This is a genomic window from Bradyrhizobium lablabi (genome assembly GCF_900141755.1).
In the GTDB taxonomy this organism is placed as follows: domain Bacteria; phylum Pseudomonadota; class Alphaproteobacteria; order Rhizobiales; family Xanthobacteraceae; genus Bradyrhizobium; species Bradyrhizobium lablabi_A.
Window position 1 is genome coordinate 565891 of record NZ_LT670844.1, and the last position, 57671, is coordinate 623561.

Annotated in this window: 54 protein-coding genes, 1 tRNA gene and 2 pseudogenes (1 of these 57 running past the window's edge); 27 read left to right on the forward strand and 30 right to left on the reverse strand. The window is 61.9% G+C overall.

What is annotated here, in order from left to right; translation table 11 throughout:
* Positions 1–161 carry the 3' end of an efflux RND transporter permease subunit gene (locus tag B5526_RS02690; RefSeq protein ID WP_079536659.1) on the forward strand. 3013 nt of this gene lie to the left of the window's left edge, so only the last 161 of its 3174 coding nucleotides appear in the window; its start codon lies beyond the left edge, outside the window; it ends in the stop codon at positions 159–161.
* 52 nt (positions 162–213) lie between these two features.
* Here B5526_RS02690 and B5526_RS02695 read toward each other — a convergent pair whose 3' ends face one another.
* The 11 genes and pseudogenes from B5526_RS02695 to B5526_RS02740 all read right to left on the reverse strand — a co-directional run bounded on the left by B5526_RS02695 (position 214) and on the right by B5526_RS02740 (position 10522).
* A complete protein-coding gene (locus B5526_RS02695) occupies positions 214–933 on the reverse strand; it encodes an ABC transporter ATP-binding protein (RefSeq protein WP_079536661.1) in 720 nt (239 codons plus the stop codon).
* The gene (locus B5526_RS02700; RefSeq protein WP_079536663.1) at positions 930–1697 is read right to left on the reverse strand and encodes an ABC transporter ATP-binding protein; all 768 of its coding nucleotides are present in this window, start codon (positions 1695–1697) and stop codon (positions 930–932) included. Before B5526_RS02700 ends, B5526_RS02695 begins: the two co-directional genes overlap by 4 nt.
* Positions 1687–2679, reverse strand: a complete 993-nt coding sequence (locus B5526_RS02705) for a branched-chain amino acid ABC transporter permease (RefSeq protein ID WP_079536664.1) — start codon at positions 2677–2679, stop codon at positions 1687–1689. Before B5526_RS02705 ends, B5526_RS02700 begins: the two co-directional genes overlap by 11 nt.
* A 27-nt stretch (positions 2680–2706) precedes the next feature.
* Complete coding sequence (locus tag B5526_RS02710) at positions 2707–3573, reverse strand: branched-chain amino acid ABC transporter permease (RefSeq protein WP_079536666.1); 867 nt, start codon at positions 3571–3573, stop codon at positions 2707–2709.
* A gap of 70 nt (positions 3574–3643) precedes the next feature.
* Positions 3644–4897, reverse strand: coding sequence for an ABC transporter substrate-binding protein (locus tag B5526_RS02715; RefSeq protein ID WP_079544638.1), 1254 nt, complete (start codon positions 4895–4897; stop codon positions 3644–3646).
* Positions 4898–5682: 785 nt separating this feature from the next.
* Positions 5683–6846: a patatin-like phospholipase family protein gene (locus B5526_RS02720; protein ID WP_079544639.1), complete on the reverse strand. Its 1164-nt coding sequence runs from the start codon at positions 6844–6846 to the stop codon at positions 5683–5685.
* Positions 6847–6923: 77 nt separating this feature from the next.
* Positions 6924–7027, reverse strand: a pseudogene (locus B5526_RS38775) (3-hydroxybutyrate dehydrogenase); the annotation flags it as partial.
* 147 nt (positions 7028–7174) lie between these two features.
* Positions 7175–8284 carry an alkene reductase gene (locus B5526_RS02725; protein ID WP_079536668.1) on the reverse strand — a complete coding sequence of 370 codons (1110 nt, stop codon included), beginning with the start codon at positions 8282–8284 and terminating at the stop codon, positions 7175–7177.
* A 118-nt stretch (positions 8285–8402) separates the two neighbouring features.
* Entirely contained in the window at positions 8403–9077 is a 675-nt protein-coding gene (locus B5526_RS02730; protein ID WP_079536670.1) for a peroxiredoxin-like family protein, read from the reverse strand.
* Positions 9078–9208: 131 nt separating this feature from the next.
* Entirely contained in the window at positions 9209–9484 is a 276-nt protein-coding gene (locus B5526_RS02735) for a hypothetical protein (protein WP_079536671.1), read from the reverse strand.
* 156 nt (positions 9485–9640) lie between these two features.
* Positions 9641–10522 (reverse strand): LysR family transcriptional regulator, encoded by an 882-nt coding sequence (locus B5526_RS02740; protein WP_079536673.1) that lies wholly within the window; start codon positions 10520–10522, stop codon positions 9641–9643.
* A gap of 126 nt (positions 10523–10648) precedes the next feature.
* Between B5526_RS02740 and B5526_RS37350 the strand changes: the two genes are divergently transcribed.
* On the forward strand, positions 10649–10882 hold the full coding sequence (locus tag B5526_RS37350) for a hypothetical protein (protein ID WP_154071096.1): 234 nt from the start codon (positions 10649–10651) through the stop codon (positions 10880–10882).
* A 25-nt stretch (positions 10883–10907) separates the two neighbouring features.
* On the opposite strand, the gene B5526_RS02745 is transcribed toward B5526_RS37350, so the two are convergent.
* From B5526_RS02745 to B5526_RS02825, 17 genes and pseudogenes are all read right to left on the reverse strand, one after another.
* A complete protein-coding gene (locus B5526_RS02745; RefSeq protein ID WP_079536674.1) occupies positions 10908–11303 on the reverse strand; it encodes a hypothetical protein in 396 nt (131 codons plus the stop codon).
* Entirely contained in the window at positions 11300–12238 is a 939-nt protein-coding gene (locus B5526_RS02750) for an alpha/beta fold hydrolase (RefSeq protein WP_079536676.1), read from the reverse strand. The genes B5526_RS02745 and B5526_RS02750 overlap by 4 nt, the downstream gene beginning before the upstream one ends.
* 26 nt (positions 12239–12264) lie before the next feature.
* The gene (locus tag B5526_RS02755) at positions 12265–13098 is read right to left on the reverse strand and encodes a hypothetical protein (protein WP_079536678.1); all 834 of its coding nucleotides are present in this window, start codon (positions 13096–13098) and stop codon (positions 12265–12267) included.
* Between the two features lie 95 nt (positions 13099–13193).
* On the reverse strand, positions 13194–14309 hold the full coding sequence (locus B5526_RS02760) for an SDR family oxidoreductase (protein ID WP_197688406.1): 1116 nt from the start codon (positions 14307–14309) through the stop codon (positions 13194–13196).
* A 46-nt stretch (positions 14310–14355) separates the two neighbouring features.
* Positions 14356–15297, reverse strand: coding sequence for a D-2-hydroxyacid dehydrogenase family protein (locus tag B5526_RS02765; protein WP_079536681.1), 942 nt, complete (start codon positions 15295–15297; stop codon positions 14356–14358).
* Entirely contained in the window at positions 15294–16133 is an 840-nt protein-coding gene (locus B5526_RS02770; RefSeq protein WP_079536683.1) for an alpha/beta fold hydrolase, read from the reverse strand. The genes B5526_RS02765 and B5526_RS02770 overlap by 4 nt, the downstream gene beginning before the upstream one ends.
* Positions 16130–16600 (reverse strand): 2,4'-dihydroxyacetophenone dioxygenase family protein, encoded by a 471-nt coding sequence (locus tag B5526_RS02775; protein ID WP_079544640.1) that lies wholly within the window; start codon positions 16598–16600, stop codon positions 16130–16132. Before B5526_RS02775 ends, B5526_RS02770 begins: the two co-directional genes overlap by 4 nt.
* Before the next feature lie 148 nt (positions 16601–16748).
* Positions 16749–17453, reverse strand: coding sequence for a glutathione binding-like protein (locus B5526_RS02780; RefSeq protein ID WP_079536685.1), 705 nt, complete (start codon positions 17451–17453; stop codon positions 16749–16751).
* A gap of 242 nt (positions 17454–17695) precedes the next feature.
* Entirely contained in the window at positions 17696–18253 is a 558-nt protein-coding gene (locus tag B5526_RS02785; RefSeq protein WP_079536686.1) for a YkgB family protein, read from the reverse strand.
* 118 nt (positions 18254–18371) lie between these two features.
* A complete protein-coding gene (locus B5526_RS02790; RefSeq protein WP_079536688.1) occupies positions 18372–18947 on the reverse strand; it encodes a carboxymuconolactone decarboxylase family protein in 576 nt (191 codons plus the stop codon).
* A gap of 183 nt (positions 18948–19130) precedes the next feature.
* Complete coding sequence (locus B5526_RS39675) at positions 19131–20024, reverse strand: sensor histidine kinase (protein WP_154071097.1); 894 nt, start codon at positions 20022–20024, stop codon at positions 19131–19133.
* A 150-nt stretch (positions 20025–20174) separates the two neighbouring features.
* Positions 20175–22580: an ATP-binding protein gene (locus B5526_RS02800; protein ID WP_079544641.1), complete on the reverse strand. Its 2406-nt coding sequence runs from the start codon at positions 22578–22580 to the stop codon at positions 20175–20177.
* Between the two features lie 288 nt (positions 22581–22868).
* Complete coding sequence (locus B5526_RS02805) at positions 22869–23237, reverse strand: response regulator transcription factor (protein WP_079536692.1); 369 nt, start codon at positions 23235–23237, stop codon at positions 22869–22871.
* Between the two features lie 113 nt (positions 23238–23350).
* A complete protein-coding gene (locus B5526_RS02810) occupies positions 23351–23980 on the reverse strand; it encodes a response regulator transcription factor (protein WP_079536694.1) in 630 nt (209 codons plus the stop codon).
* Positions 23981–24592: 612 nt separating this feature from the next.
* The gene (locus B5526_RS02815) at positions 24593–25096 is read right to left on the reverse strand and encodes a YkgB family protein (protein WP_079536695.1); all 504 of its coding nucleotides are present in this window, start codon (positions 25094–25096) and stop codon (positions 24593–24595) included.
* A 42-nt stretch (positions 25097–25138) separates the two neighbouring features.
* Complete coding sequence (locus B5526_RS02820; protein WP_079536697.1) at positions 25139–25675, reverse strand: carboxymuconolactone decarboxylase family protein; 537 nt, start codon at positions 25673–25675, stop codon at positions 25139–25141.
* 205 nt (positions 25676–25880) lie between these two features.
* Positions 25881–26066 (reverse strand): annotated as a pseudogene (locus tag B5526_RS02825) (DUF3551 domain-containing protein); the annotation flags it as partial.
* Between the two features lie 104 nt (positions 26067–26170).
* Here B5526_RS02825 and B5526_RS02830 point away from each other — a divergent pair.
* From B5526_RS02830 to B5526_RS02840, 3 genes are all read left to right on the forward strand, one after another.
* Positions 26171–27199, forward strand: a complete 1029-nt coding sequence (locus tag B5526_RS02830; RefSeq protein ID WP_079536701.1) for an AraC family transcriptional regulator — start codon at positions 26171–26173, stop codon at positions 27197–27199.
* Positions 27200–27774: 575 nt separating this feature from the next.
* Complete coding sequence (locus B5526_RS02835; protein ID WP_079544642.1) at positions 27775–28962, forward strand: thiolase family protein; 1188 nt, start codon at positions 27775–27777, stop codon at positions 28960–28962.
* A gap of 320 nt (positions 28963–29282) precedes the next feature.
* Positions 29283–29356 (forward strand) — tRNA-Gln (locus tag B5526_RS02840).
* A 1589-nt stretch (positions 29357–30945) separates the two neighbouring features.
* Here B5526_RS02840 and B5526_RS02845 read toward each other — a convergent pair.
* Positions 30946–31239, reverse strand: a complete 294-nt coding sequence (locus tag B5526_RS02845; protein WP_079536702.1) for a LexA family protein — start codon at positions 31237–31239, stop codon at positions 30946–30948.
* A gap of 37 nt (positions 31240–31276) precedes the next feature.
* On the opposite strand from B5526_RS02845, the gene B5526_RS02850 reads away from it, so the two are divergent.
* The 21 genes from B5526_RS02850 (at position 31277) to B5526_RS02950 (ending at position 54965) form a co-directional block, all read left to right on the forward strand.
* Positions 31277–32399 (forward strand): IS630 family transposase gene (locus B5526_RS02850; protein ID WP_244562183.1). Its coding sequence is split into 2 segments (ribosomal slippage): positions 31277–31666 and positions 31668–32399, totalling 1122 coding nucleotides; the frame shifts between segments, so codons are not numbered across the junction.
* Positions 32400–32783: 384 nt separating this feature from the next.
* On the forward strand, positions 32784–34034 hold the full coding sequence (locus tag B5526_RS02855; RefSeq protein ID WP_079536704.1) for an ABC transporter substrate-binding protein: 1251 nt from the start codon (positions 32784–32786) through the stop codon (positions 34032–34034).
* A gap of 147 nt (positions 34035–34181) precedes the next feature.
* Complete coding sequence (locus B5526_RS02860; RefSeq protein ID WP_079536706.1) at positions 34182–34997, forward strand: helix-turn-helix domain-containing protein; 816 nt, start codon at positions 34182–34184, stop codon at positions 34995–34997.
* A gap of 214 nt (positions 34998–35211) precedes the next feature.
* Positions 35212–36222, forward strand: a complete 1011-nt coding sequence (locus tag B5526_RS02865; RefSeq protein WP_079544643.1) for a branched-chain amino acid ABC transporter permease — start codon at positions 35212–35214, stop codon at positions 36220–36222.
* Positions 36223–36224: 2 nt separating this feature from the next.
* Positions 36225–37301 (forward strand): branched-chain amino acid ABC transporter permease, encoded by a 1077-nt coding sequence (locus tag B5526_RS02870; RefSeq protein WP_079536707.1) that lies wholly within the window; start codon positions 36225–36227, stop codon positions 37299–37301.
* On the forward strand, positions 37294–38094 hold the full coding sequence (locus tag B5526_RS02875) for an ABC transporter ATP-binding protein (protein ID WP_079536709.1): 801 nt from the start codon (positions 37294–37296) through the stop codon (positions 38092–38094). The genes B5526_RS02870 and B5526_RS02875 overlap by 8 nt, the downstream gene beginning before the upstream one ends.
* Positions 38087–40306: an ABC transporter permease gene (locus B5526_RS02880; RefSeq protein ID WP_079536711.1), complete on the forward strand. Its 2220-nt coding sequence runs from the start codon at positions 38087–38089 to the stop codon at positions 40304–40306. The genes B5526_RS02875 and B5526_RS02880 overlap by 8 nt, the downstream gene beginning before the upstream one ends.
* Before the next feature lie 3 nt (positions 40307–40309).
* Complete coding sequence (locus tag B5526_RS02885) at positions 40310–41143, forward strand: phosphoenolpyruvate hydrolase family protein (protein WP_079536713.1); 834 nt, start codon at positions 40310–40312, stop codon at positions 41141–41143.
* A gap of 25 nt (positions 41144–41168) precedes the next feature.
* On the forward strand, positions 41169–44072 hold the full coding sequence (locus B5526_RS02890) for a flotillin family protein (protein WP_079536714.1): 2904 nt from the start codon (positions 41169–41171) through the stop codon (positions 44070–44072).
* Positions 44073–44081: 9 nt separating this feature from the next.
* The gene (locus B5526_RS02895; RefSeq protein ID WP_079536716.1) at positions 44082–44519 is read left to right on the forward strand and encodes an SRPBCC family protein; all 438 of its coding nucleotides are present in this window, start codon (positions 44082–44084) and stop codon (positions 44517–44519) included.
* Positions 44520–44524: 5 nt separating this feature from the next.
* Positions 44525–44968 (forward strand): SRPBCC family protein, encoded by a 444-nt coding sequence (locus B5526_RS02900; protein WP_079536718.1) that lies wholly within the window; start codon positions 44525–44527, stop codon positions 44966–44968.
* A 16-nt stretch (positions 44969–44984) separates the two neighbouring features.
* The gene (locus B5526_RS02905; RefSeq protein ID WP_079536720.1) at positions 44985–45803 is read left to right on the forward strand and encodes an FAD binding domain-containing protein; all 819 of its coding nucleotides are present in this window, start codon (positions 44985–44987) and stop codon (positions 45801–45803) included.
* A 31-nt stretch (positions 45804–45834) separates the two neighbouring features.
* Positions 45835–46314, forward strand: coding sequence for a (2Fe-2S)-binding protein (locus tag B5526_RS02910; protein WP_079536721.1), 480 nt, complete (start codon positions 45835–45837; stop codon positions 46312–46314).
* A gap of 11 nt (positions 46315–46325) precedes the next feature.
* A complete protein-coding gene (locus B5526_RS02915; RefSeq protein WP_079536722.1) occupies positions 46326–47915 on the forward strand; it encodes a xanthine dehydrogenase family protein molybdopterin-binding subunit in 1590 nt (529 codons plus the stop codon).
* A gap of 2 nt (positions 47916–47917) precedes the next feature.
* Positions 47918–48940: a xanthine dehydrogenase family protein molybdopterin-binding subunit gene (locus tag B5526_RS02920; protein ID WP_079536723.1), complete on the forward strand. Its 1023-nt coding sequence runs from the start codon at positions 47918–47920 to the stop codon at positions 48938–48940.
* On the forward strand, positions 48940–49821 hold the full coding sequence (locus tag B5526_RS02925) for an AAA family ATPase (protein ID WP_079536725.1): 882 nt from the start codon (positions 48940–48942) through the stop codon (positions 49819–49821). Before B5526_RS02920 ends, B5526_RS02925 begins: the two co-directional genes overlap by 1 nt.
* Positions 49818–50936: a vWA domain-containing protein gene (locus B5526_RS02930; protein WP_079536727.1), complete on the forward strand. Its 1119-nt coding sequence runs from the start codon at positions 49818–49820 to the stop codon at positions 50934–50936. Before B5526_RS02925 ends, B5526_RS02930 begins: the two co-directional genes overlap by 4 nt.
* On the forward strand, positions 50933–51820 hold the full coding sequence (locus B5526_RS02935) for an amidohydrolase family protein (RefSeq protein WP_079536728.1): 888 nt from the start codon (positions 50933–50935) through the stop codon (positions 51818–51820). The genes B5526_RS02930 and B5526_RS02935 overlap by 4 nt, the downstream gene beginning before the upstream one ends.
* A 43-nt stretch (positions 51821–51863) precedes the next feature.
* A complete protein-coding gene (locus tag B5526_RS02940; RefSeq protein ID WP_079536730.1) occupies positions 51864–52712 on the forward strand; it encodes an MBL fold metallo-hydrolase in 849 nt (282 codons plus the stop codon).
* A 21-nt stretch (positions 52713–52733) separates the two neighbouring features.
* A complete protein-coding gene (locus B5526_RS02945; RefSeq protein WP_079536731.1) occupies positions 52734–54305 on the forward strand; it encodes an isochorismatase family protein in 1572 nt (523 codons plus the stop codon).
* Positions 54306–54338: 33 nt separating this feature from the next.
* Complete coding sequence (locus B5526_RS02950) at positions 54339–54965, forward strand: FMN-dependent NADH-azoreductase (protein ID WP_079536733.1); 627 nt, start codon at positions 54339–54341, stop codon at positions 54963–54965.
* Between the two features lie 448 nt (positions 54966–55413).
* On the opposite strand, the gene B5526_RS02955 is transcribed toward B5526_RS02950, so the two are convergent.
* Positions 55414–56109, reverse strand: a complete 696-nt coding sequence (locus tag B5526_RS02955) for a LuxR C-terminal-related transcriptional regulator (protein ID WP_079536734.1) — start codon at positions 56107–56109, stop codon at positions 55414–55416.
* Positions 56110–56735: 626 nt separating this feature from the next.
* Here B5526_RS02955 and B5526_RS02960 point away from each other — a divergent pair.
* Positions 56736–57665, forward strand: a complete 930-nt coding sequence (locus tag B5526_RS02960; protein WP_244562184.1) for a LuxR C-terminal-related transcriptional regulator — start codon at positions 56736–56738, stop codon at positions 57663–57665.
* The last annotated feature ends 6 nt before the right edge of the window (positions 57666–57671 follow it).

Consider the following 57671-nt stretch of genomic DNA (forward strand, 5'->3'; position numbering starts at 1 on the left):
TGATCGTGAGCCAGGCGCTGACGCTGTTCACGACGCCGGTGATCTATCTTTATCTCGACCGGTTGTCGAACGCGTTCTCCGGCTGGGGACGATCCGGCGGCGATGCCGATCACGACCATCCCGAGCGCGAGCAAAGCTCGATCAAGGAAGCCGCCGAGTGATTTGATCGGACGTCGGGTCACCGACGCCGCTATTCTATTCCTTGCGCGCGCCTCAGGCGCTACCGAGATAAGCCCGCTGCACCTGCGGATCGTCGGCCAGCGAGGCGGCGGTGCCGGACAACACGCTTTTTCCGACCTGCAGCACGGTAGCAAAATCCGAAACCTCGAGCGCGAGCTCGATCGATTGCTCCGCGAGCAGGATGGTCAGGCCTTCCTTGTGCAGCCGCCCGAAGGTTTCGTACATGGACTCGACCACCGACGGCGCCAGCCCCAGCGAAGGCTCGTCCAGCATCAGGAGTTTTGGATCGCTCATCAAGGCGCGGCCGACCGCCAGCATCTGCCGCTCGCCGCCGGACATGGTGCCGGCGCGCTGGCCGCGCCGCTCTTTCAACTTTGGAAAGATTTCGTAGACGCGATCGAGCAGCACGCCGACGCGCGCCTTGTCGCGCAAAGGCGTTGCGCCGAGCTTGAGATTATTCTCGACGCTCTGCTGCACGAACAGCCGCCAGCCTTCCGGCGATAGCGCAAGGCCCTTGCGCACGATCGAAAATGCGCTCTCGCCGCCGATCTCCTCTCCGCGAAATCCGATCGACCCGGAGTGCACGGGGATAAGCCCGGCGATGGCGTTGAGAACAGTGGTCTTGCCGCCGCCATTGGAGCCGAGCAGCGCGACGACCGCGCCCTCCGGCACCTCGAACGAGACGTCGGAAACCCCGATCAGATCGCCATAGCGCACTTCGAGATGCTCGATCTTGAGCAACGGCGCGGTCATGGCGCGGGTCCGCCCATCAGCTCGATCGGGGTGTGGCCGGCGGCCGCTTTTGCGGCGCGGGTGCCGAGATAGGCGGCGATCACCGCCGGATTGCCGGTGACCTCGCGCGGGGTGCCGCGGGCGATCTCGCAGCCCTGGTGAAACACCACCACACGGCTCGCCAGCGACATGATCACCTCCATAATGTGCTCGACGATCACGAGCGTGATCCCGGAACGATGGATGTCGCGGACGAGATCGATGGCGAGTTGCACCTCGCGCTGAGTCAGGCCCGCCATCGCCTCGTCGAGCAGCAGAACCTTTGGCTCGGTGGCAAGCGCCCGGGCGATTTCCAGCCGCTTGCGGCCGGGCGTGCCGAGCGATCGCGCGGGCGCATCCGCCAGCTTGCTCATGCCGACCCGCTCCAGCACGGCGCGCGCTTTCTTCTCGGCCTCCGCTCGGTGCGAGGTGCGAAGAAACGCGCCGATCATGACATTCTCCAGCACCGACATGCCCTCGAAGGTCTGCGGCACCTGGAAGGTGCGCGCGATGCCGAGCCGCGCGCGCGCCTCCGGCGTCAAACGGGTGATGTCGCGGCCTTCGAACAGGACGTTGCCGGATGTCGACAACAGGTCGCCGGTCAGGCAATTGAACAGCGTGGATTTGCCGGCGCCGTTCGGCCCGATCAAGCCGAGAATGTCGCCCTGCTCCAGCGTCACGCAAGCCGCATCGACAGCCTTGAAGCTGCCAAAGGCCTTGGTCACATCGCAGGCTTCAAGGAGCATGGGTGGCCTCTTCCGCGACCGCGATCTTCGCGGCCTTGTCGGAGATGGTCCAAATCCGCTTGATCAGGGTCAGAATGCCGCCGGGTTGAAAGCGCGCGATCAAGACGATGATGGCGCCGTAGACGACGAAGGTGAGCCCGGCGCCCTTGCCGCCGAGCAGATTGTTGGAAATTTCCTCCAGCGGCACCAGGATCGCGGCGCCGACCAGGGGCCCGAACAACAGGCCGGCGCCGCCGAGCGCCGCCATGATCAGCATTTTTACGGAAATCAGGATGCCGAGCCCGGATTCCGGATCGACGAAGCCGAACATCATGGCATAGAGCGCGCCGGCGACGCTGGTTAGCCCTGCGCTCAACATGAAGGCGTAGAGCTTGGTGCGGCTCGCGGGCGCGCCGAGCGAACGCGCCGCGCGCTCGGAATCCTTGATCGCGCGCAGATAAAATCCCATCCGGCTATCGGCCATCCGCCAGGTGATGCCGAGCGTCATCAACAGCACCGCGAGGAAGAGATAGTAGTAAGGCAGCGCCGAGGTGAAGGAGAGATCGAACAGGTTTCGCGGCACGGTCGGGCCGCTGAGCCCGACGGCTGCGCCGAGATAATCGGTGTTTGAGACAATGAGCCTGACGAGTTCGGCAACTGCGATGGTCGCCATGCTGAAATAATGACCGGACAGCCGCAGCGTCGGCACGCCGATCACGGCGGCAATCGCAACGCTCAGCACAATGCCGGCGGGGATCCCGACCAGCGGCGACAAGCCGAAATGCGCGTAGGCGCCCATCGCGGCATAAGCGCCGCAGCCGAAGAACACGACGTGTCCGACCGACACCTGCCCGGCATAGCCGCCAACGATGTTCCAGGCCGATGCCGCAATCGCGTAGAGCAGAACCAGCGCGCCCAGCCGTTGCTGAAATGGCGTCGAGAACCACAGCGGATAAGCGATCACCAGCGCGAGCGCAACCGAGGGCCACAACAGGCGCCGCATCACATCTTGTCCATCAGGATTTGCCCATCAAGCCTTCTTGCCCATCAAGCCTTGCGGCCTGAACCAGAGGAAGCACAGGAACAGCGAATACACCACAATGTCCTTGTAGACCGCGCCGATCGAATAGGCCGATACCGACTCGATGACGCCGATCAGGAGGCCCGCGACGAGCGCGCCCGGCACGCTGCCAAAACCGCCGAGCGAGACCGTGACAAAGGCGACGATGCCGAGCGTCTCGCCGACCGTCGGTGCGATATAAAAGAACGTCGCGATCAGCGCGCCGGCGATTCCGGTCGCACCCGCCGCAATCGCCCAAGCGATCGCCTGCATGCTGTCGGGACGAATGCCCATCAGTTGCGCGGCCGTGGAATCCTCGGCGACCGCGAGCATTTTCGAGCCCAGCGACGTGCGCGTCAGCAATAAATGAAGGCCCAGCGTCACCAGAAGAGCGACGGCGCCGGCGAGCAGCCGTGACGCCTGGATCCGGATGCCGAGCACATCAAATGTGCCGCCGACGAGATTTTCCGGCAGCGTCTGGAAGTTGGCGCCAAAACCCCAGAACACGGAGTAGCGCAACAATAGCGCCAGCCCGAAGGTGCCGAGAATCTGCGCCAGCATCGGACCTCGCATCACGCTGCGGATCAGGCCGAAATAAACGATGACGCCAAGCGTCGCCAGCACCAATGCCGCAACCGGCGCGCCGACTAAGGGACCGACGCCGAACAGCGTCCAGACCACGAACGCCACATACATGCCGAGCATGACGAAATCGCCATGGGCGAAGTTGATGACGTTCATCATGCCCCAGATCAGCGTCAGGCCGGATGAAAACAGCGCGTAGACCGCGCCGAGCAGCAGTCCGCCGACAATCACCTGGACGAGGATGGAGGACATGCCTGCCCGAAATCTTCTGGGTTGGGAGCGGTTTCGACGCGGGCGGGTCTGACGCCCCGCCCGCGATTTTCTACCAGCCTTTGTACGGCAATGCGGGCGGCGCCACGGCCTTGTCCTTGGGCCAGACCGGAACGTAGTGCTCGCCATCCTGCAATTGGATCACCATGCCGGCGGCGAGGATGTTCTGGCCTTTGTCGTCGAACTTGACGCCCTTGTAGCCCATGATCAGCTGATCCGGCTTGAGATCAGTGGCCTTCAGCGCTGCCTGGATCTTGGCAGGTTCGGTCGAGCCGGCGCGGTCGATCGCGTCGCAGAGCACGAAGAAGCCCTGCATCTGACGGGCCGAGGTATCGTCGAGATCGTCGCCGCTTCGTTTCTTGTACATCTCGTTGATCAGGTAGGTCGGCGATCCCGGAGGCCCGATGCTGAAGGAAGAGCGGTTGAACACGCCCTGCGCCTGTTTGCCGACCGCCTTGACCAGCGACGGATCGGAAAAGCCGGCATTATCAGCCATCATCATCGGCGGCTTGTAGTCCAGCGCCTGCATGGTCTTGACGTAGAGGATCGCGTCCGACGTGTAGCTGATCATGATGATGACGTCGGGCTTCTTGTCCTTGAGCTGCAGCACCTGGCTTTGCACGTCGGTGGTGTTGGCGTTGTAGGCGATGTCGAGCGCGATGTTCAGGCCGTTTTCCTTGAACACCCCGGCGATGACGCTGGCGACCGAGGTGCCGTATTCGGTGTTTTCATGGACCAGCGCGATATTATCGGTCTTGGCGCCGCCGGCTTTCATATCCCTTAGAAAGTCGAGATAGATCTTGGCGAAATCGGAAGCCACCGGCGTGGTCCGGAAAAACCATTTGAAACCGCGCTCGGTCAGACTGGCCGCGACCGACTCGCCGCTTAAGAAGGGAATGCCGTATTTCTCGGCGATCGCACTCGCCGTCAGAGTTATGCCGGACTGGTAGGAGCCATTGAGCGCAACCACCTTCTCCTCGGTGATCAGGCGCAGCGCCTGGTTCTGCCCGACCGCGGGGCTGCCCTGGTTGTCGGCGAAGATAACCTCGACCTTGGCGCCGCCAAGCCCGGCGAGACCCGCGTTCTTCGCCAGCGGCAGATTGCCGAGTTCGGGATGCGCGTTGTTGATGATGTCGACCGCGGTCTCGATTGCCGCCTTGCCGTGCACGCCGGCGCTGGCGGCGTTGCCGGAGAGCGGATAAATCGCGCCGATCTTGACGGTTTTTTCCTGCGCCGACGTCGTGCCCGCCAACGCGACCGAAATCACAGCGGCAGCAAGCAGCCCCGTTATACCCCTCAATCTCATGTGATTGTCTCCGATACGTTCCCACGCAGTGCCATTTTTTTCTGTGCCGAGGACGAGCAAACGCTGGCCTCGGCAAATTCTTGTTATTTATCGGCGCGGTCAGCATCGCATGCCCGGCTCATACGGGCAAGTTGCGGCGACTTTCGCGAGCTGTCTCGACCGATGAACGTTTGCATTTCGAACAGCCCGCGACAGCCCGTCGCTCGTCAGCCAAAACGACGACGGCGCAGCGCCACCGCACGTGTTGAGCTCCGGCGTTGCCCTACTTCCCATTGGCGCTGAAATCGGGCTCTTCGCTTATTCCCCCGCCCATGCCCAAACGCCTTGGCGGCGGCCCAGGCCGCCCTCGCCCTGGTCTTCTCAAAACGGCATCCTCGAGCGCTTGCCAAGGCTGGGACCGAGCGAGTAGAAGACGCTACGCTTTTACAGCGATTTTCGAATATCGATCGCTAACAACTGCCCGACAACCCAACTAAACTATTGAATTTGTTGGAAATTCATGTCGGGCCGTTGGGGAATGGTGTAACGGTAGCGCAACGGCTTTCGGGCTAAGCCGTTGAAATCTCTCACCTGGTTTTGCAAACCCCCTCCATTTTGATCCGGCTATTTCCGGTCACTTCTGAGACGTTTGCAAAACTCTTCTCGTTGTCCTCGGTGTTGAGCAGATTAGTTCGTTGATAGCGAAGCTGTCATCCTTGGGGTTGACGGTGTTCCCGATTTCAATGTCCTGCCTTTGGCAATCTTAGTGTGTACCGAGCCGCCCACCACCACCACCACCGGCATCACTATTCTGCCACGACCGGCATTGATTCCATTTGCTCGTGAAGAATAACACCCGAGAGCGAATCGAACTCGCCGACCCAAGGAGAACGATCGAGCACGGCCCGGGTATGCAGATAGCCTGCGTCCCAGCGCTGCATTATGCCGGACCGGCTGAAATCGATATCCTTGGTGTAGTTCTCGCGATCGAGCTGCGGCGCCAATAGCCGCACCACATGCATTCGCGTCGGACAGCCGTAAGCGGCCAGTTCACGCACTGCCTCGCTGTTACGTTCGGCCTCAGGTATCAGGGCGGCGAGTTGGTTAATGACATGACGCAGCCGATGCGCCTGCTGCTGGCGCGCGATGTGGCTAGCGATCCTGCTCGAATACTGCACGTCCTTCTGCCGGTTGAACACTTCCGCCATGGTCGTCGGTTCGGCGCCTACGGGATTCCACATGTGGACCGCGAAGATTAGGGAATCCTTGCGGGGGCTATCGTCGAACACCACTTCCGTCGGCGTATTCGAGAGGATGCCGCCGTCCCAGTACAGCTCACCATCGACACGTATGGCAGGGAATGCCGGCGGCAGCGCGCCTGACGCCATAACGTGCTTCACGTCAAGCACCGAATCCCGGCTGTCGAAATATCGCATCTGGCTGGTTCGGACATGCGCGGCGCCGACCGTCAGACGAGGCGTGCATCGGTTCACCAAATCAAAATCGACAAGCTCGCCGAGGGTCTGCTCGAGTGGCTCGGTGGAGTAATATCCGGCCATGCCGGCGCCAAGCGGGTAATCGGTGCCGGCATGGGCCAGCGGGTTAGGCTTGAAGAACCCGGGAATGCCATTCGACACCGTCGACCAGTAGGACAGCTTGTCGTTGAAGCCCGAAAACGCTCCCGGAAAACTCCAGATCGAGCGCTGTTCCATCCGCTTCCAGAATTCCTGCAACCGCTGCACGCGGTTTTGAGGCGCGTTGCCAGCGATGAGACTCGCATTGATGGCACCGATTGAGGTGCCGATAATCCAATTCGGCTCGATTCCAGCTTCGTGCAGCGCCTGATAGACGCCGGCCTGATAGGATCCCAGCGCGCCACCGCCCTGCAGCACCAGCACGATTTGGCCCGGAATGGTCCTGCCTAGCGACCCGATGCTCTGTGAAGATTGATTTTTTTGACCGGTGTTCATCTCACGCTCCAATAGCCTTCCTGTCACCTTCCTGAGGTTCTCGATCAATCCGGTTTTGCTACGTCAACTGTTTTGTTTTAGTGCGCCGTCCACCCGCCATCGACCGGAAAAGCGATCCCTGTGATCGAAGCCGCCGCGAAAAATGCTGTGGCGCACCGAGCTCTTCGACGGTTGCAAACCTGGAGTGGATCTAATGCCTCAGGGTCATACCTCGACCATGGGGCAAAGGCACCTCTCGACAGTGATCGGCTGGCACATTTGTCGTGCCCAGGGGCCGCGAGCCGACACGCGGCGCGCCATCATCTGGCGCGCCAGCGATCATCCGAGGCTAGACCGCCGCCGGCGCCAGCTCGGCGTGCACCGCATAATCGATGTAGCCTCGCCCGTCGCCACCATAGAACGTCGAGCGGTCGTAGCGGGTCAAAGGCAGATTGCGCCGGAGCCGTTCGGGCAGATCAGGATTAGAGATGAAGTGGCGGCCGAACGCAACGAAGTCCGCGTCGCCTGCTGCGATGATGGCCGCCGCGCTCTCGCCTGTAAAACCGCCTGCGGCGATAAGGGTACGGCTGAACTTTGGCCGCAGATGCTGGGCTGCGATCGGAGCCTGGCCTTTGGCGATCTCCTCGATGCCCTGGATGCGCGGCTCGACCACGTGAAGGTAGGCGATACCGAGGCGATCGAGTTCGGTCACGACGTAGCCAAAGGTAGCTGCGGGACTGCTGTCCGACATCGATCCATAGGTGCCGCTCGGCGCGATGCGGACGCCGACGCGATCGGCACCCCACACCGAAATTGCAGCCTGCGTGATCTCCAAGAGGAAGCGCGCGCGGTTTTCAATGGGGCCGCCATATTCATCGGTTCGTTTGTTGGTGCCGTCTTGCAGGAACTGATCGGGCAGGTAGCCGTTCGCACCGTGAATCTCGACGCCATCAAAACCGGCGCGCAGTGCGCGCTCGGCGCCAGCGCGAAACTCCTCGATAATCCCCGGAATCTCGTCCAGCGCGAGCGCGCGCGGCATCGAGAACGGGACTTCACCTTGCCTGGTATAGGCATAGCCTTCTGCCGCGATCGCGGACGGCGCAACCGGCGGCTCGCCATTCGGCTGCAGATCGGTGTGTGACTGACGACCGACATGCCACAATTGCAGGAAGATCCGGCCGCCCATGGCATGAACCGCATCGGTGACGCGGCGCCATCCTTCGATCTGACGGTCAGAATAGATGCCGGGCGCGCCGGCATAGCCATAGCCGCGGATCGAGACGGGCGTTGCCTCGGAAATGATCAGGCCACCTTTCGATGCGCGCTGGGAATAATACTCGACCATCAGCTTGCTCGGAAGGTCGCCTGGATCGGACCGCATCCGCGTCAGCGGTGCCATCACGACACGGTGGGAGAGTTGATAGGGGCCAATTTTGACCGGCGAGAACAGGGTGCTCATGGTTTTCTCCTTCAGGTTTGGATGACGACGGCCGATGGTCGCTGGACGTAGCGCCCCATCAGCCGTCTCTTGAGAAGCGCGATGGGATCGCAGTCGCGCTTCCGGCTTTTTGCCGTTGTCAGACCTTGACAGCGGCCGCCCGCTGCAGCACCGGGATCATGTCTTCGGGCTCGGGCCTGCGGGTGTAGTCGGGGTTCACTTCGGAATAGAGGATCGTGCCGTCCTGGCCGATCACGTAGCGGGCCGGCATCGGCAGGGTCCAGCTCGGATCGTCGTTGAACGTGGGCAGATCGTTCTTGAGGCCCTTGTAGAGTTCGATCAGATAGTCGGGCAGCTCGAAGCGCAAGCCGAACGCGGCGCCGACCTTGCCCTTCGCATCCGACAGGATCGGGAAGGTGAGCTTGTTCCGACGCACCGACTTGCGGCTGTTCGGCGCGGTCTGCGGCGAGATCGCAAGCAGGGAGGCGCCATACTTGTCGAACGCCGGCTTGGCGGCTTCCAGCGCCTGCAGTTCCATATTGCCGTAGGGGCACCACACGCCGCGATAGAAGCTGAGGACCAGCGGGCGCTTCTTCAAAAGCTCGTTCGAGCTGACGATGTTGCCTTCGGGATCCTTCAGCGAGAACGATGGGGCCACATCACCGGCTTTCTTGGCGCGCCGCGCAGCGCCGGAGGCGATCAGCTCGGCGGTGGCGCGATGCATCGTTTCGATGACGGAGCGAGGAACGCTATAGGGCGGCTTGGAGGCTTCGAAATCGGCCTTGAAAGCATCGAGTTTGGCTTGCAGCGACACGGTCGGCTCCCCTTTGGGTTTCGCGTGGGCTTATGGATCGAACTCACGCGAAAGAACCTAAAGGAGACCGCCATGGAGGGTAGCGAGGCTGTTGGACTAGACTTTATTCCGCTTGGGAATGAATAATGACTTCAACAGCCGCGACAGATGACAAGCTTGCGATCGAGTTCAACATCGAGATCCTGTTGCTGGCGCTCCCATGCCGACAGAACCTCGTTCTGGGGGACGTCGGCCCTTGCAGGCTGACGATGGCCGATCGGCGCGAGCCAGGGCGAATGCGAGGTCAGAACGGCTGGATTGTTTTGATCGGACGCCGCCATTGCCGGCGAAAGCAGGCTGAACAGGACAATACCAGCGGCAACGGCCGCGGAAACGATCGTCGAATGCTTCGTTGATTGAGTGGACATGGTGACACTCCTTCTGTCGCGGGCTCGGGATGAGCAACTCCGCTTCTGGTGTCACCTTGACTGATCGCTTCAAGACGCTGAATGCCGGCAGGGATCGAAGAAATGCTAGTTCGTCTCATCTGCGCCGGAAATGGCGTCGCCTCGATTAATTCGTTGTCAGGGGTTGAAGCTACGTTCGAAGAAATCAACAAACGCCCGCGCCTTCGCGGTCGCCGCGCGCCCGGTCGGAAACACCGCCCACAGATCGAGAGGCGGAAGACTCCATTCCGAAAGCACCGCGCACACCGCACCCGAGCGCAGTTCCGGGGTGAACATCCATTCCGACGCAATGGTCAACCCGACATGGGCGAGCACCGCGGCTCTGACGCCTTCGGCGGCGGTCACCTTCAATCTGCTCTGAACCTTGACCGCGGCTTCAGAGCTGTCGCGCTGAAACGACCAGACACTGCCTTCTCCCTGCAGATAGACCACCGCCTGATGCTTGCTGAGATCGGCTGGTGTTGCCGGGGTTCCGGCGCACTCGAAGTAGCCGGGCGTACCCAAGACCAATCGCTTGCATCGTCCGATGCGCCGAGCCGTCAGGGCCGAATCCAGTAGCTTTCCCATCCGCAGCGCTACATCGATGCCCTCCTGCACGAGGTCGATCTGGCGGTCGTCAAGCACGACTTCCAGGTCGAGGTCCGGATGTTGCGCGAGGAACTTCGGCAGCAAGGGAATGAGATGGATGCTGGCAAAGGTGACGGCTGCGCAGATTCGCAATCGCCCCTTCAGCCCAGTGCCGGCGCCGCGTGCGGCAAGTTCCGCTTCGTCGGCCTCCTCGATCGCGCGCTTGGCACGTTCGAAATAGCCGAGCCCGGCTTCGGTCGGCGTAAGTCCGCGTGTCGAACGCGTGAGCAGCTTCACTCCCAGATAGTTTTCCAACTGAGCAACCGTCTTCGAAACCGCCGGTTGACCGACCCGAAGCTGCCGCGCTGCACCTGAGAAGGATCCCGTCTCGACCACGCGGATGAAGGTCTCCATCGAAGCCAGGCGATCCATCGTGGTTCTCCCCTATTCTTCCCGGGAATGAGCGCTATTGCCAAGTCCTGTCTGCCACGACGCGGGAAAATTGGCCATGTCTTGTCGCGACCGAAGCGGGTGCTTGGGCCAGGACGGAGACGACCGATGCCCCCCTACAGACAATCTTACGCCGACCGCTATGAGGCACCATCATCTGCATTCCGCTCCAGGCGGCGCGCGAAGAGCGTTGTCGCCGGGGCGGCACGGATGCTCAACCTGACCGTTGCCGATGCGCTCTATGCCTACGCTGTGACGGGCAGCGCATTCGCAACTGTGATGGTGCTCGCCGCGCCGCATCTGGAGGTCTTCATGCGCTGCCTCTTCCACGGCAAAGGATGAGCGAGCACGTCCGAGCGCAGCCGCATCAGGACAGGAACGGGAGCTGATACAAGCGACCGGTCGCGTCGAGATCCTCAACCTTCCATTCACCGCCAACGCCCAGGATCATCCACCTCAGGAAAGCCCAGAGATCGGTATCGACGTCTTCTTCATTCAGGGGGTCAAGCGCGTCGACGAGCGCATAGATTTCGAGCCCGTCGGGAAAGGGCTCTCCGCTGCGACCAATGAACACGAGCGAATAGATCGTTCCAGAAGGGCCGCGGATATAGCCAGACTTGGACAGCCCGTTGGTATCGAGCGAGAAACGCCGAATGAAGAATTCTCGAAATTCCGGGTAATGGCCGACCCGATCTTCCGCGAGGACGAGCGCTGCTCTTTTGCCGTCGAGGCTGGGCTTTTCGATGACTTCGACCTTTGTCATGGCTGCCTCCCATCAATTCGATCGAGGAAGTTGTTGATCTTCTCCGCAATCTCGGCGCCCGAATCCTCCTGAAGGAAATGACGGCCGCCGACGAGTTCGGGTCCCTCCGCGTGCGGCAGCAACTCCTTGAAGCGCGTCGCGAATGTCTTGTGGTCGAAGACCTCGTCCTCCCTTCCCCAGACCAGCATTGTCGGGAATTTCGATTTTTTGAGCTCGCGCTCGAGCCATTCAAACCGCTGGAAGCCGCGTGCGGTGTCATCAAGTGGAATCCATCGCGGCCAAGTCCAGGTCAGGAGACGGGTAGCCGGATCAGGGAGGATGCCCTCATAAACGCTCTGCGCTCCATCTCGGAATCTCTTCCTGTCGACCACCGACAGATACATTCCGCGGCCGGCCAATGCATTGTGTCGGCCGAGAAGAAAAGGGCCGACAACGGGCGCGTGCATCATGCGCCAGGGAAATATCCGCTTGTGGAACTCGGCGGGGGGAAGCGGCCAGGCCCAGGTACTCATGATCACGAGCGCACGGACGCGGTCAGGATTGGAAAGTGCAAAGCCGAGACCGGTCGGACCGCCCCAATCATGACAAACCATGGTGGCGTTACGAACATCGAGCTGCCGCAACAGGCTTGTCAGATTTGAGATGTGGCCGTCGAGACTGTGCGCCTGTTCGCGGACGGGTTTCTCGGACAGACCGAACCCGATCATGTCGGGGACAATCACGCGCCGGCCTGCAGCCGTCAGCGGCTTCACGAATTTCCGATAGAGGAATCCCCAGGCAGGATTGCCGTGCAAGAGAACAACGGGATCGCCGGCTCCCTCGTCCACGTAATGCATGCGCCAGCCGTTGACACGCTTGAATCTCGGTTCGTATGGCCATTCCTCGTGGACAAAGGGCCCAGGCGGCACGGGCGTCGTTGCTGCATCGAGCTTCATCGCTCTTTTCCTTAGGAACACTCAACTCATGGAAAGAAAATCACGGCCTGACCGTTCAGGCGAGGCAGCCTCGCAACTGCACCGAGGCAATCTCCAGTCTCGAAATCGAAGGCGACGACTTCGTCTTGAGCCACGCAATAGAGCCGGGTATCCGGCCCGAAGCGCAAACCCCGCGGCTTCTGAAACTGCACACCGTCTTTTGGAACAAGCACCCGCGCGAGACGCCCATCAGTGTGAGCATATTCGCGGATCGTCGTCAGCGCATTTGCCGCACCGAATGGATGCTCGCTGCTAACGACGATATTGCCGCTTGGCGCGATCGTAAGGTCCAACGGACTGAGATCGGGATCCCTCACCTTCCATGATGGGAGCATCCGGCGATCGGAATCGAACGCCAGAATGGTGTTATCGCCCTCGCCGCCCGGCCCGATGCCGGAGGCGAGAAAGAGCCTGCCATCATGCCCAAATGCAAAGCCGCGCGGAAACGGAACGACATGGGGCGGCAAGATATATTCGCCTGCCCTGTCGAGCTTTCTGGCGAACGCCATGATCGTTCGCTCGCTGCGGAGGCCGACATAGTATCTGCCGTCCGGCCCAAAATTGCCGCCGCCCGGATTCAATCCGACGATGCTTCTGCTCGCGTGCACCACATGTCCGTTGCGGTCGAGCGCCAGAATCCGATCGGAGCCGCTGTTGACGAAGAGCAATCCATCGACCCGGCTGGTCCCAAGCCCACGAGGGTCGACGATGCGCGGATCGCTGCCGAAAACGCCAATCGGCTTACCGTCATCGGCGAAAGCGAGAATTTTTCCGTAACCCGCGCCGTTCGCACCGGTCGCACTTGTAACGAGGAGGGTCATGTCAGTCCCGGAGCCCGAGGCCGCTGCTGCCGCCTGTTATCACCGCTACTTTGCCCTGCAATCCAGGCACCATTCTCTTCCCTTCCGATTCCGGACTACTTCGCGGCTGACGGCAGGAGCTTGTGGTCGATCAGAGACTGCAGTGCGTTGCGGAACGAGTCCTCGGTATCAATCGTCTTGGTGAATCCAGCCTGGCGCAGCTTGACCGTGCTCACGAAGGCCCGAGGTCCTGCCGGAGCGCCATAAGCGAACGCGAAGTCAGCATGCTGGTCCCCATGGCCAACCAGCTCCCGCAGGTTCCGCGAGCGAAGATCGTACTTTGCGACGATCCGGTCCCAGATATCCGCGTTTTCATCGAGGTATGCTGTCACGCTCGTTGGCATGTCCGGCCCGGTTTCGACACCGAGGGTTTCGGCGATGGCCGGCCACACATTGCGCCACTCGAACACGTCGCCGTTGGTGATGTTGAACGCCTCGTTCGCGGCCTGGGGCGACTGCGCAGCCCAGACCATCACGTCCGCGACGAGGTCTGCATCGGCGGCCTCCCAGACGAACGACGGACCGCCAGGAAAGCCGAACGGTTCACCCTTCTCGCGGCGGATTGCCGCGTAGGCTCCGATGGCCGGAATAACGTTCAACGCGCCTGGGGTGGGACCGGTGACGAGCTGCGGACGTAGAGCCGTATAATTGAAGCCATGCTTGGCACCCATCTCACCCACATAGGCTTCCTGGTCGAAGAAGAAGTTCGGATGATCTTTGCGGACATTACGTTCGCGGGCCGGGATTGGGATCGGGTGCAGGTGCACGCCGTAGATCTTCGTTCCCTGCAGAATGCTGACGTGCTGGAAATTGGCGGCGGTACGCACGATCGGCGCCACCACGTTGCGCAGCATGGCGTTGTTGGTCTCGATCTGTTCCTTGCTCGACCAGCCAGCGACCAGCTCAGGCCTCTCGTGCAGGGCCGTGTAGGCGATATGCGTGATGTCGGTCAGCGGCTCGAACGCGGCGCGGGAGCTTTTCTCGTCCCGCAGATCGACGGATAGAAACTGGACGTCGCGGCCGCTCGGCAGCTCGGGCTTGCGGCGCGAGACGCCAACCACCTCCCAGCCCGCGGCAAGAAACTTCTCGATCGCGGCGACGCCCAGCAGGCCGCTTGCACCTGTGACCAGCACCTTATTCCGAACGATCTTTCCTTGGTTGCTCATGCTCATGATTCTTGGACTCCTGTTGATGAGCAGGTTTGCTCGTCACCGACGCCTATGCGGCCGTTGCGTTAACCTCGAGCCATTTTGCGATGTTGGCAGCGGCGTCGCCGTAGAAGGTCCGATAAAGATCTTCGGTTACGTAGCCGATGTGAGGCGTCGCGAGGACGTTCTCCAGCTTCCGGAAGGGGTGATCTAGACCCAACGGCTCAACCTCGAACACGTCGACCGCGGCCCCGGCTATCTGGCGCGTCTGCAGCGCTTCGATCAGAGCCACCTCGTCGACGATCGGACTACGCGATGTGTTGACGAGTCTCGCCGTCGGCTTCATCAGGGCGAACTCGGGCGCCCCGATCAGCCCTTTGGTACGACTGCTCAGGACGAGATGGACGGTCACGATGTCGGCCTCGCGGAACAGCGTCTGCTTGTCCACGAGGGTAGCACCAGCGGCGCTGGCTTTCTCCTCAGTGAGGTTCTGGCTCCAGGCGATCACCTTCATGCCGAACGCGAGGGCGATGCGCGCCACGTCTCTTCCGATGTTACCCAGCCCGACGACGCCCAGGCTCCTACCTCTCAGGTTTGAGCCGAGGCTTGTTTGCCATCCCCCGGCCTTGAGCGAAGCGGCTTCCCGGTCGATGCCTCGTATGCTGGCCAGAATCAGCGACCAGGTGAACTCGATGGTGGGTGTGGAGTCATAGCCGGTCGCTGTGACCGCGATGCCGAGATCGGTCGCGGTCTGGCTGTTGATGGAGGCGTTTCGCGGTCCGGTCGACGCTATCAGCTTGAGGTTCGGGAGCCGCTGCAGGATCTCCCCCGTAAGCGGCGTGCGTTCGCGCATGACGCATATTGCGTCGAACGGGCGCAGGCGCTCGACCACTCCCGAGGGATCGGCGATATGATCGTTGAATACGGTGATCTCGGCGTGCCGCCGGACGGCCGACCAGTCGGCAAGCCGCAGCGCAACGTTCTGGTAGTCGTCGAGGATCGCAACTTTCATTGGACCCCCTCCTTCTGCTTGCCGGTAAAGAACCCGCCCAGAGCTCCCGCCACAGCTTTGGGATCGTTTTCCATCGGAATGTGTCCTGCCGACTTGATCCGGACGAGCCTCGTGTCCGGAATCTCGCGCGCATAGCGTTCGGCATAGTCGATTGTCTGAAATGGGTCGTCCTCGCCCCACACCAGAAGCTTGGGCGTCTTTGACTGCAGAAGAGCCGGCAGCATCTCCATGGTGTGGCGGTGGTCCGCGGCGCCCGCGAGCGCCAACCAGGAGCGGGCAACCCTCGGGTCTGTCCAGGGATCGAGATATTCGGCGATCTCGGCTTCGCTTGCCGGACGCCCGAGCGCCTTTACGACGGACACGCGGCGCGCGGCCAGTACATCGTCCCGCGTCGTCGCGGCGGCCACTGCCGGATCCCGGAAGCGGGCAACGCCGGGCACCGGCCAGGAGTCGTACATGATGCCGTTCACCACGGCCACGCGCGGCACCTCCACGGTTCCTGCGAGCGCCAGATGCTGCGCCACCCCTCCGCCAATGTCATGGCCGGCGACCATGACCGGCCCCTCATGCCCGAGCGCTTCGAGGAAACGCACGAGCCAGGCGGAGAGACGCGGGACCGAAGCCTCGCTCAGGGTGAGTTCGCCTCCGGAGCGGCCGAAGCCGGGGAAATCGACCGCCACCGGGCGAAGGCCCGCCGCGGCGATGCCGTCGAGCACGGGCTGCCAGACGCGGCTCCAATAGGTGCCATGAAGCAGGAGCACCAGGGAACCGCCCTTGCCGGCGGTCAGATAGCTGATCGGAACGCCGCCTACGTCGAGGGTCTCGCGCCTCGTCATCGGACGATCCTCTTCACATGTTCCTTGCCGAGCCCGACGGCTTCATAGTGGCTGGTCGCGTGCTCGAGCTTGGTGAAAACATCTTCGTATCCGAGCGCCTCGCCGTAGGGATCGACATAGGTGTATCCACCCGTCACGTGAAAGAGCGTGGCCATTTCCTTCACGTCGTCCGGAACGACGAGCGTGTGCGTCTCGCCGGGCGGCTCGAATGCGTAGTCACCAGGCGTCGCGATCCAGTCATGCTCGAGGTAGCGCCATCTTCCGCGCAGCGTGAAGGCGTGCACCGGTCCGGAATGGCGGTGACGCGACAGCACGCCCGAGGACCGGACCCTGAGGATGTTGATATAGTAGCCCTGGCTCACATTCAGGACGAGCGGCCTGAAGGCAACGGTCGGCGACTGCGGCACCCATTCGCGTTCGTCCCCGTCAAGTTCCAGCGCGGAGCCGACGAACACATCCGGCACCATGCCTGCGGGCTGGGGTTTCTGGTAGGCGATCTTGCTCTGGTCGATGGACCGGCGCGCAGGCGCCTGCTGTTGCTCCGATGAAGACTTCGTTGTCATTTTGACCTCCAACACACAAATGGGACGTCGGGCGATTTGCGGCTCGTTGTCGTCAGACTGCCGGCACTCTTGCGCCGGTCTGTCCGAACAGGATCTTCTTCCCTTCCTCGGTGACGGCGGGACGGCTCGAGTACGGCTCGCCTCTGGCATACGCCCGCTGCGTCCCGGGGCGCTCGCGCACCGTGTCGAACCAGCGCCGCAGGTTCGGGAAATCATCCAGATTCTGCTGCTGGCGCTTCCAGGGAACGATCCAGGGATAGGAAGCCATGTCGGCGATGCTGTACTCGTCGCCGGCGACGAACGTGCGGTTTTCGAGATGATGATCGAGCACGCCGTACAGACGGTTCGTCTCCTTCACGTAGCGGTCGATCGCGTAAGGAATTTTGCTTGGCGCGTAGATGCCGAAATGGTGGTTCTGTCCGGCCATCGGCCCTAGCCCGCCCACCTGCCAGAACAGCCATTCCGTCGCGGTCTTGCGGCCGCGGACGTTCTTCGGCAGGAAGCGGCCGGTCTTGTCGGCGAGGTACAACAGGATGGCGCCCGACTCGAACACGCTGATCGGTTCGCCGCCGTCGGACGGTACGGTATCGATGATCACCGGCATGCGGTTGTTCGGCGAGATGGCGAGAAAGTCGGGCTTGAACTGATCGCCGGCGCTGATGTCGACCGGGTGGATCGTGTAGTCCAGTCCCGCTTCCTCCAGGAACATCGTGATCTTGTGACCGTTCGGCGTAGGCCAGTAGTAAAGGTCGATCATTTCCGTCTCCTCTGCTTGTCCGCCAAGTGCGAGGCCGCGGGCCCTGCCCCTGCCGGTGGCAAGGTGCGGCCTCGGTCGCGGTCAGGCGGCGCGCTTCAGCTTCCCCGGCGCTCCACTCCGCGCCCTTCATGAACGGATCAAGTGGCGTCTGCGCGATCATCTCTCGTCTCCCTCGAATGAAGTGGCGGTGACAAACTTGCGCATCCGCCGGCGCCGGCGGCAGTCGCCCTGGGCAATATCATTCATTCCTGTCCGGAATGAACGAGACCCGCGGTCTTCGAGCGCCGTACGGCCGGTTCATGTTGGGTGACGCGCACCACGTCCTGCTTCAACAGATAGAACGAGACGGCCAGCAGCACGACATCCTTCATCAGGAACGGGACGTTGCCGGTCATCGCCGGAAATCCGGCCGCAGGATCCCAACCGTCAGGCATGAAAGGAATTATCGTGACCGTCGCGATGAAAGTCGCGGTCGAACCGGCGGCACCCAGAATTCCGAGCCGCTTGTCCCAGAACCCTGCAAGTAGTAGAGCGCCGAACGTCCATTCGGAAACACCGAGAAACCAGCTTGCACCCTGATGGCCGAACACGGGGTAGAGCCACCATATCAGCGGACCGTTGCTGATGAAGGGCACGAGCCGCTCCGCCTCATATGGCCACCATTTCTGGTAACCGAAGAAGAAAAACATGATCACCATCGATGCGCGGACCAGATGGTAGTCGAGATCCTCGGTGAGCAGGCCGGACCGGCGCATGATCAGGACGAATGGACTGATTGCCTTATTGAAAATCGCGTTCATTGTTGTAACTCCTTATGTCAAGCGTCGACATGCAGTCGCTTCACGCGACCGCGGGAAGTCGATTTCAGTGTCGGACCACGCCGCCCCCGCGAAGCGAGGGCGGCTTTTCTGACGCCGCTTAGGCGGCGGGCTTGAGCTTGCCGGGCGGAGTCCACTCGGCGCCCTTCATGAAGGAATCGTTCGGTGTCTCGGCAAGGTGGTTGGTATAGTTGGAGATCAGCTTGGTCGCGGCGAGAACGAGGACGTCGAGCACCGCGCGATTGTCATAACCCGCGGCCTTGAAGGCAGCGACGTCGGCCTGGCTCACCACGCCGCGCTGGCGAGTGACTTTTGCGGCGAACTGGCGCAGCGCCTCGAGCTTCGCGTCGGCGATGGGACGGCCTTCGCGGACGGCCGCGATCGCCGCATTGTCAACCTTCGCCATGCGCGAGAGGTTGGTGTGACCCGCCATGCAATAGGTGCACTCGTTCTCGTAGATGATCGCGAGATAGACGATGTTGCGCTCCTGCGGCGTGAAACCCGTCTTCTCGGCAATGCCCCAGAGCGTGCTGTAGGCCTCGAGCGCCGCCGGACTCTCGGCGAGGATGCGGTGCAGGTTGGGCACGAAGCCCCAGCCCTTCTGGATGCTGTTTAGTATCTCGGCAGAGGCTGCCGGCGCGGTGGTAGTCTCGTGAAGCGTGAATCCGTTGATCATTTCTCTCTCCCTTCTTGAGCAGCAAACGATGTGGCCGCACCATCACCCATTCCCCGGCGCGGCGGCAGACGCGATCTGGCGATATGATTCATTCCGATGAGGAATGGGAACCTCTTTGCGCAAATGAGCTGCCAATCCCGTTGACCGGAACCGATTGTGTCGGGGCTGCCCATGATAATTTTCCTAATTGCGCGCCCTTTTCTCTTCTTGCGCGGTGCTTGTCCTCTTTCGGTCTCTGCTTCGTCCCGCGCGCGCGACGAAAATGGAAAAGCGAGACCCGCGGCAGGGAGTAGAGGCGACGTCGATGCGGTGGCCCAGAATTCCGATCGCTTGGCGCACGATGAAGAGCCCGATGCCCAAACCGTCACATCGTGCGGCATCAAGCCGGGTGAAAGCCTCGAAGATCTTCGGCATTTGTTCGCCAGGGATTCCAATGCCCGTGTCATACACATCGATCCGGATACTCGAACCGAAGTGCCTGCAACCAAGAAGGATGCGACCTCCGGGCTGTGTGTACTTGATTGCATTGCTGACCAGATTGCGCAGGGCGGCGCCGAGGAGCAGGCTGTCACTCAGTATCGAGGCGTCGCTGGAAACCATGTGGATGCCTATGCCCTTGCTCAGCGCAGCCTGTTCGTTCTCCCGGCAAGCCTGCCGCAAGACCTGATGGACGCGTACCGGCGTGAGCTCGAGACGCCGTGTACGTTCTCGGACGCGCAGCGCAGTCAGGATCTGCTCCAGTTGCTCCCTAAGCCGGTCGATCGCCCTTTGACCGGACCGCAAACATCGCAGTTCGGAGCTCGTTCGGATTCCAAGCCCAAGGAGTTCGTGAGCGCTTTGAATGACCTGGAGTGGCTGCCGGAGATCGTGTCCGGCTATGGCGAGCAGCACCGCCTCGAAGTTCGAGACTCTGTGCGGCCTAGCAGAGGCCGTCATGTTCCAAGATACCGGTCGCGTCGCGCCAGCTGTTGCCCGGAAACTCTCGTTGCGTTCTTCCGTTCCGATATGGTCGTCACCTGACTGGAAAGCGCCGCTTCGATCTCCAAAACCCGCAAAAACTTGCTCGGTCATAACCATCCTCCACCCACGATTGAAGTCCGTGCTGGTGAGGAGGATTATCCAGCCGGTGGCTTTTGGCCTATTGCCCAAGCGAATGTCGGGGTAACACCTTGGTATCAAAGATCTAGCCGATCGGCTGAGCCAGGCGATTCAAAGTGGTGACGGCAGTTAAGTTTGAGCAGCATCCGTAGCGGGAAGCTCGAACCAGAACCTGGCGCCGCCGTGGATCGTGTTGTTGTCCGCGCCGATCCGGCCACCATGCGCTTCAACGATCGACCGGCAGATCGACAAGCCCATGCCCATGCCCCCCTCCTTTGTCGTGAAGAAACTGTCGAACAGGCGGGAAAGATGCTCCGGCTTGATACCAGGGCCGCTGTTCTCGACGGTACAGCGTATGGTTGCGGCATCAACCGCTTCCGTGGAAATAGCTATTTTACGGTCGATGGCAGACGCCTGTGCTATCGCCTGCAATGCATTGACCACCAGATTGACGACAACCTGTTGCAGTTGGGTGCGGTCGGCGAGCACTTTCGGACCCGCGGCCGCACTATGGTACGACACCGTCACGCGACGGGATTGCGCTTCGTGCCGCAGAAACTGCAACACCTCGCTGATCAGATCGTCAATTGACACCAACACGCGCTCTGGTGGCCGCCGGGCGGCCATCGAGCGGATCCTGGCGATGATTTCCGATGCGCGCCGCGCGTCGGCATTCATCCGCTCAAGCGACGAGCGCACTTCGTCGAGATCGGGCGCTGGCCGATTAAGCCAGCGTAGTCCCGCATCAGCACTGGCGCCAATGGCGCCAAGGGGTTGATTGATTTCGTGGGCGATCGAAGCAGTTAGCTCTCCCAACGTTGAAACTCGTGCAGCATGCGCAAACTTCGCCTGGATCTGTTGGAGTTCCTCCTGAGCCCGGGCAAGATCGGTCAGATCAACGAGCGCAATGAGATTGACGCCGACGTCAGTCCGCGTGGCCGTGAAGAGCACGTCGATCACGCGCCCGTCCAGCGTATTGACCTGCGTTTTTTCCTCGTATGTCGTCTCGCCGCGGAAACGGCTTTCCAGCGTCCGGCGGATCGTGTCCGGTCGCGCTTGCCAGAAGTGCGTCGCAGGCCCGAGCAGCTCGCGCCGATCCTTGGCGCCGAACATCTTTACGGTAATGCCATTAACTTCCTCGACCACCATGACTTCGATCGCGTTCGGCACGAACTCGGGATGAGCATCGAGATAGGCAGGAAAGTCGACCACGCCCGCGCCTGCCACGTCCTTGAACATTTCGAGCAATCCGCGGACATTGACCTGCCAAAGCGAAATAGGCATGTGATCAAACAGTCTGCGGTATTGTTGCTCGCTCTGCTCCAACGCCGCATAGGCAGCCTTGCGCTCGGTTACATCCATGACTGCGCCCATGAACTGAAACCCGCGGCGCTCATCTTTAACAAGGTGCGCAACGACATGAAGATGCTTGACCAAGCCGTCAGGCATCAACAGCCGGTGCTCAAAATCGTAGTCCTGTTTCTCCTCCGCAGCATGCTCGACGGCCCGTCCGACGGCCGCAATATCATCGGGGTGGACGCGATCGAGCACCATCTGGATGGAGGGCTTGCTCGCGGGGTCGTACCCAAGAATCTTGTAGCATTGGTCGGACCAAAAAATCTCGCCGCTCGACACATTCCAGCCGAAGCTGCCGGTGTGGCTCAGGTTTTGTGCTTCGGCGAGGAAGGTTTCCTGCATTCGCCGCAGCGCGGTTTCGGCCCGCTTGCGCTCGGTGATATCGGTATTGCTCTCCAGCGTACCGATCGGTTTTCCCTCCGCGTCCCTCTGCAGGGACCACCGGCTTTCAACAGTAACTCGTTCGCCCGTACGCGTCGTGTGGACAAGTTCGCCTTCCCAGCGGCCGGTGCGTGACAAGATTTGATCGATGTCAATGAGCGGAGCCGGAAAGACCGTTTTTAGCAGATCATGGGTGATCTTGCCGGCCGCCTCGCCTCGTTTCCAACCATAAAGCTCTTCGGCGCCCCGATTCCAGTATCGAACCACATTGTTCACGTCTTTGACGAATACGGCGTCGTGGGTGAGATCGAGAAGCCGCGCCTGTTGGCTTTGCACTTCGCCGAACTGGCGGACCCGCCTTACCAACCCCGTGATTGCGAGCGAAGTGAAAAAAAATGCGATCAGAGTGAGCCAATCTTGCACGTCCCACATCTGAAACGAGAAAATCGGCTCGAAGAAGAAATAGTCGAGACAGCCGGCGACCATCAACGAGAAGATGACTGACGAAATGAAGCTGTCCAGCAGAGAGAGCAGAACGATTACAATCAAGTAGATCGGGACAACGACCCTTGGCTTGAGGTCGAGTTCAAAGCCGACCCAGGTCACCAGCGCGATCATGGCACCGCCAACGAGCCAAAGCGCAATCAGGTAGCGGTAGTTCGTGGTCCGCTTTTCCGTCGATAGCGACTCCGGTACCAACAGCGTACTTGCCTGCAAGGTGCGAAGATCGCTAACGGTCCGCTGCAACAGCCCGCCCGAATTCGTCGCTATTTTCCCGAGTTGCTCAAAGCCGCTCATGGGACGATTCTCGATGCGAGCGCTCAAGCTTCCTGCCGGCTCCGCATGGCGCTCAAACGGACCGGTATGCAATCGACAGCCTAACAATCGCGCTATTTTACAACATTCCGAATGCAACGGCCACCAGCTTGCTACCGCAACCTTGGGCTAACCCTGCTGGGCCCGCATTTCGGATAAAACCGAGCGCATAACTCGCGGAAAAAGCGAGGTAAAACGGCCGAGCACCCCGCCCGTTATCCGTTTTGCTCCTGGCGGATCATCCGCAGAAGTCGCATTGAAGGGCTAAGTCTAACTGTTCAGCGCCCTCTCCAGACAACCTACAAGTATTTCCGATTCAATTGGCTTCTTGAGAAAACACATTGCACCGCTCGCGAAAGCCTTCTCTTCAAGACCGGGCTCAAGGCGCGCGGTGATCATGATCACCGGCAGAGAGCATTGTTGTGCAGTCAGGTGCTCTTTAAGGTCGATCCCGCTCATTCCAGGCATCTGAATGTCGGTGATCATGCACGCGAAACTTTCGGCATCCCCATGCGCCAGAAAATCTTCAGCGGAAGCAAAGCCGCGAGCATCATAACCGAGCGCACGGACCAAATCTATAAGTGAGGTACGCATCGAATCGTCGTCATCAACGATGGAAATTTTTCGTGTCACAGGCATCCGGCCGTCCTTGAAATATTCCGAGCATCGCCGCTGAGTCGCGGGGCGAATGCGACATTAGTCGCATGCGCGACCGCGTCTTGTAATCAGACTCAGGTATGAGGAACCGCCAGTCAGGGTTCCACGGTTTTCAACGCATCGGCCATCCGGACCAGATCGGCAAGAGTGCGTGCACCCATTTTTCGCATTGCGGCGCCGCGATGAATCTTGACGGTCACCTCGCTCAGGCCGAGGTCTCCTGCCACCTGCTTGTTCATCTTCCCTGTGGTCACAAGCATCATCACTTGCTGCTCGCGCGGCGTCAGCGTCGCGAAGCTTTCGGCGAGACGTGCGGTGTCGCCTGATTCGGCGCGGCGCTTTCGGTCTCGCTCAATTGCCGCGGCCGCCGCGTCGAGCATATCCTGATCGCGAAAGGGCTTGGGCAGGAAGTCCATCGCGCCTGCCTTCATGGCGCGAACCGACATTGGTATATCGCCATGACCGGTGATCAGTATGACAGGAAATCGAATACCGAGGCCAATGAGCTGGTCCTGGAAATCAAGTCCGCTTGTCCCCGGCAGCCGCACGTCAAGTACGATACATCCCGGGGCATCGGTCCTGGCAGCGTCGACGAACTCGCTCGCCGATCCGTAGGTCCGAGTCTGTATTCCGACCGAGCGAAACAGACTGTCAAGGGAAGCCCGCAACGATTCATCGTCATCGACAATATGAACAACCGGCCTGTCGTTCGATTCCTGTACCATTAGCCTGCGCCCAGCGGACAGCTTCTCAATATCAGGTCGCGTCGCTGCTCCTGATCACACCAAGGCATGATCGTATCAGACCTTTATCACTGCCAAAAGTGGTCTGTCGATTGCGCAAAAGGCAGAAACATTCCATCGGCGGCAGAGCAGCAGCATGAAGGGTCCATAAAATCAATTCGATAGGAGGAAACCCGAGCTCCACCGAGCAGTGAAAGATGTCCCTCGCGGGACGATGGATGAGGTGAGTTCGCATGTCTGCTGCAGCGGCGAACCCAGGCCTCGAACCATCAGCGGGCAACATTCCGGGCCAAAACCGGAGGTCCGATCAAGCCCGAAATCGTATTCGCAACAGCGGCGGGGAACATATGATGTTGCGGCGCAGTCGGCAAGTTCGCGCTGGGGCGCGACATCGTCGTGTAAGTACAAGGCTTCCTAGGCTTTCCCGCAACTCGCTAAGCCTTCTAAGCGCGCAATGAGCATACGAACAAGACAGGCGCAACGAATGGGTTTATTCCGAAGTGGAATAACGGTTTTGCTGGGGCGTGGTTCCACTGTACAGAAAGCCGCCGGCAAGCTGTTGCTAGCCGACGGCTTTTCGAGTTACCGGCAGCATCATTGCTTCGTGACGCGCACCACGTCCTGCTTCAACAGATAGAGCGACACAGCCAGCAGCACCACGTCCTTCATCAGGAAGGGGACGTTGCCTGTCATCGCCGGAAATCCGGCCGCAGGATCCCAACCCTCCGGCATCAAGGGGATGATCGTGACGGTGGCGATGAAGGTCGCGGTCGAACCGGCCGCGCCGAGGATCCCGAGCCGCTTGTCCCAGAAGCCGGCGAACAGCAGCGAGCCGAACGTCCATTCGGAAACACCGAGGAACCAGCTCGCGCCCTGATGGCCGAACACGGGATAGAGCCACCAGATCAGCGGACCGTTGCTGATGAAGGGAACGAGCCGCTCGGCCTCATAGGCCCACCACTTCTGGTAACCGAAGAAGAAAAACATGATCACCATCGACGCCCGGACGATGTGGTAGTCGAGGTCCTCCGCGAGCAGGCCCGACCTTCGCAAGGTGGCGACAAGCGGGTTGAATGCGGTGTTGATAAGCGAGTTCATTGTCGTAACTCCTTGTGTTGAGCATCGACCGCGCAGTCGCAGTCACGCGACTGCGGGGAAGTCGATGTCGGTGTCGTTGATGTTGTTGAAGACGTTGGTGAAGACGGTGGTGGCGAAGGCGAGGCTGATGTCGACAAGCTGCGCGTCGCTGTAGCCGGCATCCTTGATCGCGGCGAAATCGGCATCGCTCACAGTGCCGCTGGTTGCCGCGAGCTTGCGAACGAAGCGGACCAGCGCATCGCGCTTGACGTCGCCGGTCGGCTTGCCATCGCGGATGTTCTTCAGCTCTTCGGGTTTCAACCCGGCGAGCTTGCCGAGCAGGCTGTGCGCGGCGACGCAATAGTCGCAGCCGGCGACGCCGGAGATGACGAGCTTGATCGTCTCCTGATCGCGCTTGCTCAGGCTGCCCGAAGCAAGCACGGCATCGGCAGCAAGCACTGCCTTCAGTGCGGCAGGTCCGTGCGCGCCGATCGCGGCAAAGGTGTTCGGTACGCTGCCGATTGCCTTTTTGATCTGGCCGTAGATCTCGGCGGTCGCGCCGGTTGCGGATTCAAGGCTGGGAACGGAAAGACGAGACATGGTGACACTCCTTGGTTGGGGTTGAGCAACGATTGCGGAGTGACTGTATGAACTCGCATTGATACTTTGAATGTCGCCTTAGCTCGTTTCTATGCCCGTTCGTCTCATTTGCAGTGGAAGGCCATTTTTCACGAAAAGAAACGCCCACGGCTCTGGTGCGAGAACCGCGGGCGGAGCTTGTCCGGCTCAGCGTTGGATGCAGACATCAATTGTGGTCGGCCGCGTAATGCGCCTTCGGCCTGGCATGAAGCGTATGTGGCGCATAGGCGAGCGTGTCGGCGGCCGGTAGCCAGGGATCGCGGAAGCAATCGCCGCCGCGGCCCGACGACGTCCACTGACATTGCTCGAGGGTATCGAAGCTGCAGGACACCACCTGCGACGTCACATCCTTACGGCAATATTCGCCAGCGGAGTGACGCTATGAACCGGTGGTGAGACGTTGAATGTTTCTTCGGATCCTTTATATGCCGAAACATCTCAAATGGAGGTCGCTGCATGCCCGCTGCGGATTGGCTCAGCCGCTTGTTCGAGATGGTGACGGTGCGCGGTCGGCTCGATCTGCGCTGCGCCTATGGCGCGCCTTGGCGGATCGATCAGGGGCCGGGCGGAGCCAACGAAATCCCCTATCACGCGGTCATCGGCGGCTCTGCGGTGCTGGAGAATCCGGCTGGCGGCCGGCCAGTGCAGTTGAAGGCCGGCGACATCCTCCTCCTGCCAGGAAATCGGCGGCACGTGATGCATGACGGAAGCGGCGCGAGGGCAAAACCGGCGCGCGATCATCAACACCTCAATCTCTTGATCAGCGAAAACGCTGGCACCGGCGAGCGGCTCGACCTGCTCTGCGGTCACTTCGCCATTGCTCCGCCACATGATCGTCTGCTGCGCAACCATCTGCCGCCCCTTCTTGTCGTGCACACAGGTGATATCAGCGCAGTGACCGCGCGTACGGGAACGGCCGCTCAACTGTCCAGTTTGGTCGGTCTGATGCGCAGCGAGTCAGAGGCCGATCATCTCGGTGGCCGCGCAATGCTGAATGCGCTTTCGACTGCGATGTTCGCCCTGGCGCTCCGACTGGCGAGCGAAGCGAAAGACGCGCCCATCGGACTTCTCGCGGTCGCTAGCCACCCGCGTCTGGCGCCGGCGCTGGCAGCGATCTTCAACGAGCCGGCGCGCGCGTGGTCACTGCCGGACTTGGCACGTCTCTGCAACATGTCGCGCGCGACGCTGGCGCGCCAGTTTCAGGAGAAGCTCGGGCGCTCCGCCAGCGATCTCCTGACCGAAATCCGGATGACGCTCGCGTCGAACGAATTGAGAAAGCCTTCCATGTCAACGGGAGCCGTAGCGGACGCGGTCGGCTACCAGTCCGAGGCTGCCTTCCAACGCGCGTTCAAGAGCCATATGGGGCTGACACCCGCCCAATGGAGAAAGGGCGAGGAATTTTCGAAAGCTGACCACAGCAGTGACGGCCAGCATGAGGAACTCCAATCGGCAACTTTACCCTCCCGGGGACGTCCGATCGCGTAGGAGATGAGCGCTTGGGTCCGCCATGCCCAAGTAGAGACGATAGAGCATATAAACGCGACTAATTGGCATTCGAGGTCTGAAATCGACGCCGTACATTCACTCCGCAAGCGTTACTCAACCAAACCCAGGAGTGTCCAATGTCACGTCTTTCAATTCTCGTCACCGCCATCGTTCTATCGGTTGCGGTCACTTCAATGAGCCAGATGGCATCCGCAAAGGAGCATCCTCGGCTCCGCCAACCGCACTTCACCAGCGAACAATTTCGCCGGGCCAATGCTGCCGTCGTTGCTGTCCCTGAGGTGCCATCAACCATGTACACTGGCGGATGGTCGGCCCCCGCTGGTCGTTAACGCGCAACGATGAGCATAAACGAGAGGCGAAGCGGTCCCAACACGTCCCGCTGAGGGCGAGTTGGGACCGTTCACTACGCAAGACGATGCAAAGCTGAACCCAGCAACCGCGACCCATTCCGGACAGGAATAATCCTTATTGCAGAGACCACCCTGCCGGGTTCGCGATCCCGTACATAGCGTCTAACCGTTCATCCCAACTTCCTTGTCGGAGGCCTTTCCATGATGTCACTGCACTCGGTCGTAATTGCCGAACCGGTTCGCACCGCCATCGGAACATTCGGCGGCACGTTGAAAGACGTTCCGGCCGTCACGCTTGGGGCGACGGCCATCAGCGGCGCCCTTCAACGGTCTGGACTGCGGCCGGAGGAGATCGGCACGGTGGTTATGGGGAATGCCGTGCAAGCCGGCAACAAGATGAATCCTGCGCGGCAGGCGGCGATCCACGCTGGACTTCCGGTTCAAGTCCCCGCGATGAGCGTAAATCGGGTCTGTGGCTCCGGTGCACAGGCGATCGTCTCGGCCGCACAAGAAATCCTGATGGGCTTGGTGGATACGGCGGTCGCTGGAGGCATGGAGAACATGGACGCCGCCCCGTACCTGCTAGCGCGTGGCCGGTGGGGCCACCGCCTGGGGGACGGGGTCCTCTCTGATAGCGTCCTGCGCGACGGGCTCAACGATGCCTTCTCGGATGCACATTCGGGTTGGCATACTGAGGATCTGGTCACGAAGTTTCAGATTAGTCGTGCCGCGCAAGACGAATGGGCGCTGCGCTCGCATCAGCGCTTCTCCGCCGCGCAGGCAGCAGGGAAATTCGCAGACGAAATCGTGCCGGTTGAAGTTCCTGGCCGGAAAGGAGCGAAGACATTCATGGTGGACGAGCACAACCGCCCGGACGCCACGCTGGAATCGCTGAGCAAGCTGAAGCCAGTCTTCCGCGAAACCGGGACGATTACCGCGGGCAACGCCCCAGGGCTGAATACGGCCGCGGCGGCGATGGTGCTGGCGAGCGAAGCTTGGGCGGAAAAGCGGGGCTTGACCCCGATGGCCCGGCTTGCGGCATATGGCATCGCTGCAGTCGAGCCGGGCTTCTTCGGCCTCGGGCCGATCCCCGCCGTCAAACAGGCCCTGACGTGCGCCGGCTGGAGTATCGGCGACGTGGAGCGGATCGAGATCAATGAGGCGTTCGCCGCAATCGCGCTTGCAGTCATGCAGGAGCTCGGACTGCCATCCGACGTCGTCAACGTTGAGGGGGGCGCGATCGCCCATGGTCACCCGATCGGTGCGACGGGTGCTGTGCTGACGACCCGTCTTCTGCATTCGATGCGCCGCGACGGACTCAAGAAGGGTGTCGCCACGATGTGCATCGGAGGTGGTCAGGGAATCGCCTTAGCGGTTGAAATGGTCAGCTAGCGCGAAATCGCAGACAATCGTAGTTTGGCGCGAGAAATCGTGGCGCGGCGTAGCGGGAGCGACTCGAACCCCCGACCGGAGCAATTTTCGTTCTCTTAGCCAGGCAGCGCTGACACTTGGTCAGAGTCAGCTAATGGAAAGAACAATGCTGTGTCCGAGGATAACGCAGCAAAGCCCACGAAAACCGTTAGATGCAGGCTGTTTCGAGGGCGATTCAACAAGGGCTGGACCGAAACCACCGGTGCAGTTATATGATCGGGACCATTTGCGAAGCCATTTGCAAAAGTTTCGACAAGAAACGCTGTAATATCCATGACTTATGGGGAATGGTGTAACGGTAGCACAACAGACTCTGACTCTGTTTGTCTAGGTTCGAATCCTAGTTCCCCAGCCAACACCGTAAATAATAGCGATATCAATGACTGAACAGAGAGACTGCGTGCAAACATTGGCAATATCGTAACAGTTAGACGCGTGTTACGGGACGGGCAAAGTAGTGCAATCCCCACTCATCTCGTAGCAGTCAAGAGCTCTTTACGATGAACACTCCGTAGATGGATCGTTCCCAACATAAAATCTTTGATTGCGAGGGAATTTTTTTCGATTCTGTTCGCAAACGCGTGTCTGAATGGTTTAGCGAACGAGGAGCCAGCGATTGGCCCTCATCAGCATATTGATCGGCAAGCGCGCCACCATCGGCTTTCTCTAATCACATGAGCTATCGTGTTCACTGCGGAAGCCAAACTGAGTCGCGTGCCCAATGTGACGGACGTGTCCTCAAATCGTAAACGAGTCCTGAAATCCGCGAAAAATAATGATCGAGACTCTCTAGGTAGAATCGCCGATCTTTTTGCCGCTATGGGAACGATCCTCAAGACCTCCGGCGAGCGATTACACGTCGCGCTCCTATTGGCGCTACTAGTGGCATGCGCGGCGAATTTGATGCTCGTGTGCTCGTGGCTTTAGTCCGAATTGGACAGTCGCGCATGTCACTGCTTCCTTCGCGCGCATCACAGCTCGCAAAGCCACGTCCGCTTTTGGGGCGCATAACGGACTCTATTCGCGCGACGCGGCACGTCCGAAAAGTGGTCAAATTCGAACGTCAGATCCCGCCGATGCAGTGTCTTTTCATCCCCCGACAGCGGACAATGGTTTAGCGACCGCGCGAACTCGACTTTCTTGCTCTGGGTTGCGCAAACAAGCTGACTGCCACGGAGCGCCGCCTGCTCACTGCAGTGCAACCGATCACAAAGACCTGCACGCGAGGCAGCTTCTTTAGTCCGACGCGGCCTTCGAATCCCCTTCCCCATATCTAGCGTGCCCCCAACCCTAAGAAATGAACCAACCTCGGGCTGCAGGGCGGAAGCCTCACATTGAGTAATCTCAATGTTCGCAGACCAAAAACACTACCATCACACCAGAAAACATTGCGTTTACGTTGCGTTTTCGTTGCGCGTTTTTCGAAAAATTCAAAATGCAACAAACTAGTGAGATCAGGCCGTGCGCTGCCGGCAGGGAATTTTTAGCCCAAGATATAGACTCGTCGCAGACAAAAGCGTGGTCAGGCGGGGTTATCGGAGCTGGTAAAAAATACACCTAATATCTATTCCCTATTTGTGAGTTGCGGCCAGGAAAGCGACTGCAACAGCAAAGCGAATGTGCTGCCGTGCTCGACGCCATTGATTGAAGGCGGGCTAGGATTCTTCTGTTCAAATCTCTCTTCGACGGCAAGGGCACTACTTTATCCAAAGTCAAAGTACCGATCTGAGAAATACAAGCGTCGAACAAGGACGTTCGTGGAAATTGTTATGCGTCGTTGTTGTCACTCAACACTAACTCCTGGACCCTTGGCGCAAGCAACATAAACGACCCCGTTGGCAACCGACCCAGAATTTTGTCAACGCTACTCTTTGCGCCAGAGGAGCGACGACATCTCGATCGATCTACTTCATGCGGGCGTCAACCAGTGCCTCGGCACAGTGATTATGACTGGTTGATTTTGAGCCAATCTAGGATGGGCAGGTCTTTCGGAGCAACGAGGACCTGGATACTTCGGGCGACGCCGGGTTGACGCCGGATGAGACCGTTTCGCTCGAGCGTCACGATCATCTGATGCACCGAGGGCGGGCTGACTTGAAAGTGGCGCTGCATATCGGTCTCGGCGGGTGGGCGTCTGAACATGTGCGAGTAGGTGTAGATGAAAGCCAGGTACTGACCTTGCTTTTCGGTGAAGCCTTGAGCGCTGAGGTTGCGAGCGGCGCCTGATTTTTGATTCATTTGTCGATTCGTCCGGTCCTCCGACAAGGAGGTCGAGATGAATGTACGTTATCGGGTCGAATTGAGCCAAGCCGAACGCTGTGAACTCACCGCGATGTTGAGCAAAGGCAAACGAGCCGCCCGTAAACTCAAGCGCGCCCAGATATTCCTGGCAGCCGATGCTGGCCGCAGCGATGAAGAGATCGCCCGCGCGGTGGCGGTGGGCGGTTCCACCGTGTACCGGACCAAGCGGCGCTTCGTGGAAGGCAATCTGGAACAGGCACTGAGCGAGGATCCGCGTCCTGGGGCGGAGCGCAAGCTCACCGGCAAGGAAGAAGCCTTGCTGGTGGCAACGGCTTGCGCAGACCCTCCCGAGGGTCGCGCCCGCTGGACGCTGAAACTGCTGGCCGACGCCATGGTCAAGCTCACCGGGCATGAGAGCCTGTCGGGGCGAGACGGTGCGCCGGCGGCTGGCCGAAAACGGTCTCAAGCCCTGGCGCAAGGATATGTGGTGCATTCCCCGGGTCGACGGCGAATATGTCGCCCGCATGGAAGACGTGCTCGACCTCTATGCCCAAGCGCCGGATCCCGCGCGGCCCGTGGTCTGCTTCGACGAGAGCCCGGTCCAGCTGATCGGCGAGGTGCGCCAGCCGATCCCGGCTCAACCGGGGCAACTGGAACGTTACGATTGCGAGTACCGTCGCAACGGCACCGTCAATCTCTTCGTCTGCGTCGACGTGCATCGGCCTTGGCGCGAGGTTAAGGTCACCGAGCGGCGGGCGGCAGAAGACTACGCCCAATGCATGCGCGAACTCGTCGATGTCCATTATCCCGATGCCGCGTGCATCCGAGTCGTGCAGGACAACCTGTCGACCCACTCGGCCGGTGCCCTCTATGAGGCATTCGCACCCGCCGAAGCCCGGCGAATTCTGCGCCGCCTGGAGTTCCACTACACCCCCAAGCATGCCAGCTGGCTCAACATGGTCGAGATTGAGATCGGTGTGCTCCGTGGCCAGTGCCTGGATCGCAGAATCGACGACTCCAAGCGCCTCATCAGCGAAATCGCCGCATGGGAGAAACAACGGAACACCGCCGGCGCAGGCATCAAATGGATGTTCACAACCGAAAAAGCCCGCGCCAAAATGGGCCGCGCCTATCCCGTCACGTCCAAAGAGTCATAAACACTGTGCAGAGATACCTGCCCCGAGCGGCCCCGTCGCGTGTCTCGCGGTGAAGCCAGTCGGAAAGCCGGATGCCGGAAATCGGCTCGTCCGGTTTCCGAAATGGGTGAGTCCCACTGGCCTATTGCGCTCGCATCAGGTGCGCCGCGCCCGCTGCAGCAAAGTCAGCTTGGCCACTTTGACAGGGTGCGTCTGATACCGCGCTTGTCTCGCTGCATCGCAACACGGAAAATGAGACTGACGTTCAAGCAACCGGGCATCTTAACCGCCGCTCGGTGCGCACTATCGCTCCCCGCGGAAGCGCCGGAGCGGACTCCGAGCGAGTTTCAATTCGGTGCAAACCTTCGCGCAGCAGACGTCAAAAAAGCGAATGGGAGGAGTTCTATGTTGAAAGGCAGTTTGTGTCTTGCCGCGCTGGCAGGCCTGTTTATGTCGGGCTCGGCTTTCGCCCAGGAGAAAATCAAGGTTGGTGTCACGGCGACGCTGGAGGGCACCTACACGGTGCTCGGCGAGGATGGCATCCGCGGCTTTCAGACCGCATTGAACAAACTCGGCACCAAGGTAGGCGACAAGCAACTCGACTTTGTCATCGCCTCCACCGACGCGACGCCGGATTCCGCGGTGCGCGCGGTCCGCAAACTGATCGAGCAGGACAAGGTACAGGTCCTGCTTTCGCCGCTGTCGGGCGACGAAGGCATCGCGGTCAAGAATTTCGCCAAGACCCACCCCGAACTAACATTCGTCAACGCCGCGTCGGGCGCGCAGGAAACCACTTATGTCGATCCGGCGCCCAACTTCTTCCGCTACAACATGGACGGCGCCCAGTGGCAGGTCGGCCTGGGCAAATATGCCTATGACACCAAGGGCTATCGCAAGATCGCCACGGTCGGCGAGGACTACTCCTTCATTTATACGCAAGTTTTCGGGCTTGTGCTCGAATTCTGCGGTGCCGGCGGTCAGGTTACCAGCCGGCAATGGGTCCCGCTCGGAACCAACGATTTTGCTTCCGTCATCGCCGCGCTGCCCGACGACGTCGACGCGATTTATCTGGGGCTTGGCGGGGCGGACGCCGTCAACTTCCTCAATCAATACCAGCAGTCGGGCGGCAAGGCGCATCTGCTCGGCGGCTCGATCATGGTCGACCAGACCATCCTATCGGCCAAGGGCAATGCCAAGAACGCGCTGATCGGCACGGTCGCCGCCTCTGGGCAGGCCGACACCTGGGAGGATCCCGGCTGGCAGACCTTCGTGAAAGACTATCAGGCCGCTTTCCCTCCGGAGAAGCGTTTCCCGAGCCCGTCCTTGCTTGCGACCAATTATTATAACTCGACGTCGGCGCTGATCCTGGGCCTGAGGAAAGTCAACGGCGACCTCAGCGACAATCAGTCCAAGCTAAAGGCTGCGCTGGCTTCAATTGAGCTCGATGCGCCCAATGGGAAAATCAAGCTCGATTCCAACCGTCAGGCGATCGGCACCAATTTCGTCACCGAAGTCGTCGACGACGGCAAGGGCGCCCTGTTCAGCAAGGTCGTGAAGGTCATACCGAACGTCAACCAGACGCTCGGCTACGACCCGGCGGTATTCGCCAAGATAGGCCTGCCTGGCCGCACGGTTCCCGAGTGCAAGAAGTACTGAAACAAACCAGGCGGCCGGCGCCCTCGGGACCGGCCGCCTCTCCTCCAAATGCCGGAGTTCGGGCGGCGCCCGAACGCGCTCTTGCATTCTCCTCGCGGATGATCAACCTTATAAAAAACAATAAGACACAATTCGCGGGAGGAATGCATGAGCCGGGCTCTTGCCGTCTTTCACGGCCATTTCGGCCGCGCGATGGTCTATCAGCTCAATCGTCCCTTCAATGTGCACGCGCATCGCGAAGGGCATTTGATCTTCCATATTGGCGGCACGCCCGGCTGCGTGGAAGTGCTCGAGCAGCCGCAGTCGGTGCGCGAGGACACCGTCGTTGCGGTCAATCCCTGGGAGCCGCACAATTTCCTGCCGAAAGATCTGGCAGACGGGGCGCTCTTCCTTGTTCTCTACGTCAACGCCGAGTGGTTCGCGGGAGTCCGTGGCCTGCGTTTCGGGTGCACGACATTCGGGCGCACCGCGACCTTGGACCGCAATGTCCGGCAGGCGGCGGCGATGATTTGCGGCGCTCCCTCGCTCAAGAGTCTCGACGGAGAGCTGCGCAACCTGATCGACGCTTGTCACGAAGAGAGCTGGCGTCAGGCCGACGCCGCGCCGGACGGTCGTGCCGGCACGGCAGTCACCGACTTTCGCGTGCGCAAATCGATCAGGCTTTTGGACGAATGCGCGGGCGCCGAGATCGAGTTCGATGCGATCGCCCGCGAGGCGGGGCTTTCGCGCCCGCATTTCTACAAACTTTTCCGCACCCAGACCGGCGTCACGCCGCACCTCTATGTCAACACGCTTCTGATGGAAAAGGCGCTGGACTCGCTGGTGGCAACCGAAGCGTCGATCGCCGACATCGGCTTCGATCTCGGCTTTTCGTCGCAGAGCGCGTTCACGCACTTCTTCGCCGGCAATGTCGGCATGGCGCCGACCGACTATCGGCGCGCCGCAAAAGTCCTGCGGGCCTGACCGACCGAGCCGGCGCGCGAAAGAATACTGACGATCAAGTCATGGCCGCGCAGGCCGATAGAATGACGGCGGACGCCGACGGCGAACGACCGTCGCGCCGGGGGAGGACAAGGGCCGACATGGCCTCGAACGTTTCAGCCAATCGTCGCGAACCGGCTGGCGCAGGCCGGTCTCCTGCTTGCGCCCCGGCACTGACAGACCGCGGGTGGCGCTGATGACAAAATTCGTCGAGCGCCATCCGTTGTGGGCCTTCATCATTCTGATCGCGGTCGCGGCGGCGCTGTGGTTGATTTTCGCGACCTGGCCGCAAGGTCTGGAGGACGTCTTCGGCAGGAAGAAGGTGTTTCTGAGCGCGGTTTTCAACGGCATCACGCTCGGCGGCCTGTATTTCCTGGTGGCGAGCGGTTTCACCCTCATCTTCGGGCTGATGCGCAACGTCAATCTCGCGCACGGCTCGCTTTATCTGTTCGGCGGCTATATCGGCTATGCGGTCAGCGTCGCGACCGGATCCTGGCTACTGAGCTTCGTCGCCGCCTTCATCGTCGTCGCGCTGGTCGGCGTCGCCATGCAGTTCCTCGTGTTTCGCCGCATCGAGGGTCAGGACCTGCGCCAGACCATGGTGACAATCGGGCTGTCGATTGTGTTTGCCGACCTCATGCTGTGGGCCTTCGGCGGCGACTTCTACCAGATCCAGACGCCGCGCGCGCTGGTTGGCCCAATCGAATTGCCGTTCGTCACTGCGGTGAAGTCATCGGGCGAGGCGGTCTATCTGCAATACCCGATGGTGCGCCTCGTCATCTTCGCTGCCGCCGTCGTTATCGGCGTTGCCATGTGGCTCGCCCTCAACCGCACGCGCGTCGGCATGATCGTGCGTGCCGGCGTCAATGATCGCGACATTCTGGCGGCGATGGGCGTGCGCATTCAGCTGGTGTTCGTGCTCGTCTTCGCGCTTGGCGCCGGTCTTGCGGGCATAGCCGGCGTCGTCGGCGCCACGTTTCAGTCGATCTCGCCCGGCGAAGACATCCGTTTCCTGCTTGCTTCCCTCGTCGTCGTCATCATCGGCGGCATGGGATCGATCCCGGGGGCTGCGCTCGGTGCGCTTATCGTCGGCCTCGCCGAGCAACTCGGCTCCGTTTACATTCCGACGTACGCGATCGTAGTGACGTTTCTGATCATGGTGCTCGTGCTGGCCGTTCGGCCGCAGGGCCTGCTGGCGGGCCGCTAGCCATGTCGATCACCCAGGACGCTCGACTTCAGCCCGAAGCGGCCACGGCGACGCCGTTGAATGGTCTCGCCCAAGCGGATTTCGGCAATCCTGCCGCCTGGGTGGTGGCCTTTATTCTCGTCATCATGCCGCTGATCGCCAACGGCTTTTTCCTCATCGAAATTTTCGGCACCACCATGATCCTCGGCATCGTGGCGCTCAGCCTGATGTTCCTGGCCGGCTATGGCGGCATGGTCAGCCTGATGCAGCTGACGATCGCGGGCCTTGCCGGCTACATGACGGCGGTGCTCGGTGCCAGCGGCAACGCCAACATCAGCCTTGGCTGGCCCTGGTGGCTCGCGACGCCCATGGCGCTTGTTCTGGCAACGCTGTTCGGCACCATCGGCGGGGCGCTCGCGGTACGCACCGAGGGCATCTACACGATCATGATCACGCTGGCGATTGCGTCGGCGTTTTACTACTTCACCAATCAGAACTGGGTCATTTTCAATGGCCACACCGGCATCAACAGCGTCGTGACGCCGCATTTCTGGGGCGTCGACTGGCGTGCGGATGTGCCGTTCTACTACGTGATACTCGTGGTCGCGGCGCTCTGTTTCGGCGCGGTCAGCTATCTCTCGCGCGCGCCGTTCGGGCTGGCCTTGCAAGGCGTGCGCGACAATCCGCGCCGCATGGCCGCGCTCGGCTTCAACGTCAACGCGCACCGTGTCGCTGCTTATGCATTCGCCTCCTTCCTGGCTGCGCTCGGCGGCGTTTTGCAGGTCTGGAACTATCACCAGATCTCGCCGGGTTCGGTCGGGGTCGAGCGGGCGATCGATATTCTCATCATTGCCATCGTCGGCGGCATCACGCGTCCGATCGGCCCATTCATCGGCGCCCTGATTTTTGTGCTGCTGCGCACCTTCACGCTCGATTTTCTGGTCGCCATCGGGCTCGACGGCAATCGCTTCCGCCTGCTGATCGGGCTGGGCTTTCTGGTCATCGTGCTGTTCTCCCCGGACGGCATCGTCGGGCTTTGGGAGCGCTGGCGCCGCCGGGGCGAAGGACAAGTGCAACCGGGCGGAGACCGCCATGGATAGCGTCGCGCATCGCCTCTCCGTCGTCGGCGCCGGTGCCGCGCTCGAATTGCGCGGCGTGACACGGCTGTTCGGTGCGCTCGCGGCGCTGACCGATGTCACGCTGACGGTCAGGCCCGGCGAGCGGCGCGCGGTGCTCGGCTCCAACGGCGCCGGCAAAACCACACTCTTCAACTGCATCACCGGCGATTTTCCGCCGACCTCCGGCACGATAAGGTTCTTCGGCGAGGACGTGACCAACTTTCCACCCTATGAGCGCATCCGCCGCGGCCTTCGGCGCACCTATCAGATTTCGGCGCTGTTTCCGGGGCTAACCGTTCACGACAATGTTTACTTGGCGTGCTGCGGCGTTTCGCGCAGCCGTTTCTCGCCGTTCCGGCCGCGCAGCAATGACACGCTCATGCAATCGGCCGACGATCTGGTGCAGGCCGTGCATCTGACCGCGGTGAAAGATCGCCGCGTCGCCGAACTCGCCCACGGCCAGCAGCGCCAGCTCGAAATCGCGCTCGCGCTCGCAGGCGCGCCGCGCTTCATCCTGTTCGACGAACCGGCCGCCGGCCTGTCGCCGACCGAGCGCGGCGAACTGGTGGAAATCCTCACTTCCCTGCCCGGCCATATCGGCTACATCATCATTGAGCACGACATGGACGTGGCGCTACGCGTCGTCGAGAGCGTGACGATGATGCACAATGGCCGCATCTTCAAGGAAGGGCCGCCACAGGAAATCGAGTCCGATCCCGAGGTTCAGGAGCTTTATCTCGGAGGCGGCCATGATCCTGGGGGCAGATATGGCTGATGCGCGCCGCGCCACACCGATGCTCGAAGTCAGAGGCCTCGACGTCTATTACGGCCGTTCGCACGCGCTGCAGGGCGTCGACCTGACGCTCGATACCGGCGTGCTTTCCGTCATCGGCCGTAACGGCATGGGCAAGACGACGCTCTGCAAGACGATCATGGGACTCGTGCGCGCGACCGGCGGCTCGGTGCTGTTGCGCGGTGAGGACTTGCTGTCGCTGCAACCTGCGCAGGTCGCTCGCCTAGGCGTCGGTTACGTACCGCAAGGGCGACGCCTGTGGCGCTCGCTCACCGTCGACGAACATTTGCGTATGATCGCGGGCATGCGGCGGGGGCCATGGACCGTCGAGCGCATCTACGACACCTTCCCGCGGCTCGCCGAGCGCAAGACCAGCGGCGGCGGCCAGCTCTCCGGTGGCGAGCAGCAGATGCTGGCGATTGCCCGCGCGCTGGTGACCAACCCGCGTCTCTTGATCATGGACGAGCCGACCGAAGGGCTCGCGCCTGTTATCGTCGTCCAGGTCGAGGAGATGCTGGTGCGCCTCGGCGAGGAAGGCGACATTTCGGTGCTTGTCATCGAACAGAACATCGGGGTGGCGACCGCGGTCTCCAAGAACGTCGCGATCATGGTCAACGGCCGGATCAACCGCATCATCGAGTCCGCGCGCCTTGCCTCCGACCGTGATCTGCAGCAGCGCCTGCTCGGTGTCGGGCGTCACTCAGAAGCCGGGCTCGAAATCAATGGAGAGACGAACGGCGACGCCGCGGTCCGCCCGGCCGCCCCGCGATTGCCGAGCTCGGCGCCGAAGCGCGTCTATATTTCCAATCCGACGCCGCCGACCCGCTGGTCGCAGCCCGTGCCGATCGCGCGCATCGAAGCGAGCGCGCGGACGCTCTCGAGTGGCGTGTTGAGGCTCGAGGAGGCCGCGCGACCGCGACGCGATGCGATGGCGGCGCGAAGCTCCGGACCGCCGACCGTGCTCGTCGTCGGCACACTGGATACCAAGGGCGAGGAACTCAGGTTCATCCGCGACATCGTTGGCGGCAGCGGCTTGCGCGCGCGTCTCGTCGATGTCTCGACCAGCGGCAAGCTCTCGTCTTGCGACGTCTCCGCCCAGGAGATCGCGCTCAACCATCCGCGCGGCGGCAGCGCCGTGTTCGGTCCGGATCGCGGCAGCTCGGTGACGGCGATGGCGGATGCCTTCGCCAACTGGCTGCGCCGGCAGCCCGAAATCGTCGGCGTGATCAGTGCCGGCGGGTCGGGCGGCGCTTCGCTGGTGGCGCCCGCCATGCGCGCGCTACCGATCGGCGTACCAAAACTCATCATCTCCTCGGTCGCCTCGGGCGATGTCGCGCCCTATGTCGGGCCCGCCGACATCACCATGATGTATTCGGTCACCGACGTGCAGGGGCTTAACTCAATCTCGCGCCAGGTGCTCGCCAACGGCGCCAACGCCCTCGTCGGCATGGTCAAGGCACGGCTAGATGCGCGCGGAGAAAATGTGCGCGAGGTGAGTGCCAGTCTGCCCGCGGTCGGCCTGACGATGTTCGGCGTCACGACGCCCGCCGTGCAGCAGATCGCTGCAGCATTACGCGCTGACTACGAATGCCTGGTTTTCCATGCCACCGGCATCGGCGGCCGCTCGATGGAGAAGCTGGTAGATTCCGGTCTGTTGGCAGGCGTGATCGACATCACGACGACCGAAATCTGCGACCTCTTGATGGGTGGCGTGTTCCCCGCGACCGAGGATCGCTTCGGCGCCATCATTCGCACCCGCATCCCCTATGTCGGCTCGGTCGGCGCGCTCGATATGGTCAATTTCGGCTCCCCCGAAACCATCCCCGAACGCTACCGTGGCCGCAAGCTGCACGTCCACAATCCGCAGGTGACGCTGATGCGCACCACTGCCGAAGAGAACGAACGCATGGGCCGCTGGATCGGCGAGCGCCTCAACGCGATGGACGGGCCGGTGCGGTTCTTTCTGCCTGAAGGCGGCGTCTCCGCGCTCGACGCGCCGGGGCAACCATTCCGGGACCTCGATGCCGATGCCGCGCTGTTCCGTGCGCTCGATCAGACGGTGCGCCAGACCAGCAACCGGCAGCTGATCCGATTGAAACGCAACATCAACGAGCCCGAATTCGCGGCGGCGATTGTCACAGCCTTCCGCTCGCTGATCGGACGCCCCGGCACGCGCCGGTGGGTGGCGAGGTGAGCGATGCCCCGATTTGAACGCGCCGAGCTTTTGAAGAAATTCCGCGCCATGGCCGCGCGCGGCGAACCGATCGTCGGCGGCGGTGCCGGCACCGGGCTCTCCGCCAAATGCGAGGAAGCCGGCGGCATCGACTTGATCGTCATTTATAATTCCGGCCGCTACCGGATGGCCGGGCGCGGCTCGCTCGCGGGATTGATGCCATATGGCGACGCCAACGCGATCGTCGTCGAAATGGCGGGCGAAGTGCTGCCCGTCGTCAAGAACACGCCGGTGCTTGCCGGCGTCAACGGCACCGATCCCTTTCGCGACATGGATGTTTTCCTCGATCAGCTGAAGACGCTCGGCTTTGCGGGCGTACAGAATTTTCCGACTGTCGGCCTGATCGACGGCGTCTTCCGCGCCAATCTCGAAGAGACCGGCATGTCCTATGCGCTCGAGGTCGAGATGATCGCCAAGGCGCGCGCCAAGGATATGCTGACCACGCCTTACGTCTTCAATGCCGCCGACGCCAAGGCGATGGCGGCGGCGGGTGCAGACATTGTGGTCTGCCATCTCGGCCTCACCACCGGCGGCGCGATTGGCGCGCAGACCGCGCTGAAACTTGCGGATTGTCCGGCCCTCATCGACACCTGGGCGGCGGCGGCCCTGGCGGTCAATCCGGAGATACTGGTGCTGGCGCATGGCGGGCCGGTCGCCGAACCGGCGGACGCCGCCTTCATCCTAAAGCACGCGCGCAAATGTCACGGCTTCTACGGAGCTTCCTCGATGGAGCGGCTTCCGGTGGAGCGGGCGCTGACGGAACAGGTTCGAAAATTCAAGGCGATCGGCGGGCGTTGAGCGCCGGTTACGGGAGGTTAGCACCATGTCGGGCATTCTTGTTGGCGAATTGATCCTATGGCTGATCGTCGCGCTGATCGTGATCGTCGTGGCGGTCTACATCGTGAACTGGCTCTATCACCGATCGTCAAAAGAAGTGTCGTTCGTACGCACCGGCTTCCTCGGCGAACGGGTCGTGATCAACGGCGGCGCCTTCGTGCTGCCGTTCATTCACGACTTCACGCCGGTCAACATGAACGTGCTGCCGATGCCGATCATTCGGTCGAAGCAGGACGCCGTCATCACCCGGGACCGCATGCGCATCGACATCGAGGCCGATTTCTATGTCCGCGTGCAGCCGACCCGCGAGGCGGTCGCGATCGCCGCGGCGACGCTCGGCCGGCGAACGCTGGAGCCCGAACGGCTGCATGCGCTGCTCGCCGGGAAGTTCGTCTCTGCAATGCGCTCGGTCGCATCCGAAATGACTATGGAGCAGATGCACGAAAAGCGCGGCGATTACGTCGCGCGGGTCAAGGCCGCTGCCGCCGAGGCGCTGGCCCAGAACGGCCTCGAGCTGGAAAGCGTCGCGATCACCGACCTCGATCAGACCGACCTCGAATTCTTCAACCCGTCGAACCGCTTCGACGCGGAAGGCTTGACCCAGCTGATGGAGGACATCGAGGCCAAGCGCAAACTGCGCAACGACATCGAGCAGGATTCGATGATCAAGATCCGCACCCGCAATCTCGAAGCCGAACGGCAGGCGCTCGACATCGAACGCGAGAGCGAGACCGCGCGCCTAGAGCAGGAGCGCGACATCGAGGTCCGCCGCGCCTTGCAACGAACAGAAGTGGCGCGCGAACGCGCGTTGCGTGAGACCGAAGCCGAACAGGCACAGATCTCGGCGCGCGAGACCATCGAGAAAGCGCGCATCGCCAACGAGCAGGCCATCGCGGAAGCCCGCATCGCGTCTGAACGCGAAACCCGGCAGAGGGAGATCGAGCGCACCCAGGCGGTTGAAGCCAAGGAGATCCTGGCGCGCGAGGAAATCGAAAAGGCGCGCATCGCCAACCAGCGCTCGGTCGACACCGCCCGTATCGCCAGTGAGCGCGAGGTGCGGCAGAAGGAAATCGAGCGTACCAGAACTGTCGAGGAAGCCGAAATCCAGGCGCGCGAATCCATCGAAAAAGCCCGTATCCTGCAGGATCGCGTCGTCACCGACGCCCGCATCGCCAATGAGGAAGAAACCCGTCGGCGCGAGATCGAACGCACGCGGGCGGTTGACGAAGCCGAGATTGCAGCGAAGGAAGCTACCGAAAAGGCGCGCATCGCCCAGACCAAAATCGTCAACGCCGAACGGATCGCCTCCGACGAGCACACCCGTTCGCTCGAGATCGAGCAGGTCCGCGCTATCCAGGAAGCCGAGATCGCAGCCCAACAGGCAGTGGAAGCCGCGCGGATCGCGCGCGAACGCGCCCTCGCCTCGAGCCGCATTGCCGCCGAACAGAGCACCCGCAAGTTGGAGATCGAGCGCAATCAGGCGCTCGAAGTCGCCGGCATCGCGGCCCGCGAAGCCACCGAAGCTTCGCGTATTGCGCAGGAAGAACGCGTCCGCGCGCTCGAAATCGCGCGCAACCGCGCGGTCGAGGAAGCCGACATCGCCTCGCGCGAAGCTATCGAGGCGGCGCGGATCATGCAGGAAAAGAATGTAGCTCTCGCCCGCATCCTGAGCGAACAGGAAACCAAGGAGCAGGACATCGAGCGCGCCGAGTCGATCGAGGCGGCCGAACTGAAGCGGCGCGACGCGATCGAGCGTCAGCGCATCGGGGTCGAACTTGCGCTGGAGGCTGAACGCATCGCGTCCAGCCGGACCCGCGAAGTGCTCAACATCGAGCAGAAGCGAACGATCGAAATCGCCGATGAGGACCGGGTTATCGCCCTATCGGCAAAGCGTTCCGAGCGCATCGACGCCGACCGCCAAGTCAAGCAGGCCGAGATCGTCGCCCGTCGCGAGGTCGAGACCACGGAAGTGTCGCGGGAGCAGACGCTGGAGGCGGCCCGGCTCGAGCGCCGGCGCGTGATCGAGCAGCTCGAGGTCGCCCGCGTCCAATCCCTGCAGGAAGCCGAGATCGCCGCGAACGAGGAAGTCCAGCGCGCCCGTATCGCCTCCGACCGCGGCCTCGACGAGGCCCGCATTGGGCGCGAGCGCGACTTGCGCAAATTGGAGGTCACTCGCGAGAAGGAGGTCGAGACCGCCTTGATGGAGAAGGCGATTGCTCTCTATCAAAAATCGCTCGAACAATCGGCGGCGCAAGCAGAGGCCGAGAACGCCAAGGCGCGCGCCACCGAAGCGGCCGAGCGTGTCATCACAGTGCGCGAAAGCGAGATCGCCAAGCGGCGCAAGACGATCGAAGTCCTTATCGCCGAGAAGGAAGCCGAGGAGACGCGCATCGCCGCCGAGGCCACCCGAGTGCGCGCGGCGGTCGAAGCCGAAGCGCAAAAACTGCTCAACGAAGCGGAGAACGTGCTCACCGACCAGGCGCGCTACTCGCTGTTCCGCCGCAGGCTGCTCGATCGGATCGAGGGCATCGTGCGCGAGAGCGTCAAGCCGATGGAGAAGATCGAGGGCATCCGCATCCTCCATGTGGATGGTCTCGCTGGCGGCAATGGCAACGGCGGTGGCGGCCGCAGCGCAACCGACGAAGTCATCGATTCGGCCCTGCGCTATCGCGTTCAGGCGCCGCTGATCGATTCGATCCTCGCCGACATCGGCGTCGAAGGTGGCAGTCTGTCGAAGATGCCGGGCCTCATTCGCGAGGCCCGTGACATGCAGGGTATCCGCCAGTCGGCCGCGCCGAAGAAAGAGAGTGAGGCGAAGCCAACCGCCCCGCCCGCCGCCGATGCACCCCAGGGCGAGGGACGGCCCGCGCGCCCGAGTAAGAAGAGCTGAGGGCACGTCATGGCTCGTGTCTATGTTTCGACCGTCGTCAACGCCCGCGGCGATCGGGTATGGGCACGGGTGCGCGACTTCAACGGCTTGCCCAACTGGCATCCGGCGATCGCCGAGAGCCGCATCGAGGGCGGAGAGCCCGCAGACAAGATCGGCTGCGTGCGCGACTTCACCTTGCGCAATGGCGACCGCATTCGAGAAAAGCTGCTCGGCCTCTCCGATTTCGACATGTTCTGCACCTATTCGATCCTGGAATCGCCGATGGGCGTCGAGAACTATGTCGCGACCTTGCGCCTGACACCGGTCACCGACGGCGACAAGACGTTTCTAGAATGGTCGGCGGAGTTCGACTGCGCGCCGGAGCGCGAGACCGAACTCGTCAACAACATCGGCGCCGGCGTGTTCCAGGGCGGCTTCGATGCCCTCAAGCGCGTGTTCGGAGGCTAAAGTCCGTGCCGCACATCGTCAAAAGCACGATCCTCGACGCGCCGACCGGCGCGGTCTGGAATGTGCTGCGCGATTTCAACGGCCACGACCGCTGGCATCCCGCGGTCGCGACCAGCACGATAGAGCGCGCCCAGCCATCGGATCGCATCGGCTGCGTGCGCCGCTTCAAACTGAAGGACGGCTCTGAATTGCGCGAGCAATTGCTGGCGCTCTCCGATCTGGAGCAGACCTTCAGCTATTGCCTGCTCGACACGCCGATACCGATGTTCAACTATGTCGCCCACGTCCGGCTGTTGCCGGTCACCGACGGCGACCGCACTTTTTGGCATTGGGAATCGCGCTTTACCACGCGGCCGGCTGAAGCGGCGGAGATCACGGAAATGGTGAGCGAGCAGATCTATCAGGCCGGCTTTGATGCGATCCGCCGGCATCTCCGGGAGGCCGCATAAGCGGGGAGGCACAATCATGCCCGTCACGGTAAAGACTTTCACGACGTCAAGCGAAGCAGCAGCGGCGTTGTCGTCGGAGCGCGACGCTCGCTATCTCGGCGGTGGCACACTGGTGATGCGCGCGCTAAACGAGGGGGATGTCTCGGTTTCGACGATCGTGCGGGCGACGGATCGCGCGCTGACGCATCTCGATGTTGCCAGCTCCCGCATCACGATCGGCGCCGGCGTCACCTTCGCGCGCGTCCTCGCCGAGCGCGAGCTTGCCTTTCTCCATCCCGTCGCCGGCTCGATCGGCGGGCCGGCGGTGCGCAACATGGGTACCGTCGGCGGCAATCTGTTCGCGCCAACGCCATTTGGCGACTTCGCGGTCGCCTTGCTCGCGCTCGACGCGACCGTTGCGATGCAGAGCGGCTACGGTGCGCGTGATGTGCCGATCGAAGAGTTCCTTTCCGGCCGCGCGCGTCTGGCGGGCGGGCTCGTGCTTTCGGTCTCCCTCGTGCGCCCGCCCGGGCCGGAAGCGTTTCGCTACCGAAAGATCGCCCGCATCAAGCCGAAAGGCGCCTCCGTCATGACGCTCGCTGCGCATCTTCCGTCAAGCGGTGGCCGCATCGTCGGCGCGCGCATCGCACTCGGCGCGATGGCGGCGACACCGGTTCGCGCCAGGGCAGCCGAGCGCGCGCTCGAAGGGCGCGTGCTCGATGCTGCCACCATCGCTGCCGCGGTCGCCGCCGCGACTGAGGGGACTTCGCCGATCGACGATTCGCTCGCCAGCGCCTGGTATCGGCGCGAGGTGGTCGGCGTCCATCTCCGCCGCCTGCTCACCGGCCAAGAATGAAAGACCAATAAGAAAGACCAAGGGAATATCGATGGCCAAGACCGCCCTGCAATTCCGTCATAACGGCCGCGATGTCGCGATCTTCGTCGATGGCGGCATCAATTTGCTGACCGCCTTGCGCGATCTCATTGGCGATATGACGCCAAAATTCGGTTGCGGCCAGGGCGGATGCGGCGCCTGCACGGTGCTGATCGACGGCGATGCGCATCTCGCGTGCCTGACGCTGGCCGAGACCGTGGAAGGCCGTTCCGTGGAAACGCTCGACAGCCTCAAGGACGGACCCAATCTGCACCCGCTGCAGCGCGCCTTCATGGAGCATTTCGCCGCCCAGTGCGGCTATTGCACGCCGGGCATGCTGATGGCGGCAAAGGCCCTGCTCGACCACAACCCCTCGCCTACCCGCGAGGAGGTCATCAACGCGATCGCAGGCAATATCTGTCGCTGCACCGGATACGAACCCATCATCAACGCCGTGCTCGCCGCCGCTCCCGGCGGCCGCGCGCGCGCCTAGAGGACCGCGTCATGCTGGAATTGCGCAAGGACATTTTCGCCGACGAGCGGGACGACAATCTCAACGAGATCGGCAAGGGTACCCAGCGCCAGGACATGCTCGGTCATGTCACGGGCAGCTCCACCTATTTCAACGACCACAAACTGCAGGGCATGCTGCATCTGCAGGTCCTGCGCAGCCCGCACGCCCACGCGCGCATTCGCCGCATCGATACGGTCGAAGCCGAGCGCTCCGCCGGCGTGCGTCGGTTAATTCGTGGCGCCGATGTGCCGCGCAACCTCAATACGCTGCTCAGCCTGATCAACTTCGGCAAGGATGACGAGCCGACGCTCGCGGTCGACAAGGTGCGCTACAAGGGCGAGCCGGTCATCGCGGTCGTCGCCGACAGCCCTCGTGAAGCCTCCGAGGCGCTGGCAAAAATCCGTGTCGACTACGAGCCGCTTCCTACGGTGTTCGACGTCGAGGAAGCGCTGAAGCCCGGCGCGCCGGTCGTCAACGAAACCTATCCTAAGAATACCTTCACCTATTACGACGTCTATGATCATCAGAAGCTGCGCTTCGGCGATGTCGAGCGCGGTTTTGCAAGCGCCGACCACGTGATCGAGCAGCGCTATCAGATGTCGCCGATCGAGCATGCGCCGACCGAGACCAACGGTTCGATCGCGGCCCCCGACACCAATGGCCGTTACGTCGTCTACACCTCGACGCAGGCGCTGTTCTTTTCGGTTGACACCTGCGCAAAAATTTTGGATGTGCCTTCCAACACCTTTCATTTTATCGGAGGCACCGTCGGCGGTGGTTTCGGCGGCAAGGTCGATACCCTGACCGAGCCGCTTGCCATCCTGGGCGCGATGCTGACCGGCCGCCCGGTGCGCTATATTTTCGGCCGCGAGGAGGAGATGCAATTCGGACCGCCGCGCGGCGCCGAACGCATCTACCTAAAGGACGGTGTGATGCGCGACGGCCGCATCGTCGCGCGCAAGGCGCGCGCTTATTTCGACAGCGGCGCCTATACCAGATTGTCGAGTTACGCCGCCGTCAAATGCGCGGCGCATTTGCCCGGGCCCTACACGATCCCGAACGTTTACGGCGACATCTATTGCGTTTTCACCAACCGCACGCCGGCGACCGCGATGCGCGGCTTCGGCGTCACCGCGATGGATTTCGCCATTGAATGCCAGATGGACAAGCTCGCCCATCTCGTGGGCATGGACCCGATGGAGTTCCGCATCCTCAACGCCTATCGCGACGGCGACATGAAGGCGCATCGGCGCGAAGCGAAAAACACTGCGCTGATCGAATGCGTCCAGGTCGCCGCCGAAAAAGCAAAATGGCCGCTGCGCGAGGAATTCAAGCGGATGTCTTCGCTCAAGGACGGCGGCGGCGCCCGCGCTGCGGTTCCTCCGACGGCAAGAGACCAGCCCGCGTCCGCGCGCCCCGCCGCGCAGCAGCGCACGACTTACGATCGCAGCCCCCAGCCGGCCGCTGGGCCTCAGCCGCCGCATCCGACCCCACCGCCCCCGGTTTCGCCGCCGCCCGCGCCGCAGCCTACACACGGCGCGATCCGATTTTCCTCCGTGTTTGGTTCGAGGAGGCGCTGACCATGGCGAGATATCGCGGACGCGGCATCGCGTCGATCAATTATCCCATCGGCATGAATCTCGGCGGCGATCCGAGCCAGGCGCTGGTGCATTCCAACCCGAGCGGCAAGTTCACGGTGTCATTGTCTTCGATCGATCTCGGTCAAGGCATGAAATCGGTGACCCGGCAAATCTGCGCCGAGACGCTCGGCGTGCCGGTCGAGGACGTCTATGTCGACACCGCCGATTCCGACACCGGCCCGCATTGCATGGGCAGCTTTGCCTCGCGCGGCACCCATCGCGTCGGCAACGCGGTGATGGCGGCTGCAAAGGAGGCGCGCGGGGTGATGATGGAGGCGGCGGCCGAAGAGCTCGAGGTCAACGCCGCCGACCTCGAAACCGATGGACGCGGCAACATTCACGTCAAGGGCGCGCCGCACCGGTCGATCTCGACCAAGGACGTCGCCATCGCCGCGCAGTTCAGGCAGGGCAAGACCATTTCCGGACGCGGCATCTTCCTGGTGCCGCTCTCCGCCGTCGATCCCGAGACCGGCGAAATGTCGCCGGCGACCTGTTATGCGCATGCCTGCATGGTCGCCGAGGTCGAGGTCGACGACGAGACCGGTGACGTGGCGATGGTGCGGATGGACAGCGCCTACGAACTCGGGCGCGCGCTCAATCCGCGCCTCGTCGAACAGCAACTCGTCGGCGGCGCCTGGATGGGCGTCAGCCACGCGCTGTTCGAGACGACGGAGCCTTATTATCCCGATCCCGGCCACGGCCCGCGTGACTTTGTCGAATATCTGATGCCGGGTCCGGGCGACGTCTGCCCGCATGACATCGCGGTACTGGAACGCCCGGCGGCGGATGGCCCGTTCGGCGCCAAGGGCCCGGGCGAGATGTGCGCCAATCCGATATTGCCGGCGGTCGCCAACGCGATCTTCAACGCCGTCGGCGTGCGCGTTGACGATCTGCCGATCACGCCCGAGAAAGTCCTGCGCGCCATTAGAGCGCAGGGCGGCGCGCGGCCGCAGGCGCGGCGCTGATGGTGGTTCGCGCCACCATCGCCGGCATCGACAGCCCGGAGGCGCTGGAGAAGGCGCTGCGCGCGGCCTATTATCTCGCCGACCAGGGCATCGCGACCGCGGCCTATCTCGCGCTCGCATTGGGCAAGCCGCTGCTGCTCGAAGGGTCCCCCGGCGTCGGCAAGACCGAAGCGGCGAAGGCGATCGCCGCAACACTCGGCCGCCGGCTAATACGCCTGCAATGCTACGAGGGCATCGATGCCTCCGCCGCGCTCTATGAGTGGAACTACCCGCGGCAGATGCTGGCGATCCGCCAGGCCGGCGACGAGACCATCGACATCTATGGCGAGACCTTCCTGATCGAGCGGCCGATGCTGGCGGCGCTGCGCGCGCCGGATTCGACGGTGCTGTTGATCGACGAGATCGATCGCTCGGATCAGGAGTTCGAGGCCTTCCTGCTCGAATTCCTCTCGGACTTCCAGATTTCGATCCCCGAGCGCGGCACCATTCGGGCGGCCGCGCGGCCGGTCGTGGTGCTGACCTCCAACCGCACGCGCGACCTGCATGAGGCGCTGCGTAGACGCTGCGTCTATCACTGGATCGATTACCCGAGCGCCGAGCGCGAGGCGAGAATAGTGATGTTGCGCGCCTCCAGCGTCGCCGAGGCGACCGCGCGCGCGGTGGTCGCCGCCGTTGGCAAATTACGGCGTGAGCCGCTGAGCAAGGCGCCCGGCATCGCCGAAGCGGTCGATTGGGCGGAGGCGGCGACATTGCTCAACAAGGGCGGCGCGCGCTGGCCGGATGCGTTCAAGCGCTCAATCGGCGTCGCGCTCAAGGACGAGGAGGACCTCGCCTTCATCTCGTCGCGGCTCGACGCGCTGATCGCGGAGGCGGCCGCGTGAGCGAAGTGCTGCCACTACCCCGCGCCGCGCGCGCCTTCGTCTCCTTCGTGGCGCTGTTGCGCGTCAACGGATTTGCGATTGCGCCGGAGCAGACCACTGCGTTCCTGGAAGCGATCGCCCTGCTCGGGCCGCGTGACCCTGAGGACATAAGGCAAGCGGGGCTCGCGACCCTGGCGCCCCCGCCCGAGCGGCGCGCCACCTACGATCTGCTGTTCCGAATCCACTTCCTCGGCGGGGAAGAGGTAGGGAGTGCCGAAGGCGAGGACGAGGAAACCGTTCGGCTGCAGGAGGAGGGACGCGGCGACGAGGAGCCTCTGCTCGCCGACGAGGCCAACGTATCAGGCGAAATGGCGGTACGCACGGAGGCCCTGGCGGAGCGCCGCCTCGCTCCGGGCGGACCGAGCGATGCGCTGCGCCGTCTCGCGCGCGAAGCGCCTTCGCGCCTGCCGCGCCGGCGCGGCCATCGACGGATGCGCGCGCGGCGCGGGCCGTGGGCGGATCTACGGCGAACCCTGCGCGAGACAGCGCGCAACGACGGCGAGGTGATGCGGCTCGGGCGGCTGAAGCGGCGGGCACGGCCGCGCAAGATGCTGCTACTGATCGACGTATCCGGTTCGATGAAAGCGCGCTCCGAGGATAATCTCCGGCTTGCGCATACGCTGATGCAGGCGACGCCGAATATCGAAGTTTTTACCTTTGGCACGCGTCTGACGCATTTGACGCGCGCGCTGCGGCTCAAGCGGCGCGAGCAGGCGCTGGCGGCCGCAGCCCATCTCGTCAGCGACTGGGACGGCGGCACCCGGATCGGCGACGCGCTGCAGGCGTTTCTCGCCGTGCCGCGCTTTGGCAGCTACGCCCGCGGCGCCGCGGTCGTGGTCCTGTCCGACGGGCTGGAGCGCGGTGACCTCTCGGCCTTACGCGATGCGGTCGCCAAATTGTCGCGGCGGGCCTGGCGGCTGAGCTGGCTGACGCCGCTCGCGACAGGCGCCCGCTTCGTGCCGCAGACCGAGGCGCTGATCGCCATCCACCGCTTCGTCGACGACATGGCTGATGGCGGATCGAACGCGGCGGTGGTCGCCCATGTGCTTTCGCTCCGACAAAGGAGAGCCGCGTGACCGGCATCGTCGACGCCCATCATCACATCTGGCGCCAGGCCGATCTGCCCTGGCTGGTCGGGCCGATGCAGCCGCGCATTTTCGGGCCTTATGAAGCGATCCGTCGCGACTATCCAATGAGCGAATACCTCGACGACCTCGCCGGCAATGGCGTCGGCAAGTCGGTCTATGTCCAAACCAATTGGGCGAAGGAGGCGTTCGAGGATGAGGCCGCGTGGGTGCAGCGCACCGCCGAGGAGACCGGCTGGCCGCACGCGATCGTCGCCTATGCGGATTTCGCCGCTGATGACGTGCGCCCGCAGCTCGACCGGCTCAAGCGCTACTCGCTGATGCGTGGCGCGCGGATGCAGGTGCACTGGCATGACAACCCGCTCTATCGTTTTGCCGCGTGCGCCGATATGTGCGCGGACCCCACCATCCGCCGCAACGTCGCGCGGCTCGCCGACTACGGCTGGAGTTTTGACCTCCAGGTATTCGCACCGCAGATGGCGGGCGCGGCCGGCCTTGCCGAAGCCTGTCCGGACGTCACCTTCGTGCTGCAGCACGCCGGAATGCTGGAGGACCTGTCCCCTGCCGGCCGCGCGGCCTGGCGCTCCGGCATGGCGCGGCTGGCGTCGTGTCCGAACGTCGTCTCAAAGCTTTCCGGGCTCGGCACGTTCATTCACCGCAACGATCCCGCACACATTGCCGGCATCGTTGCCGATACGGTGGCGCTGTTCGGGCCGGATCGCTGCCTGTTCGGCTCGAATTTTCCGATCGAGAAGCTGTGGACCAATTACCGCGACCTTGTCGAGGCTTATCTCGACGCAACCAAAACAAACCTGAAACACCGCGACGCAATCATGCGCGACACGGCCATGCGGGTATATCGTCTCGCGCCTTAAATCCTGCGCGCGGAAAACAAACAGAGGAAATGGGAGGCAAAACATGGCGTTGGAAATCAAGATACTCGACTATGGAGACATCGAACTGGAATCGAGTTTCCTCGTGCTCGGCCGCGACTGTGGGCGCACGCGCCGCGTGCTGACGCTGGGCTTTCTCATTACCGGCGGCAGCTACCCGATCGTCATCGACACCGGTTACCGTTCCAATCAGATCATGGAAACGCTCGGCATGCGCGGGCTGCAGTTTCATGAGAACATGATCGAGAACCAGCTCGCGCGGCACGCCGTGCGGATGGGCGACGTCCGCTTCGTTTGCCACACCCATCTGCACATCGACCATGCCGGCAAGGACGATTTGTTTCCGATGAACACCACCGTGGTCGTCAACCGCAAGGAGCTCGAATATTCCGTCTCCGGCCTGATGCACCCGCAATATCCGGCGCCCGACATCAAGCACCTGATCGATCGGCTGCATACCAAGAGCGCGCTGCGTTTCCTCGATCTCGAGGTCACCGGCGCGGTCGAATTAATCCCGGGCGTCTACTGCGAGGCGGCGAACGCCCACACCGAAGGATCGATGAATATTCACGTGCACACCGCAGACGGCATCGCGACGATCTGCGGCGACGTACTCTACGACATCAACGATCAACTCGTGGAGCCTTTTCGCGAGATCCACGATGCCGAACCACGCACCACCGGCAACCACGGCACGTCAAAGCGCGCGGAAAAGGCGGCCATCAAGAAGCTCGTCAACAGTTCGCGCTTTCTGCTGCCGGTGCACGACCGTCCCTGCCGGATCGAAGGCGGCCAAGTCGTCGGGCGGTTGCAGGACCAGGTGCCCGGCCCGATCGTGCAGTCGCTGCCCAAGCGCAGCTGGTTTCCGGCCTGACGCGACGCGAAGGCATCACCCATGACCCACGCCACGCTGCGCCCCGAATTCGAAAACCTGATCGATCCCTATGCGTCCGTTGGCCAGCTCGGGTCCGGCTTCACGTTCACCGAGGGGCCGATTTGGCATCCGGTAGGTCATTATCTGCTGTTTTCGGATATGCCCGCTGATGTTCGCCGCCGCTGGGACTCGACGCGCGGCGTCGTCGAGGTCAAGCGTCCGTCGAACAAATGCAACGGCATGACTTATGACGCCGACCTCAGTTTGATCGTCTGCGAGCACACGACGTCGTCGCTGGTCCGCGAGCGTCCCGACGGCCGTCGCGAGGTGCTCGCTTCGCATTTCGAGAACCAGGAACTCAACAGCCCGAACGACGTCTGCGTGCATTCGAGCGGCGCGATCTATTTCTCCGACCCCTGGTACGGTCGTATGCCGGTCTATGGCGTCGAGCGGCCGCGCCAGCTCGGCTTCCAGGGTGTCTATCGCGTGCCGCCCGGTGGCGGCGCGCCGCAGCTATTGGTCGACCGCTATTTGTTCGAGCAGCCGAACGGCCTCTGCTTCTCGCCAGACGAAAAGCGGCTCTATGTCAACGACACCGTGCAGGCGCTGATCCGGGTTTTCGACGTCGCCCCTGACCGTTCGCTTTCCAATGCCCGCGTCTTCGCCAGCGGTATCCGCTCCGAACTCGAGCCCGGCCTGCCCGACGGCATGAAATGCGATCAGCTCGGCAATGTCTGGGTGACCGCGCCGGGCGGCGTATGGGTCTATGCGGCGAATGGCGACCTGTTGGGCAAGGTTCGCGTGCCGGAACTGGTCGCCAATCTCAGTTGGGGCGGCGCCGATTTCCGGACGCTATTCATGACCGCGACGCACTCGGTCTATACGGTCACGACCAAGGTCGGGCCGCGCAGCGAGCCTTACATGACCTCAAGGGGAGGCGCAGCCGCGACGGCATCTTCGGCGCCTGCACCGCAGCTCAAGGCCGAGGGCCTGCAGCTCGACCCCACGCGCTGTGCGCTGATCATCCAGGATCTGCAGAACGACGTCATCATGGAGGGCGGCGCTTTCGCGGATTCGGGCGCGCCGGCGCATGCGCGCGCGCAGCGCGTCGTCGACAATGTGCGCCGGCTTGCCGACGCGGCCCGCGCCCGCGGCGTCGCCGTGATCCACGTCTGGTTCATCGTCGAACCCGGCGCGCCGGGCCTGACGCTGAACGCGCCCTTGTTCGAGGGCCTCGCCGATTCCAAGGCGCTGGTGCGCGGCTCCTGGGGTGCGGCGCCGGTGGCGGGGCTCGAGCCTCGTCCGGGCGATTTCATCGTCGAGAAGATGCGGATGAGCGCCTGGGAAGGCTCCAGGCTGGAAACCATCCTGAAGGCGACCGGCCGCGACATGCTGATCGATACCGGCGCCTGGACCAACATGTCGATCGAGCACACCGCGCGCACCGGTGCCGACAAGGGCTATTTTATGATTGTGCCCGAGGATTGCTGTTCGACCATGAACGCCGAGTGGCACAATGCCTCGATCAATTACGCGATGCAGAACGTTGCCATCGTCACCAACGCGGACGCGGTGATCAGGGCGATCGGGTGAACGCGCAAGGCGACGCGAGAAAGGCTAAGAGGCGTGCCGAAACTGTTCCACCTGCGCTGTTCGCCACGCGCGGCCTCCGAATCCTCGGCCGGCGCTGAGGCGTTCGTGACGCGATTCCGCGAGGCGCGGCCGAATTGGGACATCGACGTCATGGACATCTGGCGCGAAAGGCTGCCGGAGTTCGACGGCGACGCGCTGGAAGCCAAATACGCGCGCCTGAGCGGGCGCGCATTCTCCGACGCCCAGCGCAACGCGTTCGCCGAGCTCGAGCGCATGGCGATGCGGTTCGCGCTCGCCGACCGGGTTTTGATTTCGACGCCGATGTGGAATTTCGGTATCCCTTACAAGCTGAAGCAATGGTTCGATCTGATCGTGCAGCCCGGGCTCACCTTCCGCTTCGATCCGGCTCACGGCTACTTTCCGCTTTTGAAGAACAGGCCCACGATCGTGATCCTGGCGAGCGGAAGCGATTATGTCACCGGCATGAATCGCGGGCGGATCGATATGGCGACGCCCTATTTGCGCGAGGCATTGCGCTTTATCGGCGTCAGCGACGTTCGTTTCGCGCTGATCGGGCCGACCGCCGGCCCGGCCGAGCCGGCGCGCTCCGCCCGCGAGGCCGCGCACCGTCAGTTGGTCGAGATGGCGGCGGGCTTCTGACGGAAGCAACCCCCACGAGCTCGATCGTCAACGCCAGGATGGAGGAAGCGGCGCGGTGCTGCCGGCGTCGGGAAAGCCTTCAAGAGCGCGCGTGCGACGCGTCGGATTGAGCAGGGACAATAAAGGCAGAAAGGTAAGCTGATCAGACATTACACAAGGCCTCAATGTCCGCTTTGCGCGGCGGGTTCAACTGGTCAGCGCAACACACTAATCCTTTAGCAAAGATGGAGTGTGGGCCATGAAACAGCGACGTCGCATCTATTACTCGGCGGCACCTCGAGCCCAGAGCGAACAGACGCTTGATGGCGGTCTATCGAAAATAAATCGCCTTACACACATCGATTGATAAGACATGCGTTCGTGTTGAGGCAACCGCTGGTTTGGCAACGGTGCCAGCCTGGTGTTTTATTCCTCTCCGGGAAAGATGGACCACCCCCGCTCATCTAAGTCATCGTTGCCCGGTCTCGCGAATCCGAGGAACTTGACTTTCGGCAAGTCGGCCGGCGGTCTCATTTTGCGAAAGAGCGAGCGCCGCGAGCACTGTCCGGTTGCTGATTTCAAGCTTCTGATAGATGTGATGGAGATGCACCTTGATGGTGCCGTCGGCAATATTCAACCGGCGCCCAATTTCCTTGTTCGACAATCCCTTAGATACCAGACGCATGATCTGACGCTCACGGTCCGTCAGCACCGTCAGCACGTTCTCCGCAATCGCGATGTTCGCTCGATCCCGAGATACGGCAGAGTCGGAGGAAGGTAGCGGCAGCAGCCTCTGGCCATCCGCGACCTGGCGCAGGGACTGCAACAGAAATTCGGGCGTCGCATCCTTCGGAATGACCCCGTAGGCTCCGGCTGCGGCCGACATCACCAGTTCGCGATCTTCAATAGATGTGGTGAAGAAAACCAACCGGGTGGGAAGATTCTCGGAGTTAGCGATGGCTAGGATTTCCAGCCCGGTCAGACCAGGCATCGAAATGTCGAGGACGGCAATGTCCGGGACCAAACGTCGAATCGCTTCGATGCAGTCCGTACCGTCACTGCAGCTCGCAACAATTTTGAAGCTGCTCTCTGCCCCGAGTACGTTCGTCAAACCTTGCAGAACCACGGGATGACGATCCGCTATCACCACGCTGGTACAACGCATAGGCGGTCCTTAGCCTGCCCCCCTAACTTGAACCCCACGCGCCAACGCAAAGTTCCTCCTAACCTCCCGCAGAGTCACTATTTTTTTGAGCTTCTTGGCATCATCATACCGCAACGCAGCAAAAAAACAAGTGACCCAGTTGGGAGGGAGTTGTGTCTGTTCGCCAGTGAGACATCAGGACCTATCCAGCACAAATCTGGAGAGACGAAACAATCCAAAAAATCTGAATCGGTTTGGTCGAGAATGCCCTCCGCGGCGCGATCATTTTTACAATGCTTGGTAGCTTCTCACACACAACTCGCTCAGAGATGAGGCTTCACAGCGCACGCCTTGTTGTTGTGATTATCTACCGCGCCAACCGTTACTCACGACATTCCGTCCGAACTTGCGCCGCGCGCCTATAACCAAAGATATATAGGGATATCGTGCATTCGAATCTAACATTCATAAAAGCTTCACGGGACACAAGTGTGAGGCTTTCGGAATTTGACCACGAGACATTTCCTCTGAGGATGGAGGGCGCCACCGACTGAAGAAGTCAGATATTCGATACCAAGACTTCCACCGAAGAAGGAGTCGCTAACACCAAAACGAGAGGGCCGCAGTTCGATGGCCCCAGAGGCGATATGCGTACAGGGCTGGAGGTCATTATGTCGCGGCGAAGGTCTTTTGCGACCGTACTCGTTGGGAAACACATTTTACTTAGAGAGGGGCTTGCCAGAATCTTACGTCCAGCAAATTTTCGGATCCTGGCCTCGGTATTATCCGCCGATAATTTGCTCCAGAGCAAACTCCAACTGCACCAACCGCTGTTTCTCATTGTCCATACCGGCGATGATTTTGACGCCGCGGTCGAACAGATCGAACTTTTCAGGGATCAGCACCCGGGCGGGCGCATTGCGATCGTGGCCGATCACTATCGGCTGGATGACCTGGTTTCAGCATTTCGGGCAGGTGCCAACGGCTATTTCGTCGACGTCATGACGTGCGATGCATTCATCAAATCCTTGGAGCTGGTGATGATGGGTGAGACAATTTTCCCGCCGGCTTTTCTGTCATTCGTTCTCGATCTGGAAAGCGACCACTTCGCAGCGGCAATGACACGCGACGAAAACAACCAGGCGATCCTCGTCACGGACGGGGACACGCCCGCGCCGCAGCTTTCCCCACGGGAAAAATCAATTCTCGGCTGCCTGATTGAAGGCGACTCCAACAAATGCATCGCGCGAAAGATCGATATCGCCGAGGCCACCGTAAAGGTCCACGTCAAGGCGATCCTTCGCAAGATCCGGGTCCAGAACCGGACACAGGCGGCGATTTGGGGGATGAACAACGGATGGTTGGCACGAACGGCAAACAACAAGTCCCCGCTATCAACCTCCGATGTGAACAAGCGGCTGCCAAACCCCGTGGGGGAAATCCCCGAAATCAAGCGGATCGACCCGCCGGTACCACTCGGTGTGATCGACCACGAAACAATTCAGTTGCAGGTGCCTCGCACCGACCACTTCATCGGCAAGTTAAAGACTGAGGGCAGGATCCGGCTCCGCAAATAGTCGGCG

What these genes read in the sequence shown, in the direction of transcription:
- B5526_RS02960 (WP_244562184.1), top strand. Translation starts at nt 56,736, where the DNA reads ATGCGTACAGGGCTGGAGGTCATTATGTCGCGGCGAAGGTCTTTTGCG.
- B5526_RS02895 (WP_079536716.1), top strand. Translation starts at nt 44,082, where the DNA reads ATGGCTCGTGTCTATGTTTCGACCGTCGTCAACGCCCGCGGCGATCGG.
- B5526_RS02705 (WP_079536664.1), bottom strand. Translation starts at nt 2,679, where the DNA reads ATGCGGCGCCTGTTGTGGCCCTCGGTTGCGCTCGCGCTGGTGATCGCT.
- B5526_RS02800 (WP_079544641.1), bottom strand. Translation starts at nt 22,580, where the DNA reads ATGAGCGGCTTTGAGCAACTCGGGAAAATAGCGACGAATTCGGGCGGG.
- B5526_RS37350 (WP_154071096.1), top strand. Translation starts at nt 10,649, where the DNA reads ATGCCCCCCTACAGACAATCTTACGCCGACCGCTATGAGGCACCATCA.
- B5526_RS02885 (WP_079536713.1), top strand. Translation starts at nt 40,310, where the DNA reads ATGCCCCGATTTGAACGCGCCGAGCTTTTGAAGAAATTCCGCGCCATG.
- B5526_RS02810 (WP_079536694.1), bottom strand. Translation starts at nt 23,980, where the DNA reads ATGGTACAGGAATCGAACGACAGGCCGGTTGTTCATATTGTCGATGAC.
- B5526_RS02905 (WP_079536720.1), top strand. Translation starts at nt 44,985, where the DNA reads ATGCCCGTCACGGTAAAGACTTTCACGACGTCAAGCGAAGCAGCAGCG.
- B5526_RS02925 (WP_079536725.1), top strand. Translation starts at nt 48,940, where the DNA reads ATGGTGGTTCGCGCCACCATCGCCGGCATCGACAGCCCGGAGGCGCTG.
- B5526_RS02860 (WP_079536706.1), top strand. Translation starts at nt 34,182, where the DNA reads ATGAGCCGGGCTCTTGCCGTCTTTCACGGCCATTTCGGCCGCGCGATG.
- B5526_RS02735 (WP_079536671.1), bottom strand. Translation starts at nt 9,484, where the DNA reads ATGTCCACTCAATCAACGAAGCATTCGACGATCGTTTCCGCGGCCGTT.
- B5526_RS02855 (WP_079536704.1), top strand. Translation starts at nt 32,784, where the DNA reads ATGTTGAAAGGCAGTTTGTGTCTTGCCGCGCTGGCAGGCCTGTTTATG.
- B5526_RS02695 (WP_079536661.1), bottom strand. Translation starts at nt 933, where the DNA reads ATGACCGCGCCGTTGCTCAAGATCGAGCATCTCGAAGTGCGCTATGGC.
- B5526_RS02720 (WP_079544639.1), bottom strand. Translation starts at nt 6,846, where the DNA reads ATGAACACCGGTCAAAAAAATCAATCTTCACAGAGCATCGGGTCGCTA.
- B5526_RS02775 (WP_079544640.1), bottom strand. Translation starts at nt 16,600, where the DNA reads ATGGTGCCGGATGTGTTCGTCGGCTCCGCGCTGGAACTTGACGGGGAC.
- B5526_RS02715 (WP_079544638.1), bottom strand. Translation starts at nt 4,897, where the DNA reads ATGAGATTGAGGGGTATAACGGGGCTGCTTGCTGCCGCTGTGATTTCG.
- B5526_RS02750 (WP_079536676.1), bottom strand. Translation starts at nt 12,238, where the DNA reads ATGAAGCTCGATGCAGCAACGACGCCCGTGCCGCCTGGGCCCTTTGTC.
- B5526_RS02785 (WP_079536686.1), bottom strand. Translation starts at nt 18,253, where the DNA reads ATGAACGCGATTTTCAATAAGGCAATCAGTCCATTCGTCCTGATCATG.
- B5526_RS02875 (WP_079536709.1), top strand. Translation starts at nt 37,294, where the DNA reads ATGGATAGCGTCGCGCATCGCCTCTCCGTCGTCGGCGCCGGTGCCGCG.
- B5526_RS02835 (WP_079544642.1), top strand. Translation starts at nt 27,775, where the DNA reads ATGTCACTGCACTCGGTCGTAATTGCCGAACCGGTTCGCACCGCCATC.
- B5526_RS02700 (WP_079536663.1), bottom strand. Translation starts at nt 1,697, where the DNA reads ATGCTCCTTGAAGCCTGCGATGTGACCAAGGCCTTTGGCAGCTTCAAG.
- B5526_RS02940 (WP_079536730.1), top strand. Translation starts at nt 51,864, where the DNA reads ATGGCGTTGGAAATCAAGATACTCGACTATGGAGACATCGAACTGGAA.
- B5526_RS02805 (WP_079536692.1), bottom strand. Translation starts at nt 23,237, where the DNA reads ATGCCTGTGACACGAAAAATTTCCATCGTTGATGACGACGATTCGATG.
- B5526_RS02745 (WP_079536674.1), bottom strand. Translation starts at nt 11,303, where the DNA reads ATGACAAAGGTCGAAGTCATCGAAAAGCCCAGCCTCGACGGCAAAAGA.
- B5526_RS02760 (WP_197688406.1), bottom strand. Translation starts at nt 14,309, where the DNA reads ATGAGCATGAGCAACCAAGGAAAGATCGTTCGGAATAAGGTGCTGGTC.
- B5526_RS02815 (WP_079536695.1), bottom strand. Translation starts at nt 25,096, where the DNA reads ATGAACTCGCTTATCAACACCGCATTCAACCCGCTTGTCGCCACCTTG.
- B5526_RS02770 (WP_079536683.1), bottom strand. Translation starts at nt 16,133, where the DNA reads ATGACGAGGCGCGAGACCCTCGACGTAGGCGGCGTTCCGATCAGCTAT.
- B5526_RS02945 (WP_079536731.1), top strand. Translation starts at nt 52,734, where the DNA reads ATGACCCACGCCACGCTGCGCCCCGAATTCGAAAACCTGATCGATCCC.
- B5526_RS39675 (WP_154071097.1), bottom strand. Translation starts at nt 20,024, where the DNA reads ATGGTTATGACCGAGCAAGTTTTTGCGGGTTTTGGAGATCGAAGCGGC.
- B5526_RS02710 (WP_079536666.1), bottom strand. Translation starts at nt 3,573, where the DNA reads ATGTCCTCCATCCTCGTCCAGGTGATTGTCGGCGGACTGCTGCTCGGC.
- B5526_RS02830 (WP_079536701.1), top strand. Translation starts at nt 26,171, where the DNA reads ATGCCCGCTGCGGATTGGCTCAGCCGCTTGTTCGAGATGGTGACGGTG.
- B5526_RS02880 (WP_079536711.1), top strand. Translation starts at nt 38,087, where the DNA reads ATGGCTGATGCGCGCCGCGCCACACCGATGCTCGAAGTCAGAGGCCTC.
- B5526_RS02910 (WP_079536721.1), top strand. Translation starts at nt 45,835, where the DNA reads ATGGCCAAGACCGCCCTGCAATTCCGTCATAACGGCCGCGATGTCGCG.
- B5526_RS02915 (WP_079536722.1), top strand. Translation starts at nt 46,326, where the DNA reads ATGCTGGAATTGCGCAAGGACATTTTCGCCGACGAGCGGGACGACAAT.
- B5526_RS02920 (WP_079536723.1), top strand. Translation starts at nt 47,918, where the DNA reads ATGGCGAGATATCGCGGACGCGGCATCGCGTCGATCAATTATCCCATC.
- B5526_RS02790 (WP_079536688.1), bottom strand. Translation starts at nt 18,947, where the DNA reads ATGATCAACGGATTCACGCTTCACGAGACTACCACCGCGCCGGCAGCC.
- B5526_RS02890 (WP_079536714.1), top strand. Translation starts at nt 41,169, where the DNA reads ATGTCGGGCATTCTTGTTGGCGAATTGATCCTATGGCTGATCGTCGCG.
- B5526_RS02740 (WP_079536673.1), bottom strand. Translation starts at nt 10,522, where the DNA reads ATGGATCGCCTGGCTTCGATGGAGACCTTCATCCGCGTGGTCGAGACG.
- B5526_RS02870 (WP_079536707.1), top strand. Translation starts at nt 36,225, where the DNA reads ATGTCGATCACCCAGGACGCTCGACTTCAGCCCGAAGCGGCCACGGCG.
- B5526_RS02765 (WP_079536681.1), bottom strand. Translation starts at nt 15,297, where the DNA reads ATGAAAGTTGCGATCCTCGACGACTACCAGAACGTTGCGCTGCGGCTT.
- B5526_RS02845 (WP_079536702.1), bottom strand. Translation starts at nt 31,239, where the DNA reads ATGAATCAAAAATCAGGCGCCGCTCGCAACCTCAGCGCTCAAGGCTTC.
- B5526_RS02755 (WP_079536678.1), bottom strand. Translation starts at nt 13,098, where the DNA reads ATGACCCTCCTCGTTACAAGTGCGACCGGTGCGAACGGCGCGGGTTAC.
- B5526_RS02725 (WP_079536668.1), bottom strand. Translation starts at nt 8,284, where the DNA reads ATGAGCACCCTGTTCTCGCCGGTCAAAATTGGCCCCTATCAACTCTCC.
- B5526_RS02780 (WP_079536685.1), bottom strand. Translation starts at nt 17,453, where the DNA reads ATGATCGACCTTTACTACTGGCCTACGCCGAACGGTCACAAGATCACG.
- B5526_RS02865 (WP_079544643.1), top strand. Translation starts at nt 35,212, where the DNA reads ATGACAAAATTCGTCGAGCGCCATCCGTTGTGGGCCTTCATCATTCTG.
- B5526_RS02820 (WP_079536697.1), bottom strand. Translation starts at nt 25,675, where the DNA reads ATGTCTCGTCTTTCCGTTCCCAGCCTTGAATCCGCAACCGGCGCGACC.
- B5526_RS02955 (WP_079536734.1), bottom strand. Translation starts at nt 56,109, where the DNA reads ATGCGTTGTACCAGCGTGGTGATAGCGGATCGTCATCCCGTGGTTCTG.